The 56,993-nt window shown below is 59.2% G+C and carries 55 protein-coding genes (1 of these 55 cut by a window edge); 19 read left to right on the top strand and 36 right to left on the bottom strand.

All coding sequences use genetic code 11. The features are described from left to right. The 6 genes from IEX44_RS15095 to IEX44_RS15070 form a co-directional block, all read right to left on the bottom strand. Nucleotides 1-1,461 carry the 5' portion of a thioredoxin family protein gene (locus IEX44_RS15095; RefSeq protein ID WP_188695642.1) on the bottom strand. Its footprint begins 120 nt before the window's first position, so the window shows 1,461 of its 1,581 coding nt (coding positions 1-1,461); it begins with the start codon at nt 1,459-1,461; the stop codon falls past the left edge of the window. A gap of 193 nt (nt 1,462-1,654) precedes the next feature. After that, complete coding sequence (gene pgaD, locus IEX44_RS15090; RefSeq protein WP_188695639.1) at nt 1,655-2,179, bottom strand: poly-beta-1,6-N-acetyl-D-glucosamine biosynthesis protein PgaD; 525 nt, start codon at nt 2,177-2,179, stop codon at nt 1,655-1,657. Further along, nucleotides 2,176-3,489 (bottom strand): poly-beta-1,6-N-acetyl-D-glucosamine synthase, encoded by a 1,314-nt coding sequence (pgaC, locus tag IEX44_RS15085; protein WP_229679200.1) that lies wholly within the window; start codon nt 3,487-3,489, stop codon nt 2,176-2,178. The genes pgaD and pgaC overlap by 4 nt, the downstream gene beginning before the upstream one ends. Continuing rightward, entirely contained in the window at nt 3,486-5,477 is a 1,992-nt protein-coding gene (pgaB, locus tag IEX44_RS15080; protein WP_188695636.1) for a poly-beta-1,6-N-acetyl-D-glucosamine N-deacetylase PgaB, read from the bottom strand. Before pgaB ends, pgaC begins: the two co-directional genes overlap by 4 nt. Nucleotides 5,478-5,479: 2 nt before the next feature. Further along, nucleotides 5,480-7,960: a poly-beta-1,6 N-acetyl-D-glucosamine export porin PgaA gene (gene pgaA / locus IEX44_RS15075; RefSeq protein WP_188695633.1), complete on the bottom strand. Its 2,481-nt coding sequence runs from the start codon at nt 7,958-7,960 to the stop codon at nt 5,480-5,482. Nucleotides 7,961-8,211: 251 nt separating this feature from the next. Continuing rightward, nucleotides 8,212-8,532: a hypothetical protein gene (locus IEX44_RS15070; RefSeq protein ID WP_188695630.1), complete on the bottom strand. Its 321-nt coding sequence runs from the start codon at nt 8,530-8,532 to the stop codon at nt 8,212-8,214. A 10-nt stretch (nt 8,533-8,542) separates the two neighbouring features. On the opposite strand from IEX44_RS15070, the gene IEX44_RS21340 reads away from it, so the two are divergent. Further along, nucleotides 8,543-8,671 (top strand): hypothetical protein, encoded by a 129-nt coding sequence (locus IEX44_RS21340; protein ID WP_373287796.1) that lies wholly within the window; start codon nt 8,543-8,545, stop codon nt 8,669-8,671. Here IEX44_RS21340 and IEX44_RS15060 read toward each other — a convergent pair. From IEX44_RS15060 to IEX44_RS15035, 6 genes are all read right to left on the bottom strand, one after another. Then, entirely contained in the window at nt 8,650-9,360 is a 711-nt protein-coding gene (locus IEX44_RS15060; protein WP_188696031.1) for a GGDEF domain-containing protein, read from the bottom strand. The two genes, IEX44_RS21340 and IEX44_RS15060, sit on opposite strands and share 22 nt — an antisense overlap. 11 nt (nt 9,361-9,371) lie before the next feature. Further along, nucleotides 9,372-9,761, bottom strand: coding sequence for a DUF1987 domain-containing protein (locus IEX44_RS15055; protein ID WP_188695626.1), 390 nt, complete (start codon nt 9,759-9,761; stop codon nt 9,372-9,374). Nucleotides 9,762-9,806: 45 nt separating this feature from the next. Beyond that, complete coding sequence (locus tag IEX44_RS15050; RefSeq protein ID WP_229679198.1) at nt 9,807-10,403, bottom strand: SiaB family protein kinase; 597 nt, start codon at nt 10,401-10,403, stop codon at nt 9,807-9,809. Beyond that, nucleotides 10,400-11,647: a SpoIIE family protein phosphatase gene (locus IEX44_RS15045; RefSeq protein ID WP_188695622.1), complete on the bottom strand. Its 1,248-nt coding sequence runs from the start codon at nt 11,645-11,647 to the stop codon at nt 10,400-10,402. Before IEX44_RS15045 ends, IEX44_RS15050 begins: the two co-directional genes overlap by 4 nt. A 220-nt stretch (nt 11,648-11,867) precedes the next feature. Next, on the bottom strand, nt 11,868-12,647 hold the full coding sequence (locus tag IEX44_RS15040) for an alpha/beta fold hydrolase (protein ID WP_188695619.1): 780 nt from the start codon (nt 12,645-12,647) through the stop codon (nt 11,868-11,870). Continuing rightward, the gene (locus IEX44_RS15035) at nt 12,637-13,668 is read right to left on the bottom strand and encodes a M14 family zinc carboxypeptidase (RefSeq protein ID WP_229679190.1); all 1,032 of its coding nucleotides are present in this window, start codon (nt 13,666-13,668) and stop codon (nt 12,637-12,639) included. Before IEX44_RS15035 ends, IEX44_RS15040 begins: the two co-directional genes overlap by 11 nt. 140 nt (nt 13,669-13,808) lie before the next feature. Between IEX44_RS15035 and IEX44_RS15030 the strand changes: the two genes are divergently transcribed. The 4 genes from IEX44_RS15030 to IEX44_RS15015 all read left to right on the top strand — a co-directional run bounded on the left by IEX44_RS15030 (nt 13,809) and on the right by IEX44_RS15015 (nt 16,331). After that, nucleotides 13,809-14,285 (top strand): hypothetical protein, encoded by a 477-nt coding sequence (locus tag IEX44_RS15030; protein ID WP_188695613.1) that lies wholly within the window; start codon nt 13,809-13,811, stop codon nt 14,283-14,285. Between the two features lie 213 nt (nt 14,286-14,498). Beyond that, nucleotides 14,499-14,846, top strand: coding sequence for a FlxA-like family protein (locus IEX44_RS15025; RefSeq protein ID WP_188695611.1), 348 nt, complete (start codon nt 14,499-14,501; stop codon nt 14,844-14,846). 222 nt (nt 14,847-15,068) lie between these two features. Continuing rightward, a complete protein-coding gene (bla, locus tag IEX44_RS15020) occupies nt 15,069-15,974 on the top strand; it encodes a class A beta-lactamase (protein WP_188695609.1) in 906 nt (301 codons plus the stop codon). Nucleotides 15,975-16,154: 180 nt separating this feature from the next. Then, a complete protein-coding gene (locus tag IEX44_RS15015; protein ID WP_188695605.1) occupies nt 16,155-16,331 on the top strand; it encodes a hypothetical protein in 177 nt (58 codons plus the stop codon). A 22-nt stretch (nt 16,332-16,353) separates the two neighbouring features. Here the strand turns inward: IEX44_RS15015 and IEX44_RS15010 are convergent, their stop codons facing one another. Continuing rightward, entirely contained in the window at nt 16,354-16,953 is a 600-nt protein-coding gene (locus IEX44_RS15010) for a TetR/AcrR family transcriptional regulator (RefSeq protein WP_188695602.1), read from the bottom strand. Between the two features lie 128 nt (nt 16,954-17,081). On the opposite strand from IEX44_RS15010, the gene IEX44_RS15005 reads away from it, so the two are divergent. Further along, nucleotides 17,082-18,365: an MFS transporter gene (locus tag IEX44_RS15005; protein WP_188695598.1), complete on the top strand. Its 1,284-nt coding sequence runs from the start codon at nt 17,082-17,084 to the stop codon at nt 18,363-18,365. Nucleotides 18,366-18,430: 65 nt separating this feature from the next. On the opposite strand, the gene IEX44_RS15000 is transcribed toward IEX44_RS15005, so the two are convergent. Further along, complete coding sequence (locus tag IEX44_RS15000) at nt 18,431-19,192, bottom strand: 3-oxoacyl-ACP reductase (protein WP_188695595.1); 762 nt, start codon at nt 19,190-19,192, stop codon at nt 18,431-18,433. 141 nt (nt 19,193-19,333) lie between these two features. On the opposite strand from IEX44_RS15000, the gene IEX44_RS21335 reads away from it, so the two are divergent. Continuing rightward, nucleotides 19,334-19,534, top strand: coding sequence for a cysteine-rich CWC family protein (locus IEX44_RS21335; protein WP_188695592.1), 201 nt, complete (start codon nt 19,334-19,336; stop codon nt 19,532-19,534). Between the two features lie 3 nt (nt 19,535-19,537). Here IEX44_RS21335 and IEX44_RS14990 read toward each other — a convergent pair whose 3' ends face one another. The 5 genes from IEX44_RS14990 to IEX44_RS14970 all read right to left on the bottom strand — a co-directional run bounded on the left by IEX44_RS14990 (nt 19,538) and on the right by IEX44_RS14970 (nt 26,130). Continuing rightward, entirely contained in the window at nt 19,538-20,419 is an 882-nt protein-coding gene (locus IEX44_RS14990) for a phytanoyl-CoA dioxygenase family protein (RefSeq protein ID WP_188695589.1), read from the bottom strand. A gap of 57 nt (nt 20,420-20,476) precedes the next feature. Next, complete coding sequence (locus IEX44_RS14985) at nt 20,477-21,796, bottom strand: methyltransferase domain-containing protein (protein WP_188695585.1); 1,320 nt, start codon at nt 21,794-21,796, stop codon at nt 20,477-20,479. 161 nt (nt 21,797-21,957) lie between these two features. Further along, nucleotides 21,958-22,761, bottom strand: coding sequence for a 2,5-didehydrogluconate reductase DkgB (gene dkgB / locus IEX44_RS14980; RefSeq protein WP_188695583.1), 804 nt, complete (start codon nt 22,759-22,761; stop codon nt 21,958-21,960). Between the two features lie 195 nt (nt 22,762-22,956). After that, complete coding sequence (locus IEX44_RS14975) at nt 22,957-24,585, bottom strand: methyl-accepting chemotaxis protein (protein WP_188695580.1); 1,629 nt, start codon at nt 24,583-24,585, stop codon at nt 22,957-22,959. A gap of 201 nt (nt 24,586-24,786) precedes the next feature. Continuing rightward, nucleotides 24,787-26,130, bottom strand: coding sequence for a S41 family peptidase (locus IEX44_RS14970; RefSeq protein WP_188695577.1), 1,344 nt, complete (start codon nt 26,128-26,130; stop codon nt 24,787-24,789). 165 nt (nt 26,131-26,295) lie between these two features. On the opposite strand from IEX44_RS14970, the gene IEX44_RS14965 reads away from it, so the two are divergent. Continuing rightward, nucleotides 26,296-27,198, top strand: coding sequence for a polysaccharide deacetylase family protein (locus tag IEX44_RS14965; protein WP_188695574.1), 903 nt, complete (start codon nt 26,296-26,298; stop codon nt 27,196-27,198). A gap of 22 nt (nt 27,199-27,220) precedes the next feature. Here IEX44_RS14965 and IEX44_RS14960 read toward each other — a convergent pair whose 3' ends face one another. Together IEX44_RS14960 and IEX44_RS14955 are read right to left on the bottom strand one after the other, a co-directional pair. Continuing rightward, nucleotides 27,221-28,609 (bottom strand): HdeD family acid-resistance protein, encoded by a 1,389-nt coding sequence (locus tag IEX44_RS14960; protein ID WP_188695572.1) that lies wholly within the window; start codon nt 28,607-28,609, stop codon nt 27,221-27,223. A gap of 70 nt (nt 28,610-28,679) precedes the next feature. After that, nucleotides 28,680-29,444, bottom strand: a complete 765-nt coding sequence (locus IEX44_RS14955) for an Lnb N-terminal periplasmic domain-containing protein (RefSeq protein ID WP_229679188.1) — start codon at nt 29,442-29,444, stop codon at nt 28,680-28,682. A gap of 129 nt (nt 29,445-29,573) precedes the next feature. Between IEX44_RS14955 and IEX44_RS14950 the strand changes: the two genes are divergently transcribed. After that, nucleotides 29,574-30,836, top strand: a complete 1,263-nt coding sequence (locus IEX44_RS14950; protein WP_229679186.1) for an arsenic transporter — start codon at nt 29,574-29,576, stop codon at nt 30,834-30,836. Between the two features lie 8 nt (nt 30,837-30,844). Here the strand turns inward: IEX44_RS14950 and IEX44_RS14945 are convergent, their stop codons facing one another. Genes IEX44_RS14945 through IEX44_RS21385 form a run of 11 tightly spaced genes read right to left on the bottom strand, consistent with a single transcriptional unit; the run spans nt 30,845 to nt 41,067 of the window. Continuing rightward, a complete protein-coding gene (locus IEX44_RS14945) occupies nt 30,845-32,062 on the bottom strand; it encodes an EAL domain-containing response regulator (RefSeq protein ID WP_188695569.1) in 1,218 nt (405 codons plus the stop codon). 17 nt (nt 32,063-32,079) lie between these two features. After that, nucleotides 32,080-33,216 (bottom strand): protein-glutamate methylesterase/protein-glutamine glutaminase, encoded by a 1,137-nt coding sequence (locus IEX44_RS14940; RefSeq protein WP_188695566.1) that lies wholly within the window; start codon nt 33,214-33,216, stop codon nt 32,080-32,082. A 1-nt stretch (nt 33,217) separates the two neighbouring features. Next, entirely contained in the window at nt 33,218-33,745 is a 528-nt protein-coding gene (locus tag IEX44_RS14935; RefSeq protein ID WP_188695563.1) for a chemotaxis protein CheD, read from the bottom strand. A 1-nt stretch (nt 33,746) separates the two neighbouring features. Further along, the gene (locus IEX44_RS14930; RefSeq protein WP_188695560.1) at nt 33,747-34,571 is read right to left on the bottom strand and encodes a CheR family methyltransferase; all 825 of its coding nucleotides are present in this window, start codon (nt 34,569-34,571) and stop codon (nt 33,747-33,749) included. 23 nt (nt 34,572-34,594) lie between these two features. Next, nucleotides 34,595-35,152, bottom strand: a complete 558-nt coding sequence (locus tag IEX44_RS14925; protein WP_188695557.1) for a chemotaxis protein CheW — start codon at nt 35,150-35,152, stop codon at nt 34,595-34,597. A 54-nt stretch (nt 35,153-35,206) separates the two neighbouring features. Beyond that, nucleotides 35,207-35,737 carry a chemotaxis protein CheW gene (locus IEX44_RS14920; protein WP_188695555.1) on the bottom strand — a complete coding sequence of 177 codons (531 nt, stop codon included), beginning with the start codon at nt 35,735-35,737 and terminating at the stop codon, nt 35,207-35,209. A 12-nt stretch (nt 35,738-35,749) separates the two neighbouring features. After that, nucleotides 35,750-37,369, bottom strand: a complete 1,620-nt coding sequence (locus IEX44_RS14915; RefSeq protein WP_188695552.1) for a methyl-accepting chemotaxis protein — start codon at nt 37,367-37,369, stop codon at nt 35,750-35,752. A gap of 15 nt (nt 37,370-37,384) precedes the next feature. Next, complete coding sequence (locus IEX44_RS14910; protein ID WP_188695549.1) at nt 37,385-39,568, bottom strand: chemotaxis protein CheA; 2,184 nt, start codon at nt 39,566-39,568, stop codon at nt 37,385-37,387. Between the two features lies 1 nt (nt 39,569). Continuing rightward, nucleotides 39,570-39,908, bottom strand: coding sequence for an STAS domain-containing protein (locus tag IEX44_RS14905; RefSeq protein ID WP_188695546.1), 339 nt, complete (start codon nt 39,906-39,908; stop codon nt 39,570-39,572). A 13-nt stretch (nt 39,909-39,921) separates the two neighbouring features. Further along, on the bottom strand, nt 39,922-40,290 hold the full coding sequence (locus IEX44_RS14900) for a response regulator (protein WP_188695544.1): 369 nt from the start codon (nt 40,288-40,290) through the stop codon (nt 39,922-39,924). A gap of 48 nt (nt 40,291-40,338) precedes the next feature. Then, the gene (locus IEX44_RS21385; RefSeq protein ID WP_444544664.1) at nt 40,339-41,067 is read right to left on the bottom strand and encodes a methyl-accepting chemotaxis protein; all 729 of its coding nucleotides are present in this window, start codon (nt 41,065-41,067) and stop codon (nt 40,339-40,341) included. Nucleotides 41,068-42,011: 944 nt separating this feature from the next. Between IEX44_RS21385 and IEX44_RS14890 the strand changes: the two genes are divergently transcribed. Then, a complete protein-coding gene (locus IEX44_RS14890) occupies nt 42,012-43,034 on the top strand; it encodes a CAP domain-containing protein (protein ID WP_188695541.1) in 1,023 nt (340 codons plus the stop codon). A gap of 101 nt (nt 43,035-43,135) precedes the next feature. Here the strand turns inward: IEX44_RS14890 and IEX44_RS14885 are convergent, their stop codons facing one another. Both IEX44_RS14885 and IEX44_RS14880 read right to left on the bottom strand, forming a co-directional pair. Further along, nucleotides 43,136-43,936, bottom strand: coding sequence for a class I SAM-dependent methyltransferase (locus IEX44_RS14885; protein ID WP_188695536.1), 801 nt, complete (start codon nt 43,934-43,936; stop codon nt 43,136-43,138). A gap of 21 nt (nt 43,937-43,957) precedes the next feature. Then, the gene (locus tag IEX44_RS14880) at nt 43,958-44,773 is read right to left on the bottom strand and encodes an NADPH-dependent oxidoreductase (RefSeq protein ID WP_188695531.1); all 816 of its coding nucleotides are present in this window, start codon (nt 44,771-44,773) and stop codon (nt 43,958-43,960) included. Nucleotides 44,774-45,182: 409 nt separating this feature from the next. Here IEX44_RS14880 and IEX44_RS14875 point away from each other — a divergent pair, with 409 nt between their 5' ends. The 9 genes from IEX44_RS14875 to IEX44_RS14835 all read left to right on the top strand — a co-directional run bounded on the left by IEX44_RS14875 (nt 45,183) and on the right by IEX44_RS14835 (nt 54,474). Continuing rightward, nucleotides 45,183-46,685, top strand: coding sequence for a putative porin (locus IEX44_RS14875; RefSeq protein WP_188695528.1), 1,503 nt, complete (start codon nt 45,183-45,185; stop codon nt 46,683-46,685). A gap of 44 nt (nt 46,686-46,729) precedes the next feature. Beyond that, nucleotides 46,730-47,794: an ABC transporter substrate-binding protein gene (locus IEX44_RS14870; RefSeq protein WP_188695526.1), complete on the top strand. Its 1,065-nt coding sequence runs from the start codon at nt 46,730-46,732 to the stop codon at nt 47,792-47,794. Nucleotides 47,795-47,850: 56 nt separating this feature from the next. Further along, a complete protein-coding gene (locus tag IEX44_RS14865; RefSeq protein WP_188695523.1) occupies nt 47,851-48,693 on the top strand; it encodes an ABC transporter permease in 843 nt (280 codons plus the stop codon). 10 nt (nt 48,694-48,703) lie between these two features. Beyond that, nucleotides 48,704-49,495 carry an ABC transporter permease gene (locus tag IEX44_RS14860; protein WP_188695520.1) on the top strand — a complete coding sequence of 264 codons (792 nt, stop codon included), beginning with the start codon at nt 48,704-48,706 and terminating at the stop codon, nt 49,493-49,495. Nucleotides 49,496-49,540: 45 nt separating this feature from the next. After that, nucleotides 49,541-50,626, top strand: a complete 1,086-nt coding sequence (locus IEX44_RS14855) for an ABC transporter substrate-binding protein (RefSeq protein ID WP_188695517.1) — start codon at nt 49,541-49,543, stop codon at nt 50,624-50,626. A 17-nt stretch (nt 50,627-50,643) separates the two neighbouring features. After that, entirely contained in the window at nt 50,644-51,492 is an 849-nt protein-coding gene (locus IEX44_RS14850) for an ABC transporter permease (RefSeq protein ID WP_188695514.1), read from the top strand. Nucleotides 51,493-51,501: 9 nt separating this feature from the next. Then, nucleotides 51,502-52,305 (top strand): ABC transporter permease, encoded by an 804-nt coding sequence (locus IEX44_RS14845; RefSeq protein WP_188695512.1) that lies wholly within the window; start codon nt 51,502-51,504, stop codon nt 52,303-52,305. Between the two features lie 33 nt (nt 52,306-52,338). Continuing rightward, nucleotides 52,339-53,163, top strand: a complete 825-nt coding sequence (locus IEX44_RS14840) for an ABC transporter ATP-binding protein (protein WP_188695509.1) — start codon at nt 52,339-52,341, stop codon at nt 53,161-53,163. A gap of 198 nt (nt 53,164-53,361) precedes the next feature. Continuing rightward, on the top strand, nt 53,362-54,474 hold the full coding sequence (locus IEX44_RS14835; RefSeq protein WP_188695506.1) for a sigma-54 interaction domain-containing protein: 1,113 nt from the start codon (nt 53,362-53,364) through the stop codon (nt 54,472-54,474). Nucleotides 54,475-54,532: 58 nt separating this feature from the next. Here the strand turns inward: IEX44_RS14835 and IEX44_RS14830 are convergent, their stop codons facing one another. Further along, nucleotides 54,533-55,879, bottom strand: coding sequence for an LLM class flavin-dependent oxidoreductase (locus IEX44_RS14830; RefSeq protein ID WP_188695503.1), 1,347 nt, complete (start codon nt 55,877-55,879; stop codon nt 54,533-54,535). An 18-nt stretch (nt 55,880-55,897) separates the two neighbouring features. Then, a complete protein-coding gene (locus tag IEX44_RS14825; protein ID WP_188695501.1) occupies nt 55,898-56,827 on the bottom strand; it encodes a TauD/TfdA dioxygenase family protein in 930 nt (309 codons plus the stop codon). Nucleotides 56,828-56,993: the final 166 nt, after the last annotated feature.

Raw genomic sequence — 56,993 nt, 5'->3', positions numbered from 1 at the left:
CGCATCATGTGCGGCGCTGGCATTCCACTTTGCCAGATGGGTCGTCCAGCGCTGCAGCGCAGCGCGGTTACTCCCATAAAAAGCACTGGACGTATGCGCGAGTTCATCCAGCACTTTGCCGGTCACCAGGCTGAGTCGGGCTTCATCCTGGGGAGCCAGTTCCATCATGCCGTCCAGGTAACTCACGCCCCAGCGCAATCTGGTGGCCGGGCCCTCAGACGCATTCCAGGCTTGTTCGTACCAACCTAGCGCAGCGGCTTTATCGCCGCGTGTACGGGCGTTGAACGCCAGACCAGACATGAAGTAATACGGCGCAGGAGAGCGCTTGAGTTCCGCGCGCAGCAAGATATCCGATTCATCAATCAACCCGGCATGGGTCAGCGCATCACCCGCAGCGCTGATCACAGATTGGCGCTCGTAGCCGTTGGTGGTGACTTTGTCGGCTGCAACCACCTGGTTACGCAGGGTTTCCAGCAAGGCGGGCGGCAGCGGCTTGCTGGCGGGCTGATCCAGCCGCGCCAGCGCAACACGGCCATCCAGCGCGGTGAGGCGGTCTGTCGTCGAAATACTCTGATCTGCACTCAACATGATCAGCGCGTTGTCCCACGCTTTGCCAAGACGCGCCCGCGCCGGCGTGCCTGGTTGAGTGAGATAACGCGTGACCTCTGTCGGGTAGGCCACGATCAAATCAAAGTTGCTGCGTGTGATTGCGGGGACGCTCAGCACCGTACGCATCGCGTCAACCGCGCGGATTTTCTCGACCTTGCCAACCGGTTTGTCCGTGGCCGCAGCCACGATTGCCTTGAATTCCAGACGTAGCGCCGGGCCAGTTGCATGATTGGCAGCGGCATGTTGTGACAAGGTTTGCAGCGCGCCGGCCAGATCATCACGCGGCACTTGCAAGGCACCGTCGGTATCCCAGGAGTAATCGGCCAGCATGCGCCATTCATCCAGACTCAGTTTTGCACCGGGCTGCAAGGCGGCAGAGAGGGTCTGTTTGACGGGGTGCGCCGCGTTCAAACCCAGCGACAACACTTGCATGTACCGGGCGGCATCCACCTCACCGGGCAGGCGGGTGATTTCAGTGCCATCCGGCTTGAACAGAATCATGGTGGGGTAACCTCGCACCTTGAATTGTTCACCCCATTTCTGGGCGTTTTCAGTATCGCCATCCAGAAATACCGGCACGAACAACGCCGTGCGCTTGATAAAGGCGTCCTGATTAAAGATGGTCGCTTTGACCTGATTGCAGGGTGGGCACCATACGGCACCCCAGTACAGGAACAGTGGTTTGTTTTCGGCTTTGGCACGGGCGAAGGCGGCAGCGACATCGCCCTGCGCCCAGGCAATGCCGGGTGGCAAATGTGCTGCGGCGGGCGCGGAGGCATCGGCGGTAGCCAGGCTCATGGCGCTGACCAGCATGGCGCCAGCGAATGCCAGCGCAGGGGAAAATCGGTTCATGCAACACCTGTAGATAATCGTCGATCTCTGCGGCGACGGGTCATCACCACACGGTGGGTCACAGGCGTTGCGGGTGGATAACGCTTGCTGCCCCATGGTCACGGTGCCGTCACTTGACGGCCAGACCCATGGTTTATCCACGGTTTTGCGCTCTGACTCAACCAGAACGTCAGCGGTGTTGCAGCCAGTTCACTCAGTGCAGAACAGGTGTCGGCCTGGGGGCAGGATTGGGTGTGGCCTGGGGTTGCAGCGGCGGCTCTGTATCCACCCGGATGATCTGACCATTGTCCGCATGGAAAACCACCAGACGACGGCTCTGATGCCAGCGTTCTACATCCGGTTGTTCCACGTTGTAGAACTGGGCCAGATCAAGATTGGTGACAGTAGGGCGCGGTTTACGCCGGTCATAGCCACGGAACCGCAAGTAGTTGTACATGGCCCAGCCAACAAAAATCCCGCCCAACACCGTCAGCGTGCCGATATAAGACGCCGCAAGATGTTCAAACGCAATAAAACCCTTGAGCTGAATCATGTGATGCCAGGCAAAAAAGCCCTCGCCGATCCAGCCAATACCCGTGAGCAATGGCAGCCACAGGTAACCCCAAAATGCCCAGAACAGCGCGGAAAACGACCCATACGTCAGACGCTGGCGACGGGTCTGCCAGTCGGGCCGTTCGATGATCAAGTGTGATGCCGATGCGGGGGGCAAATCCATCATGATTTGGTACTCACATAATGTTCATGCGCAGCCGGGGTAGGTGTCTGCACCGTTTGCTGAATGCCCCGGTCGGGGCTGACCCATACCGCCCGCGAGTTACGCTTGCGCATGAGTGTTTTGGGCACGGCCCAGATGGTGGTCAGCATGTTCAACAGCCAGTACGCCAACGGGTACCACACCATCCAGTAGTAGGATTTGCCCATGCCTTCGTCGTATTGGGAATCAAGCCTTAGTGCGACGGCGATTTGCAGCAGGCAAGTCACACCAATCACTACGCCATTCCAGCCCGGCAAAATGGTCTGGATATACAGCGGTTGCGGCAGCGGCATAAAGAGCCCAAGGAACCACAGCAGCGTGACGCCGCCCATGATGTAGGCCCAGGCCACACTCAAGAGGAACTCGGCATAGATCGCCCACATGCGGCGTTTGCGCCAGAACAGCAAAGAGGGCAGATATTTGATCAGTACCTGTACACCGCCCATGGCCCAGCGCAGACGTTGCTTCCACAGGCCCTTGAGGGTCTCAGGCATCAGAATCCAGCAGCAGGCTTTGGGTTCGTAACGGATGTCCCAGTGCGCAATCTGCAGTTTCCAGCTGATGTCGATATCCTCGGTCAGCATCTCCGGGCTCCAGTAGCCCACGTCATGCAACGCCGCGCGGCGAAATGCACCCACCACGCCAGAGATGGTGAAGATGCGGCCGTAAGTCCGCTGCGCCCGCTTGATCATGCCGATGATCGACGAGAACTCGCCCACCTGAAGCTTGCCCAGCAAGGTCGAGCGGTTGCGGATACGCGGGTTGCCGGTAATGGCACCCAGCCGCGGGCCAGCCACAAAATGCTGCATGAACCAGGCAGCAGCGTATTCATCCAGCAGCGCATCACCATCAATGCAGATCAGGAACTCGTATTTGGCCATCAAGGCAGCTGTGTTCAGCCCCATAGCCTTGCCCTGGTTGGTGGCCAGGTGGATCACCCGCAGTCGCGGATATTGCTCGGCCAGGTCATCCAGAATGGCCCCGGTGTCGTCCTTGCTGCCGTCATTCACGGCAATCACTTCAAACAACGGGTAGCGCTGGCACATCAACTGGGCGATGGTCTCGCGCGCGTTTTCGCCTTCGTTGTGCATGGGCACAATCAGCGATACACCCGGGTAGTGATCCAGAATCGGCGGGATCTGCATCCCGGCCGTGCGCCGTTCAAAGCGCCAGTAGTAATGCACAGCCCCGATCATCCACATCCAGGCCATGGTCAGCGGATAAAAGAACGCGAACTGCAGCAGCAAAGTGGAGATTGACGACAAGGTATTCACTTGCCGCTCCGGTACGGGAAGCTGCGCAGCGAGAAGCGCTCGATCAATTCATCGAGCCTTGGCTGGTCACGCACAAAGTCATCAGGGTAGTAACCGTAATTGCGGGCGCCGGCGTCGATCAGCACATCCATCTGCGTTGCCAGTTCATGACCAGTGATGGGCGTACTGGTTTTCCAGTCAGTGGCTTGCAGTTCAAATACGCTCTTGTCCAGCGCGCCCGGAATCTGGCCCACGGTTTGCGCCAGGTTCTTCAGCCATGGCAGCGGCGCTTTGGCGCCTTCCATATACGGCATCGCCATGATGGCCGTGTAGTCATAGTGATTCAGAAAATCCGGCAGCGATTGGGCAAACCAGGCTTGCGATTCAGGCTGCAAGATCACAGGCGCGTAGATATTGCGGGCGGTTTTCAGGTTGGGTTGCCACTGGCGCACACGATCGGCCAGTTGCATGGAGAAATCGGTCAGGTACGCCGTCTTGAGCGTGCTCCAGCGGCTCATCAAGGCCGGATCTTTGCGGATGTCTACCACCGATGCCGGCAAACCCCAGCTTTGATAGACCGTGCGGGCGGCAGAGCTATCGTCTTCGTAATCCGTGAGCGTGGCATCGTCATGGAACAGCACGCCCTGGAAGATCGCATGGGTCGCCAGATCTTCGTAAATTTCGCCAATCAGCGCGCGCACAGCCGGATCGAACGGGCTCAGCCGATGGTACGCGTGGGCACCTTTGGGATTACTGGCGGTCACCAGATGACTGGCCAGCGGGTCCGATTCTGGCAATACATAAGCCATCAGCGGCATCCAGGCGTAGACCTTCACCCCCGCACGGGTTTCCAGTTGCCAGGCTGCGCGGCTGAACAGGTCAGCGCGCATGGGCAAGTGACGGTTGGGGAAGTACAGCGCCGTCGCGGCACCCGCGCCTGAAGGATCGGCATACGCTTGCAGGAACACGGTGGTGGCACCACTGGCCTTCACCCGATCCAGCAGCTTGCCCAGGTTGATTTCCTGCTGTTTTGGGTCCGGATCGTAGACGTAATCCAGATCAACATGCATGACGCGTAGCGGACGCGCGGACGACGCACGCATGGCGGCATCCAGCGCTTTGGTGCTTTCCCCATCGTTATGGGTAATCAGCACACGGCGCAGGCGGTCCAGCCCCACATCCGGGCTATTGGTTCCGTCATCCAGCGTCAGGGTAATCGGCATGCCAGCAGCTTTGGCGGCGTTGATCGTGGCCTGGTTATAACGGCCATACGGCCACACCATCACGCGCGGTGCCTTGCCAATGTGTTTGGCGATCACGTCCGAGTTCTGTTGCAGATCGGCGCGGATGCGCGACTGATATTCATCGTCGCTCTCGTACATCCCGGTGGTCGGGTCGTACACATGCGTGATCAGCGCCGGCAACTGGTTGCCTTGCGGGTTCGCCTGGCTGCCGTGGTGCTCGTTAAAGCTGTGCGAGGCAATTTCGACCAGACCCGAGTCGGACAACTCTTTGATCTGCGCCCAGGTCATGATGTCGTCGCGGCTGTAATTGCGTGATTCCGCCGTGATTTCAGCGCCTTCAGTCGCATCGATCCAGTGCCCGACTACGCCCTGGACAGCGTGATAGCCAAATGCTTTGAGCAACGGGAACACGTTGGTGTAAAAGCTGCGATATCCGTCGTCAAACGTCAGCAGGACGGCTTTGGGCGGCAGCGGTTTCTTGCCAGCGCGCGCATCCAGGATGTCATCCACGCTGATCACGTGGTAACCGTTCTCACGCAGCCATTCGAAATGCTGCGCCAAGCGTCGCGTGCTGATGGCATAGGGATCGGGCAGCACCCAGACATCGTCACGGACTTCGTGGTAGCACAGCACTTCAAAACTGTCGGCCGGCCAGGTCGCCGTATCGGCACGGGCCGGCAATGCAGTAAGCGCAACCAGCAGCACCAGCGCGGTCAGGCGGACGAAGGCTGCAAAGTGACGGAAAGAGGTGTTCACATTGGGCATGTTCAGAATTTCCAGTCCAGTGTGGTGTGTATGGCGTAATCGGTTTCCGGATTGCCGTCATACACAGCGCGGCCAACGCTGGCGCCGACGCGCCAATCGTGCAACGCATCAATCTGGTAATCAAGCTCGTAGTCAGCAGCCGCGATCAGCGCGCCGCCGTAGTTTTGCTGCCAGTTGTCACCCACGCTCAGCGTGAGGGTGTGGCTGACCTGACGCTCGTAACGACGCCATTCCACCCAGCGGTTGATCATGGAGACTGACGCGGCAGTCTGGCTGGATGGGTTGAAATAGCTGGCATTGTCGGCAGACAAGGTGTTGTGCATGCCGCCCACATCAATGCGGCCGTCCATCTGGTAGTACGGTTGGCTAACAAGGCGCCGCTGGCCATACACGCCCCAGCTCACGCGGCTGTTGTCATCAGAGAAGCGGCCATTGCTGGCAGACACACCGGCCTCCGCGGACTCACTCCAGCGGTAACGGAAGGCAGCGCTGTAAAAGTCAGTGTGTACGCCATCGTTGAACGCACGCAGCGGGGTATCGTCGGTGTTGTGGCCATAGCCCGCGTCGATCGTCCAAAAGTCTGTGGGGTGATAGCTGACCAATACGTGACCCCCTGCCAGGCCAGCAGAGCCATTCGAGCCATCAACCTGAACTTCGCCAGACCACACCGGCGCGCGGTATTCCAGACCTGCGCCGGCTTCGCGGCGCAGCAGGTTTTCCACGTCATCCCGGCTTTGTTGCCAACCGGCATGGGCGTAGGCACGCCAGTTCCAGTCGATCGGTGCGCTGTAGAAACGGGTATCAAACGTGATGTCTGTGACATCGCTGTTGCTACTACCGTTGTTAGACAAACCTTCCTTACCACCACCACTACGGCCCACGGTCAGGGTCGAAACACTTTCTTCGCGCAGGTGGTCTTGCCAGTTGCGAGCCATGCGGCGGGTGGCCTCATCATCCGGCATTTGCTGGCGTGCATTGGCCAGATCCGATGCCGCTGCGGCGTAGTCTGGCGCATCCATATGCGCATCAAACAATGGTGGCAGTGCCCAGATGTAATCGGGCGAAGCGGTTTGCAGGCGGCGCAAACGCGTGACCGCCAGGCGTGGCCAACCGCGCAGACGATCAACCTCGGCCTGGGCCGCGCTGATGTCTTCATTACCAGGTGCCCGGTGGTGCAGGTCATCCACCCGGCGCTGGGCCTGCGCCAGTTGCTCAGTCCAGGCACGCACTTGCGCCGCCAGCAATTGAGCAGCCGGGTAGTCCTGATTTTCCACGCGCAGCGCCGGGTAGGCGTTGTTACGCCATTCGGGGGTATCGGCCACCAGTTGATCAGCAGCGGCTATCGCGTCTGTGGGGCGTTCGGCTTCCAGCAGCGCGTACACGTAGGTGACATGCGCATCAAAGTCACCGACTTTGGCCGCAAAAGCCTGTTCCAGCAGCGTAATGGCCATGCCTGGCTGACGCAGCGCCAGCCAGGCCGAAGCTGCGGGGATATTCACCCAGGGCGGAATCGGCGCATGTTGTTGTTGCAGGTTCTGGAACAAATTGACTGCGTCTTGCATGCGGCGACGATTTACCAGCGCTTCGACCAGATCATATTGCTGCGCAAAGATGGCATCCGGGCCTGCGGCTTCCGGGCCTTGTAACGCCACCACATGGGCCTGGCCGTTGGCAATGGCTTTATCGGTGAGACGCCAGCGGGTTGGCGAATCAGCGCGACTATTGTCGGCTTCGGCCTTACCCCAACGAATTTCACGTTGCACGGCCGCCGTTTTGGCTGCGGCCAGATCAGCGGGCTTGAGTGTCAAAGTGGTCGAGAGGGCCAGATGCGGCGCGCTCATCCGCAAACTGGCGACAAAACGTGCCTCGGCAGCGGTGCGATTGCCTGGATCCAGGGTCTGCAAGTGATCGCACCAGTACAAGACCTGAGCGTAGTCACCCATCACGTTGTGAACGTGAATGAACATCTCCGACAACGCGATTTTGTCTCGGGGCGCCAGAACGTCTTCATCCACGGCATTGAGCCGGGTCAGTGCCTTGCCGGGTTGATTGCGCTGCAAATCAAGCTGGGTCAGCGACACCTGGACATCGAACCGGGCGGGATCGCGGCGGCCCAGTACCTCATATAACTTCTGTGCGGTATCGATGTGCTGCAGGTGTTTTTCGGCATCCGCCCACGCGGCCAGGACATAAACCGGCGCAGTGTCCGGGTCCAGCCCTTGCGCGGTGGCAGCGGCCTGGGCGTCATCGCCAGCCCAGGCCGACACCGCCACCAGATCGTTACGGAATCGGGGATCAGCGGGATACGCAGCATGCAAGGCTTGCAGGCTGTTCATCGCCTCTGCCATGTGATTGCTGCGGGCATCTTCAATCGCGGCGTGATAACGCGCCTCATCGTCCGCAGGCACTGCAGCCTGCGCACCAGTTGAGAGCGTCAGCAAAGCCAGAGACAGCTCGATGACAGAGCATCGTGCAGTACGCAAGCTTGTGCCTGGCAAGAGAAGTACAGCAGCCCTGACGCCCATGGGTTTACCCCAATTCCTTTCAAAACTTGTTAGAAATATGGATGCGAAATCGACAAGTTCTCACAAATCGAAGCCGGATAATAATGAAAAAATCCAATAACCTCAATTGATTGAGCGACGTTTATCGGAAACATCGACTTTTCTGTGCACGCGTTCATTTTGTAAGACAACTTCTTTAATGTTGCATACAAAAATGAAGTTTTCATATTTTATGACAACAAAATGCCGACAGGCGACAAGCGGCCAGAAAAAATTAATTTAACGGTATGTAAGAAAAAACCGACGCAGAAGAGGAGACAGCCCTGAAATGAAGCAGGAATGATCAGACAAAGCACTGACAGTGCGGTGAGAGGGGCGCTAAACCATGTCGGGCATTGCAGTCGGTACTTCATCAGGTGGTGTTGAACTTCAGCACCGACCTTGCCGGTTACACCCGGCCAGAGATCGCTTTGGTCGCAGCGACGCTCGGCGACTGCTGAATGCCAGACGTTGTCATCCCACAGTGATGGACCGGAGATTTTGCTGGTCATTGAAGGAGACATGGCCCTGGCGTATGCCGGACAAACCTGCCTGCTCAGTCAGGGTGAGAGCGCGTTTATCCAGCCGGGAACAACTTATCGCTTGTGGGCTACGCGGGACAGCACGGCCTATCGGGCGCGGACTACCTGATCACGGCCATTGCGTTTGGCAATGTAGAGTGCTTCGTCGGCGCGGCCGTAGGCACTTTCGAAGGGGGTGCCGGTATCGTTCCAGCTGACACCGAAACTGGCAGTAATATTGCGCTCGATCGGTGCCGGGAAAATATGGGCAGCCACGGCAGCACGCATGTTCTCGGCAATGGTCAGAGCATCGTCCAGCGAGGTACGCGGCAGCATCACGGTGAATTCTTCACCACCAACCCGACCGATCTCGCCCGCTTCTGGCACGACCGACTGCAACTGCCCCACCACGGTTTGCAACACCATGTCTCCGGCCGGGTGGCCGTAGGTATCGTTAATGCGTTTGAAGTGATCCAGATCCAGCACGATCAAAGACATGTCACACCGCGAGAGCATGTCGTTGGAGAGTTCAATCACCGCGCCACGGTTCAGTACGCCGGTCAGCGTATCGTGACGGGCGCGGTATTCCAGACTGCGGGCAAGCGCTTGCAGACGCTGATTGAGCACGGTCATCTCGCGCTCCTGGCGATCGCTCCGACGGATCAGCCGCCCCGTCTCACGCAGCAGCCGTTCGTAATGCCCGATCAACTCACCCAGCGCCAGCCGGTAAATACCTGCAGGCGCATGGGTGTCTTCGAAGACCAGAGTCGCTTCGGCCAGTGCAGCATGCTCCAGGTCAAACAGATCAGGATCAGTCACGGTATTCAAGTTCAGGCGCCAGAGAGAGCGTGATCGTGGAAGTCCAGAGCGCCAAAGTCGTCATGCAGCTCCTGACCGAACTCCAGGATGGTGTCGTCTTCTTCGTCGTGGTACCAGTTCAGCGTGACCTGATTGCCCATCATGGCCGCCTGATTGAAAGCATCAAACAGGTTGAACAGCACTTTGGTGCTGGAGCTGTTGAAATACGCCAGCGCCACATTAACCACAATGTGCTGACCCTGACAGCTGGCCAGCCAGCTGCGGACCTGGGTAATCACTTCGCTATAAAAAGCAGCGGCGTTTTCCGGATAAGACTCGCCTTTCAGGCTCAGCACATTCTGGCTAAAGCGGAAGTCAACCTCTGGCGAGGTCGGCGTGGCGGCAATGTAGAGATCATCCATGTTTTTGTAATCCTGTAGTGCGGTCGACCGTTGTGGCAGTTGCGGTCAGATAATGGCCTTGATGTAGAACATGCTGCGGTCCGGTTCACCGGGCATGGGTACAAATTCGAATTCCAGAGGTTCGCTCGCGTCCCGCGCCATGGTCAGAAAGCCGACGCCGGCGCCTTTGCTATCCACGGGAGATTCTGAACGCAGCGCTTCCTTGTAGGCTTGCTTGATTTCTTCCAGCGTCATCGTGCGCAGCGGCTCAACCGTCTGGCGCAGTGTGGCTTCCAGGCCCCGTTTGATCGGATTGGCGCACAGCAAGTAGTACTGGTCATTCTCAATGCCAATGCACACCGAGCCATGACGCACTTCGTGGTTATCCAGATCAGGCGGCGTGAGCGAGTCATCCGAGTAATGGATGATGTTCTGCGCCATTTCGACAAACGATGAAAACAGTTTGCGGCGTGTCGGACCAGCCAGACCGGACACTTCCAGACGCAGCTTGAGCGCGTCAGCCATGGCACCCACGATGTGCTGCGAGAAATAACCCACGTAGTAAAAGATCACATGGCGTTGCCGCGCTGCTTCGCAGAAGTCGCGGTATTGCTGGTAAATCATGGTGTGCTCCGACAACGGTGCCAGCTCAGGCTGGTTCATGGTTTGGTGCCCGTCATGCGGACACAAAGACAGGTCAGGTCATCCCGACGGGTTTCTGCGGCTTGCCAGTTGGCAAACTCGGCAAGAATGGCATCAGTGATGTAACTGGCAGGCTCATTACGATGCGCCAGCAAGAGATCACGCACGCGACGCTTGCCAAAGGCAATGTTCTTCTTGCCACCAATCTGGTCGATCAGCCCGTCGGTGGTCACAAACATCAACGTGCCAGCAGGCATTGGCAGACTGCGGTTATGCCAGACGTAGTTTTCCGCGCTATCCACGTAGCCCACCCCGACGCGATCACCCTCAATCATCTCGATCTGCGGTGCATCCGGGTACAGCACGTACAGGGCTGTGCGTGCGCCGGCAAAGGTGAGTGTTTGCGTGGCGTTGTCAAACCACATGAACGCGGCATCCATGCCATCGTTCGAGTCGGTCTGCGCGGCACGCTCGGGCGTCTGGCCCAGCATGTGTTTGATACCGCGGCTGACCTGGGCCAGTACGGCGGCCGGATCACGCGGGTTGTTACGCTCGATCGCCTGCGAGAGCATCGAGGTTGAAATCAGTGTCATGAACGCGCCCGGCACGCCATGGCCCGTGCAATCGGCGACGGCAGCAAACCAGCCATCGGCAAAACGGGCGAAGTGATAGAAGTCGCCCCCTACCACGTCGCGCGGTTCCCAGATCAGACTGGCATCGGCCAGGGTATCGGCAAGCATGACGCGTGACACTTGCAGCGTGGCACGCTGGATCACGCTGGCGTAATCAATGCTGTGCATGATCTGTCGATTACGCTCTGCCTGCATGTCGGCCACGACCCGCATCAACTGCAGACCATGGCCCACGCCGGCAAACTGACCTTCTCGCGTCAGGATAAAACCGTCAGCGAGGGATTTCTCTCCGTACTCCACCGCACGAAAGGTCAGGTTTTCAATGCCCAGCGAGTCTTCAACAATCAGCGGCTCCTTGTCCATGAAGGCAATACAGCTTTTCTTGCCGTACAACTCACGGTGGAACGGCTTGGACATCTGCGTCATGAAGATATTGCGGTTAATCAGGCCAATGGGGCGACCGTTTTCCAGCACTGGCAAGCTGATAAGTTCACGTTCTTCATTGAACACATCCAGCGCGGACTGATTGGTGTCTTCTGACGTAATGGCCGTCATGCTGGCGCACAAATCCGCAGCCGAAGGCTGGCGGAAACGCGGCAAAGAACCACGCGAAGCGTTGAATTGTGCTTGCATCAGGTAACCCCTGGCGGGACGGGAATCACCCATTTTTATCAGGAGATTATTAAATACTGATTACGATATGGTTTCTGTAACCGGTTTCCTTACAAATACAACACTGCAGTGCAACAAGGAAAAGTACTGGCTGGAAAAGCAACTTTCGCCTGGTGCAGGCAAAAACGGTACCGTCGGCATCCTGCAATTATTTGACGATTATGTTGCGCATCAAGAAAGCTCAGGCTTGTGGCATCGTGGCCTGCCACTGCGCCACGATATGCGCCAGCCAGTACGGATCATCCAGCGGCAGGTCATGGCCAGCGTGGCCGTTGATCTGCAATGGCCAGCCCGCCGCGCGGGCCAGCTGTACTGAACAGAAAGGGTCGACTAATCGGTCCTGCGCGCTGGTCACCACTAATGTGGGGCAGCCTGGCCACAGCGCGGGCGGCTGGAAGCGCGCTGCAGCCAGCAATTGCCGCAGCAGGTTGGTGGCAGAGACCGGCGCCTCCCGCTGCCAGGCCAGCCAGTGTGGCAACGCCGCTTCACGGCGCCCGGGCAGATTGCTGGTCAGTGCCAGAATGGCCCGCTCACGCAATGCCAGCGATGGCCACACCAACCGCAACAATGCGGGATAACGCTGCCAGCGCAGCCGGCGCCAGAACGGTGCGATCCCGGCCATGCTGGTATTCACCAGCACCAGTCGTTCTATTTCTTCCGGTTGATGGCTGGCCCAGTCCAGCGCCACCATGCCCCCCAGTGATAGCGCCAGCACATTCACCGGGCCTTGTGCCAACTGGGTGGCCAGTTGCTCGCGCAGGTGTTCCCTCTGAGCCTTGATCGACAAACCGCTACGTTCTTGCCACCAGCGGCCATTCCCGGGCAGGTCGGGCGCGTGAACCTGCACCCCGCCCAAGGCGCTGGCCAGTACCCAGGGGAAATCACCCCAGTGCCGGGCTTCCCGCCCCAGGCCGCGCAATAGCACCCATGGGCGCGCCTCCGGTTCGGGGCTAGAGACCATTGCGGTACCACAGATTCATGGCGTCACGTCGATGCTTGAGATCACGCTGCTCACCGGCCAGCCAGCGATCGCCACTACAGGCCACCCGGGTCAGGAACTCCATGAATGCAAGATGCGTACGCATGACCCGCTGTTGACGATGCGGCGCCAAAGGGTTGAATGCCCCGAGACGTGACAGCAATTGGCGCGGGTTTTTGCGTACCCATGTCCATGAGCCCATTTCCAGCGTCAAGGGCAAAAAGAGTTGATCGGGTTGTCTCTGACGCGCGCGCAAATACAGGTGATCCCATAGATCACCATGGGTCAGGTATTGATGACTTTGCGGTTCAAACACATAGCGGTGATGGGGGTAGGCCTGATCAAACAACATTTTGAGCGTGTAGATTTCTCCTACGCTATCTATCGGCAATCGACTACCCGCCAGCGGAAACCAAATACGGTCACGCATGCCAAACCCTGAGTGGCAATCAAGGATGATCGCCTGGTGCCGTCCAGCGATCTCCTCCTCAACCACCTGGCATAGCGCCTGGGCTTCCGTCTGCATGTCATGACCGGCCTCGCCGCGATACCACGGCAGCCAGTTACCAATGCGATGCCCGCCCAGCAAGAAGGGAACGTGTTCTGTGGCATCCAGCGGCGCATTGCGCATCAGGTCGATCCCGTCTGGATTAGCGCGGCGTCGCTGCAGCATTCCGCCGGGGTTGACCAGCGGCATGAACACCAGCCGGATATGTTGCAGCTGTTGTTCAAGCATGCGGTCCCAGCGCAAGCGATTCAGGATGTTGTGCAGAAACGTCAGCACCACCTGGGTACCTACCCGTTCAAGGCCGTGCACGCCGCCGAAGAACCCCACGAGCGGCGCGCCGGGGTCGTCAGAGCCCAGCCCGAGCACGAAGAGCGGCAGGCAGTACGGGGCCACGTGGACTTGCGCCACGGTGCGTACATCCAGCCGGCCCTGACCCGCCTTGATCAGGCGTTCCAGCTGGGCCAGCTCTGGCAGGAGGTCGTAGAGTTTATTCACGGCAGCATGAGAAGGACTGGGCACAGCATAGTTCGCCACCCGGTCATCGGCCATGACGGTTTTATGACAAAGCCATGACGTGATCGCCCAGCCGCCCAGCCGCAACCCGTTTCCATGTCATCGACAGAGGAGAACCCGCTATGGTTAGCGCCATCAACCCCGTCACCACCACATTGCCTGCCGCCACGGTAAGCACCGTCAATGAAACCTCCACCGTCAGCTTGCAAGCTCAATTGGCCGCACTGGAACAACAACTGGCCACCGCGCAGGAAAACGCCAATACCCTGGCCGGCGCGCAACAGGTGCAGTTACTGGAATCCCGGATCGCCAGCGTGCAGGCCCAGATTAATACGGTCCAGGCCGATAACGCCGCTGCGGCGGCGGCCCAGGAAACCCAGGCCGCGCAAGCCAACCCGGCCGCTAATCCGGCCAATAACAACGAAACGATCACGCAGACCACGACCAATACCGTCGCGACACAAGCGGCGGGGGTCACCCAGGCCACCACCCAGACCACACAAACCACCACAAACCAGCCCGCCAACAACACCAATCCAACCGAACTACCACTGGCACAAACGGGCGCACTGGGTACTGAGGTCAACACAGTGATCTGATACGCCGGACTAACTGCCCGGACATTGAAAAACCCGGCCTGAACGTACCGCTTTGTATCTCAATACCGCAGAGGGGCCCATTTTTGTATCTGACGTGTATCTCTTGCTGACAAGCGCCGTTAGCCGCGCCAGGCTAACGGCAGGAAGTACCGGCTGGACCTGTGTCCTTGCCGCATGTTGTTTTCATCAACCCGCCTTCGAGAGGGACTGAACATGGTGACAGCAGTCAGCGCCGTATCGAGCACTTTGCCGTACAGCAGCATTAGTGCGACCAGTTCAACCAGCACCACCTCAGCCAGCGCGCTGCAGGCAGAACTGGCTTCACTGGAGCAACAACTGGCCACTGCGCAGCAAAGTGGCAATACCGCACAAAGCGCGCAACAAGTGCAAACGCTGGAGCAGGAAATCCAGGCGGTTCAGCAAGAGATTGATTCGCTGAACAGCAGCCAGACGTCAAGTTCCACCCAGACATCCACTGCAACGAACTCCGCCAGCACGAGTGGCACATTGCCACTGGCGACCAGCGGCAATGTGGGTACGCAGGTCAATGCACTGATTTGATCGCCCATCCAGCGCAGCGATCAGCTTGATGTTTTGCCCGGCTTGCCCGCGTGGCGGCCGGGCCCCACCAGCACGCCCTTCGTCAATGGCGTGCCAGACCGTTGTGTCTATACTGCTCTCGCCCGTCCTGGGCCCGCCGCTGTAGTGCGGCTGATATTCATACCCCAGATTTGACTTCACCCGGCCCCGTGCCAGGTGTCATGCTTACGGAACACCCCCACCATGCCTTTGACCCGAGGTTTTTCCCGTCGCCAGTTGCTGACCGGCGCCGCAGCCTTGTTTGCCCTTACGCGCCTGCCAGTCAACGCCGCTGGCAAACCTGACACCAGCGATGGATTCACTCCCCGTTTTGCTGCCATCGAAAACCATCTGGGCGGTCGAATTGGTGTATTTGCGCTGGATACTGGCAGTGGCAAAACCATTGCGCACCGGGCAGACGAACGCTTTCCCATGTGCAGCACCTTCAAACTGCTATTGAGTGCCTGCGTACTAAGCCGGGTCGATGCAGGCGCTGAGTCGCTCAACCGCCCGGTGCACTACACCCATGCCGACTTGTTGAGCTATGCGCCGATCACCAGGGCGCATGTCGAGGCCGGCCAGATGACCATTGCCGAACTCTGTGCCGCCGCCTTGCAATACAGCGACAACACGGCAGCCAACCTGTTGCTGGCCGATATCGGCGGCCCGGCCAGACTCACCGCATGGCTTCGCAGCCACGGCGATACGATCACCCGACTGGATCGCGACGAACCGACGCTCAATACCGCCTTGCCTGGCGACGAGCGCGATACCACCACGCCGCAGGTGATGGTGCAAACCACTCAGCGCATTTTGTTGAGCGACAAAATCCTCAGCACCGCCGCCCGCAATCAACTGGATATCTGGCTGGCCGGCAACACCACCGGCAATGCCAAACTGCGCGCGGGTTTACCCGCCGACTGGAAAGTGGGCGACAAGACCGGTTCTGGCGACAACGGCGCGTCTAACGACGTCGCAATCATCCGGCCACCGCAACGCGCGCCGATTCTGGTGAGTTCGTACTACGTGGGCTCAACGGCGGAAGCAGATGCCATCAATGGGGCGCACGCAGAGGTAGGGCGCATTGTGAAAACAGCGTTTGGTGGATGATCAAGGTCTTGGCGGAATCGCTAAAGTAGCGTCCGTTCAACGCCAAATCTGGCTGTTATCAGTGACTTAACGTATCATTCGCCCTGGATATCGCGGTCCGGCTTGCCGGGCCGTTGTTTTTTTAGTTGGCCGATTGCAGCGCATGTCCTGCGATGCGCCACCAACGACGCAGGAATCAACATGCCTATCAATCACTTCGACCTGCAGCGTCTGGCTGCGGTTCGCATCAAAGAAAACATCAAGAAAAAGGGTTCTCCGGACCGCTTTGGCAAGGATTCGTCCGGCCAGAAAGACAAAGATGCCAAACCCTCTCTGTTGAACAGTTTGCTCAAAAAGCACGCCGACGAACAGAAGTAAGCAGTCCCCCACAAGCGGCCGTTCAGGCCGCTTTGTTTATGGCGGCGTCCATCAGCGTGCGCGCTACCTGCGGCAAGACCGGCAACAACGGATTCCCCGGCGCGTACGTCTGGCTGCCGGCGTAGGTGCCTTCGATCAACAACGCCAGCGCTGCGCCCAATGCGGCAGCATCTTGCGCCCCTGCCTCAGCCGACAGTTGCGTCAATCGCGCCAGTAATCCCGCCTTGTTTTGCGCCACCATTTGCCGGGCAAAGTGCTCGCGCTCCGGGTATTCCACCGCAATGTTCACAAACGGGCAGCCCCGGTAACCCGCGGCTTGCGTGCGGCGCGACAGATCATCAAACAGCTGCTCCAGTTGCTTGCGCGGCTGACCCGGGTGCTGTTCCAGGCTGCCATTGATATAGCGCCAGAAGGTCTCATCCCGTCTGTCCAGATACTGCCGCAGCAAGTCGTCTTTGGATTCAAACTGCCGATACAGGCTCATCTTGTTGACGCCCGCCTTCTTGACAATGGCGTCCACACCGCTGGTGCGCGATCCCTCGAAATAAAACAGTTCTTCCGCCGCATCCAGTATCTGGTTGCGCGCGGCGGCGCCGTCGGTCACTTTGCGGGCAGTCGTCATGATGATCTTCCGGTGTTCCGTTATTTGCTGTTGACAATGTTACCGCTCGGTAACTAATATCACAACCAACATGTTACCGATCGGTAACAAGCACATCAAACAGACCAGATCAACGCCGGAGATTCCCCATGCAAACCCTGTTGGCCGCCTGGTCAAAAAGCCGGTTCCACTACGGCTGGATTACCCTGGCCGTGGTTTTTTTCATCATGCTGATTACCGCTGGCACCCGTGCCACGCCCAGTGTGATGATGGTGCCGCTGGAACACGATTTTGGCTGGAGCCGTGCAACGGTGTCCGCCGCGCTTTCCATCAACCTAGCATTGTTTGGTCTGATGGGCCCGTTTGCTGCCGCCGCCATGCAACGCTTTGGCGTGCGCCGCACGGTGATGAGTGCGCTGAGCATTCTGGCCGTTGGCGTCGGGCTCTCCAGCCTGATGAGTCAGACCTGGCACATGATTCTGATCTGGGGCTTGCTGGTGGGCGCAGCCACCGGCGCAACATCCATGACGCTGGGCGCCACGGTGGTTAACCGCTGGTTCAAGGAACGGCGCGGTTTTGCCATGGGCGTGCTGACCGCCAGTTCCGCCACAGGCCAGTTGTTGTTTTTGCCCCTGATGGCCGCCATTGTTGAACGCTACGGCTGGCGCCCGATTGTATTGCTGGTCGCCGGTGCCGCGGTCATTGCCATTCCGCTGGTGGCGTTTTTGCTGCCTGAACGCCCTGCCACCGTGGGTTTGCGTCCGTTTGGCGAATCGCCCGATGTACCACTGGATCACAGTGTCTCGAACGCCAACCCGATCACCATTGCCTTTGCCGCGCTCAAAAAGGCCAGCGGCTCGCGCGATTTCTGGTTGCTGTTCCTCAGCTTCTTTATCTGCGGCGCCAGTACCAATGGCTATATCGGCACGCATTTCATCGCCATGTGCGGCGATTACGGTTTGTCTGAAGTGAAAGGCGCCAGCATTCTGGCCAGCATGGGCATTCTGGATTTGATCGGCACCACCTTCTCTGGCTGGTTGTCAGATCGCTTCAACAACCGCGTGCTCTTGTTCTGGTACTACGGCTTGCGCGGCCTGGCGTTGATCTTCTTGCCGTGGGCCTTTGGCATTCAGTATTTCGGTCTGCCGATCTTCGCTTTCTTTTATGGACTGGACTGGGTGGCGACCGTGCCGCCAACCGTGCGGCTGACCACCGATGTGTTCGGCTCCAAAGATGCGCCAGTGGTGTTTGGCTGGATTGTCGCCGGTCACCAGTTGGGTGCCGCGTTTGCTGCGCTGGGCGCCGGCTTGCTGCGCAATAGCCTTGGTAGCTACACGGTGGCAACGATGATTTCTGGTGGTTTGTGCGTGGCGGGGGCGATTCTGGTCCTGCGCATTAATCGCCGCGCGCAGATGCAGCCAGCCATGGCCTGAACGGCGATACCTGCAAAAAAAAGCCCGCGTCATGCGGGCTTTTTTTTGTAGCTGCCGATGGGCAATCAGTCCTTCACCAGACCGCCATCCACCACCAGGTTCTGGCCGGTCACCGCGCGGGACCATGGCGAGAGGAAGAACAACACGGCATCAGCAAATTCATCCGGCGTGGTCACCGAACGCAGCGGCGTCAGGCCGGCGATGATGTCGAACACGGCTTCCGGCGTGGCAGCACTGGCATCGGTGGTGCGCAACAAACCGCCAGAGAGCATGTTCACGGTAATGCCATCCGGGCCCAGATCGTTGGCCGCGGTGCGGGTCAGCGACAGCAACGCCGCCTTGGCAGCGGTGTAATCGTGATATGGCACCACCGGGTTCTGGAAGAGGTTGGTGCCCACGTTCACCACGCGGCCAAAATGTTGTTCACGCATACCAGGCAGCGCGGCCTGGATGGTGTTGAGTGCGCCCTTGATCGCACCTTGCAGTTGCTGATCAAACCGCGCCCAGGAGATCTCGCCGATCTTGGGGCGGGCATCGCCATCAAATTTGAAATCCACCAGCGCGTTGTTCACCACACCGGTAATGGGCTTGCCGGTTTTCTCACGCGCAGTCTTGAAGAGTTGTGCCACCTGAGCGGCATCCGTGATATCGGCCTGAATGGCGATCACGCGTTCGCCCAGTTCTGCAGCCAGCGCGTGGGCAGCATCGGCACTTTGGTAGTAGTTAATGACCACGCCAGCGCCTTCGCGCGCCAGGGCACGGGTAATCGACGCACCCAGACCGCGCGCGCCGCCGGTCACCAGTACCCATTGTTCAGACAGTTTCATGGCTCATCCTTGTGTTGTTTGGCCTCTACTTTACGGCAGATATACGCACAGGTGGCAGTTCAGACGCATTGTCCGGTCAGTTTGAAGGCGAAGGGGCCACGTGGCAAAGTGCAGGTCTGACGTTCTCTTCCTGTTGCCATCATGACCAGCCCGAACCCCTCTGCCTCTGATCCAGCCTGTTGCCCCGTCTGTGGTGCGCCTAATTTATGCGCTGTGGTGCGCGGCGAAGACCCGGCGACCTGCTGGTGCATGGTGGTCAAGCCGGATCACGCTGCGCCGGTCAAACCGGCTGGTGCTGACAATCAATCCTGTTTATGCCCGCGCTGCCTCACCGGCGCTTGAAGATTACGGCGCCAGGTGATCCGCCAGCCAGGCCAGACCCGCGTCATCGGGATGATGATGGCGGTAACGGTTGAACTGGGCGGCCACAATCAACAAGCGGTCCGTGAAGGTCGGCATGGCGGTCGGGTTTAGCCAGGGCTCGCTAAATGGCGCGACATCTGAACGCTGGAACTCGGCACCAATGGAAATCCGCGGCGGGACATCCCGCGGGGCGCTGTGCGAGCCCCAATGCAACACCGCCTGGTTCCAGCCCAGCATGCTTCCCGCCGGCGCCGGCAGCGCCCGGATGTCATTGAGCTGGTACTGCATGATCATCTCGTCGGGTGTGTTGTAGGTCGGGTCCCGATCCGCAGGCACCAGGTACATGCAGCCGTTGAGTGGCGTGGCGTCGGATAGCGGCAACCAGATATTCAGGATGCCCGGTCGGCCATCTTCAAACAAAGATGCACGGCCACGATCACGGTGTGGCTTCCAGCCATGCTCGTTTTGCGCCGGGTCGATATGCCAGGCCCACATATTGGGCAGCGTCACGTAGTCATCGCCCAGAATGCGCGCCAGCAAAGCGCCCATCTTCACGTAGACCAGCCAGAATTCGTCATACACAAACGCCAGCACCGGCGGAATCTGCATTTGCCGCAAGGTATGGATCAGCGCGGCCATATCAGCAATGGGCAACTGCCAATCTACCGGATCAGTCTGGAAATACCCCTCGCGGATGGTGCGTTCGGCCAGCGTTGCAATCAGCGCTTCACTGAGTGCGAGGGCGGGTTGAGCATCCCAGAAAGCCTGGTCACACACATGCAGGGTGGGGGCCAGTTGGTGCCAGAAAGTGGGGTCACGCAGGCGTTCGACAGCAAAGCCGCCGTAAAAGGAAGATGAGTTCATTGTGTGGGTCTCACCCGGCCAGCCAGGGCGGGCATGGTTACAAATGGAGTGCGACGTTCAGGGCTGGCGAACCGCCACGACCACCCACCCGGGCAGTGGACGGCCAAACTCCTGGCGCACGACTTGTTGTTTGATCTGTTTGAGCGCAAAGCCACTTTGCGCCAGGGCCTCGCCCAGATACCGGTGGCCGTGGCCGTAGCGGCCGCTAGGTAACAACTGGAATTCGTGCTCCAGCATTGGCCCGTCTGTGTTCTCTGCAGAAAACACCAGGAGCCCGCCCGGGGGCATAGCGCGGTGCATGCCAGCCAGCAGCGGTAACAGATCGCCAAAATAGATCATCAGATCCGCTGCGCAGACCAGATCAAAACGGTCAGGCGTCTGGTTAAGCCAGTCCGTCAGTTCGGCCTGGATCAACTGGTCGTACAGATTGCGGCTACGGGCTTGTTCCAGCATCTTGCCGGACAGATCAACCCCAACCAGCGCGTGCGCATAACCCCGCAAAAATGTTCCGCACCAGCCGGTGCCACAGCCGGCATCCAGCACCTGCCATTGCCGTTGGGGCGCGGCCAGTTGGGCCAGTGTTTCATCCAGCGCCTGGGGAATGGCGTAGCCCAACTGCTGCAGGCGGGCATCGAACGTGGCGGCGTAATCGTCAAACGTGGTGACCACGTAGGCATCAGCACAGCGGCTGGGGACGTTCTCACCAGAACAGGCGGCCAGCAAGTGGGCGGCCGTCGGGTTGCCGGGTTCGCGTGCCAGCCATTGACGGTAAACCTCTGCGGCCTCAGCAATGCGGCCGAGACGATAAAACGCGATACCCCGCATGGCGGGCGGTTGCCCGTCCGCCGGTTTCAACACATAAGCACGGCAAACAAAGCCGGCGCCCTCTTGTTCGCGGCCATGGCGCAATAGCCAGTTGCCGTAGTTGTCCAGTGCGTCGATCTGCTCTGGCGCCAGGGCAACGGCACGTTCAAACGCAGGGCCGGCATCATTGTCATGGCCGATGGCCAGCAACATGGCACCGTAGTTGTTCCAGTAGGTGGCGTTGTGGCCATCGCGTTCAATGGCAGCCAGAAACTGGCCTGCGGCCTCTACTTGCGCGCCCTGCCCGGCCAGTACATTGCCCAGATCATTACGCCAGGCAGCGTTATCGGGTGCCAGGGTACAGGCGTCGATCAGACACTGCAGTGCTTCTGCACCTTGCCCTTGCTGATGTCGCAAAATGCCCATGCCGTGCAAGGCCAACGCGTTCTGACCATGGGCCAGTACCGCCTGATATTGCGCCTCCGCCTCGACGAGCCGGCCTTGCAAATGCAGCGTAATGGCTTGCTGTACGTCTTGTGTTTCGTTGGCAAACCCGGCGTCTTGTTCGTTCATGGCCCCTGCCCTGGAAAACTTGAACACCCGCAAACCAGCGATACACGCGGGGTGGGTGATGGCGGTATCTTCCCATCAAATATGCTGTTTGCGTGTATCTGCCATGTAACAGGCATAAAAAAAGGCCACCCAAAGGTGACCTTTTTCAAACCACAAGCTACTCAATCCCAAGCCGGTGCAAGGCCATCCGGGCTCACCAGCCGCTCATTGCGATCCAGTTCCGCAATCCGGGCCATATCATCCAGGCTGAGTTTGAGCGTGGCCGCCTTGAGATTGCCAGCCAGGTTCTCGCGCTTGGTCGAGGATGGAATCACCGCATAACCCTGGCGAATTGCCCAGGCCAGCGCCACCTGGGCTGGCGTGGCGTTATGGCTGGCAGCAATCTCTGCGATCACCGGGTCTTTGAGCACGGCGCCGTAGGCCAGCGTCATGTATGAGGTGATATGAATGCCCTGATCCTGGGCAAACTGGACCACCTTGTGATTCTGTAGCCATGGGCTGAGTTCGATCTGGTTGGTGGCAATCTCATGCGCGCCCACCGCTGCAATGGCTTGCTGCATCAGGTTAATGTTGAAGTTGGATACCCCGATCAGCTTTGTCAGACCCTGAGCCTTGGCCTCTGCCAGCGCGCCCATGAACTCCGCCACTGAAACCGCATCGCCCGGCGACGGCCAGTGAATCAACACCAGATCAGCATGGTCGGTACGCAGCTTTTTCAAGCTGTCTTGCAAGCTGGGGATCAACTTGCTGCGGGAAAGGTTATCGGTCCAGATTTTAGTGGTGATAAACAACTCATCACGCGGTACACCGCTATCGGCAATCGCCTGGCCTACTTCGGCCTCATTGCCGTAAATCTGCGCGGTATCAATCGCGCGATAACCGACTTCAAGCCCGTTGCGAACGGAATCAATGACCACCTGGTCTTTGAGGCGGAACGTACCCAGACCCAGTGCGGGAATGCTCATGATGTTTCTCCATATGTCTTGTGGATGCTTGATCAGACACGCCTGGCGGCATGCAGTTGCTGCGCAGTATGGAGAAACACCTTTATTGCATAAATGGGGTTCTGGTTGAAGGAATATTGAGTTTTGATCAAGCAATGCGGGGTGAGTGGACGTTCATTCCAACCCCACCCGCGTGCTCATGCACATCGCCCGAAGTCATACCCTGAACTGGCCTACCGAATCCTTCAACCCGCGCATGATCTGATCCAGCCGCTGGCTGGCATCGGCAACGCGGCGTGCGTTGCTGCTGTTTTGCTCTGCCATGTTGGCAATGTCTTCCACGTGGCTGGCAATGGCATGGCTGGCTGAGCTTTGCTCGCGCAGCGCTTCAGAAATCTGGTTGGCAGACGTGACCACACGGCCGGCGTCATCACGAATACTCGCGATCGCGGTGCTGGCCACACCGGCCATTTCCACGCCATGGGCGACCTCCGTCACCACCGAGCCCATGCGCACGGTCGCATCTTGCGAAGCGCTGCGGATCGCGTCGATCTTGCCGCTGATTTCGGCTGTGGCACTGCTGGTGCGTTCGGCCAGTTTGCGCACTTCATCAGCGACCACCGCAAAGCCGCGACCGGCCTCACCCGCGCGAGCGGCTTCGATGGCAGCGTTCAGTGCCAGCAAGTTGGTCTGGTCTGCCACTTCGCGGATCATCTGCATGATGCTGGCGATGCTGTCGGTCTGTTCACCCAGCGCGCCAATGCTGGCAGCAGAGTCCGCCACGATGCCAGAGATATGGTTGATCTTGTTGCTGGTGCCTTCAATGATCCGGCTACCTTCACGCGCTTGTTCGCCTGCCTCGCCGGAAAGCCGGCTCGCCTCGCCCGCGCTATCGGCCACGACAGAAATACTGGTGGTCATTTCTTCAATCGCAGCGGCCATGGAGCGCGTCGCATCGGACTGGCTATCTGAGCCGCTGGCCACTTTGTTGGCGGCGTTGGCCACTTCCTGCGTCAGCTGCCCGGCCTCGCCGGCATTGTCATGAATCTGCCGGATCAAATCCCGCAGTGAATTGGCCATACGCTGAATGCCGGCCAGCAAGCTGCCTTCATCGCGCGATTCTGTACGCACCGCGACCGAGAGATCGCCCGCCGCAATGCGCCGTACCACTTCACTGGCATAAGCAGGTTCACCACCCAGCTGTTTAAGGACCGAGCGCACCAGCACGCTGGCAACCACGCCCAGCAGAACCAGCACGATGACGATGTAAACCAGCTGTTTGGCAGTTTCTTCCCAGAACGCAGTGGTAATGTCGTCAACATAAACACCGGTGCCCACCACCAGTTGCCAATCGTCAAACGCCTGGGCGTAGCTGATCTTGGGTTTGGGGTCTGTACTGCCCGGGCGCGGGAAGGAATAACTGACGAAACCGCCACCCTTGCGCGCCGCCTTGACCATTTCGGGCACGAACAACACGCCGTCGGCATCCGCGACGTTGCTCATGTCCTTGTTCAACAGCTTGGGGTTGGAGATAAACCGCTCGACGTTGTTGTAATCAAAGACAAAGAAATAGTCTTTACCGTCGTTATAGGTGGCCGACTGGATCGCCATGCCAGCGGCGTGGATCGCTTGTTCCCTTGTCAGTTTCCCGGCGGTTTCCTGGTCATGGTAGTACTTCATGATGCTGATTGCCGACTGCACCATGTGTTGCACCTGACTTTGTCGGGCGCTCACGAGGCTTGAGCGCAATGACAGCAGCCCCAACCCCGATATCAGTACCAGACCCATCAACATGCAACCCAGCAAAACCCGCATGCGCGCGCGTATACCCATGTTATTGAACATGGTTTGTCCCCCCAGCTTTTTGTGGTTGAGACCGGCACATGTCATTGCTGCAACGCACAAGCCGATCTATCGATAGTTCTGGTCGATATATCGGCATTATGACGTTGTTCTTTGAGGGTGCCCGGATCAATCCGGCAAACGGAGCAAAAAGGTGTTGCGCGAGTTGTCAGCCACCAGTCGCCCGGCCGCAAGATGCCGGGTTTACCGGGTATTCCCGGCGGTAGGTGGGGTTAGAGCTGGCTGGGTTTTCAACCAGTCCAGGGCAGATTGCAGCGCAGGATCGGCGCCTTCTTCCAACGCCGTGCGGGTCACCGTAACGACGACATCCGGCACCACGCCCCGCCCTTCAATCCGGTCCCCGTTGGGCAGGCGAATATCAATCTCACTAAACGCCAGTGCGCCGCCGCCAGGGAGCGGGTCATAGTCAAAAAAGCCCAACAGGCACCCGCAAGTGGTCTCGCCGAATACTTTGGCCCGCCCCAATGATTGCGCCGCGCCAGCGACCAGTTCTGCCGCGCTGGCGGAGTGACGATCAACCAGCAGGGCCAAAGGTAGCGTCAGTGGGTGAGCATCCCCCTGCAGCACCGGGTGGGTATCCAGCAAAGAGAACCCAAACAGCCGCACAGGCTGCTGATCACGCGTGATCACCTGCGCGCCTTTGATCTCGCCTTTGACAAAACGGGAGAGCAGATCCATGGCCATCAATCCATCACCGCCACCATTGCCACGCAGGTCGATCACCATACCCCTGGCTTTGTCGGCATGGTCCAGCACCTTCATCAACTCAGGTTTGATCTGCCGGTCAAACGCGGAAAACCGCACATAAACCAGATTGCCATTCAGCGTATGCGCATAAACCCACGGCGGCGCGGCGGCCTCTTCATCGGTCAGTTCCACGCTAAAGCGCGTGCCGTCCGGACGGGCCAGCTCTAGCGTACGTACTTTGCCGGCGGGCAGGCTGTTCAGTGCGCGTAATACGTAGGCATCCCGCGACCAGGATGTCGAGCCGCCGCGCACTTGCGCGCGCTGTTGCTGCCACCAGGTGTGCGCGTCCTGGCCGTCAATGCCGATGAGTTCCTGCCCGGTGCGCACGCCCAGCAAGGCGGCCTGAGACACCCCGCTGATACCATGCATGATCAGATGACCATCAATTTCATCCACCCCCAAACCCAGGCTGGCAGATTTGTCATGCTTGATCTGCGCGTAACGGGCCGGGCTTTCCACGCGGGTATGGGCATCATTCAGTTCGCCCGTCATGTGATCAAGCTCAGCCCAGAAACCGGCATCGTCTGGCGCGTTGAGGACCAGAGGTCGATATCGCTGACCGACCGCAGCCCAATCCACCCCGTTGAATCCAGGATCGACATAGCTGTCATTGATGGTTTGCCAGACCTGATCAAACGCCGCTTCGCGATGGTGTGCATCCAGCGTGCTGCTGACCGTCAGGCGGTCAATTTGCCGGGTGAGAATCCGGTGCGGGTCTACGGCCGCGCAGGCGCTCAGCAACAACGGGACAAGCAACAACACTAGGCGGGGCAACGGCACGGGTCGGCTTCCAGGTCACAAACCGGCTCATATTAGGGGGCATTGTGAGCCCTGCCCAGCAAGGCTTTGTAAACGCGCCGGGCGATAAGCCGTTTGTATCAATGCGGCAGGGCTGCGTATGATGCGCGGCGTTAGCCGTTTCTTTTGTCGCATCACTGCAAGATCATGTTCAAGCACAGATTTTCCGTTTTCCAGCCCATTGCCACTGTTGCGCTCACCGCAGCGTTGACCGCCTGTGCCAGCGCCCCGACGCCCCTGACCCCTGACATGGCCACGCGTCTTCAACAGCAGGCGCCGATCCGTTTCCTGCTGACCTTTGACGACGGCCCGGCGCGCGACAGCAACAACAATTCATCGCTCTCAATTTTGCATACGCTGGATCAAAACCCGGTCCAGCCCGGCATCAAGGCGGTCTTCTTTGCACAGACCCGTTCCTGGCACGCCGGTGAAACCGAAGCGGGCCGCGCCATCCTGCGTCAGGAAGTGGCGGATGGACAGGTACTGGGCTTTCACACCTCAACCCCGTTTCATTCCAATCACGCGCTGATGAAACCGGCTGATCTGGAAACCTCACTGAACCATGGCGTGGCTGATCTGACCAGCCTGCGCGGCACCCCGCCCACCCTGGTCCGCCCACCGTTCTGGGCCTACAACGCCACCACATTCAATGCGTACCAAAAGCACGGTCTGGCCATGTTGTTGACCGACCTCTCTGCCAATGACGGCAAGATCTACGGCTACCACATCAGCCTGCGCCGCCGATCCAACATGCTGAACATGCTGGCGCATGTGCGTGAGGAGATCATTGCCGGCAAATTGCCGACGGTCGATGGTGCGATTCCCGTCGTGGTGACCTTCCATGACATCAACGGCTACACCGCCGACCACATGGCAGAGTATCTGCAGATATTGCTCGACAGCGCGCATGAGCTACAGATGCCCACCACCGCGAAACCGTTCTATGACGATGCAGCTGCAGTTGAACGGGCAGCCGTAGCGCGGGCAGTGAAGGATGGCAGTGCGCCGAAAGAACTGCCGGGAGTCTGGCAGTGGATCTGGGGCGAGTAAGGGGGCGCGCCCGGCTGGCCTGCTACCTGCCGACGCTTTCCCTCGCAGTCTGCGCCTGGGCGTTCCACTGTTTTCTGGACCGCATCATCCGCCGCACTGCAATCCGCGCCATCTTGAACCAGCCAAACGGCCGTGGGTCAACCAGCATGCTTAATGCGCGGGCGTAGTCCAGCGTCAAACCGGGTGTCCAGGCCATGGTTTTCGCGCGTTTGCGAATCTGTGCCGCGACCCATAGTTCCGGCGTCACCAGCAAGCGCACAAACACCCGCCAGCCACGATCAACGCCTCTGAAATGACCCACAGAGCCTTCGACCGCTGCTTCCAGCGCTTTGGCAACCGAACTGGAACAATTGCGGCTGGTCAGGTTGTAGGTCGTGTCCTGGCGATATTCGTCCCAGAATTTTGCCAGCCGCGCCGGACTGTAATTGCGGATACGCACGCGCACGGTGGACGAGCACCAGGCCGCTGATTCTGTGGCGTAATCGGGCTGGAACAAACCGGGTACATCGTTCTCCCGCGTGGCACGCAGGATGCGCCCGAAATCCTCGGGCGAGCGATCAATCTCTACACCAGGGTAGAGGCTGATGTAGATGCCCTCAGGCGATTCCAGGGCTGCGTGACCGGTGGAGATCACGCCATTGGCGTCCACCGCGGCAATGTAACGATCAATCAGCAGACGCCGCTGTGCCTGGCTGCGGGCTGAGCCGACCGGGGTCCAGACATGGACAGTCAAGGCCCGTTCCGACTCGGCAGGCGGACCATCCCAGACCAGTGAAGCATCTGCCGGAATGGCGGGGTTGTAGTCTTGCCAGCGGCGAATGGCGGGCTGATCCAGCACCGCACGCATGAACGCGCTATCCGGCATGCGCCGCACGCGGTAAGACAGCAGCAACAGGCCCCAGCCACTGAAAAACAACCCCAGGCCAATGCAATACGGCACCGTGCCAACGTAATGCGTCGGGTACGGCTGGTAAAAGAAAACAGCCAGCAGGATTTCAATCACCCCGGCGGTCAGCGCGGCTTTCCAGCGCGGATAACGCACCACCCAGGCAGACATGGATTGCAACAAACCATCAGCCAGGAACAGGGTGCCAAAAATCATGGAGAGAATGAAATTGCCATGATGATGGCCCGCCAGAATCAGGATTGAAGCCCCGATAAACGCCACCGCTTTGACGTACCGCAGCGCCTTTTGGCCACCCATACCCGTCCAGGCGACGGCCAGCGTGGCCACACCGTCGAGCAGTAACAGCCCGGCGAAAAAGGTAATCGGGAAGTACACCGCGTTATCAAGTGCATCGATGAAGATCACCACACCGGCAATCAGCCATAGCCAGCCCGCCACCCGTAACGAGCGCCAGCGTTTACGCAAATACGCCACACCCAGCAATAGCAACATCAGTCTGACCATGTGTTACTCACACTCGTTGATCCCGGCAAGGCGATAGTAGATTTGTTTGTCATGATGGGTAAAGCCGAGCCTACCCGGCCCGTTGCGCACGGATCTCACCAGAAAATGCTTCATCGATCTCTGCCCCTTCCTGACGGACGATACGTGCCCGCTGTTTGATCGCAGCAAATGGCAGTTGCTGGTCCATGAGCCCCAACTCCCAGGTGTAGGCATCGGCATACCCGCTGCAGAGGATTTTCCAGCTGTATTTGAAGTGTGGTGCCTGTTCACGCGCGTGGCGCAGGATATTGGTCGTGCAGTTGTTGAACAGCGTGTTGTAGAACTCTGGTGTGCGATTGAGCTCATCCACGCGCTTCAGATACTGCACGAACACCTGCCTGGCCAGGGCTGGGGAGACCGCCAGCGGATAAAGATAGACACGCTCGCGGCGAATATCCGTGCGCACGCCGATCAGATCGCGTTCATCTGCCACCACGTAGATGAGCGCATACGTGCGCAAAAAACCAAGCCAGGTGGAATACCGTTGCCCTTGCTGGCGGCGGGTTTCAATCGAGATGGCCAGGTGACGACCATCGCTGAAACCAAAGCTGATGAATACGTGTGCGATCGCCTCGCCCGCCCAGTGTGATACCACCAGGTCTACCGATTGCACACTGGCAAGGTCATAGCTGGCGTCATACCAGGCCGGGACCGGATCGCTCGGGGTGCGGTATCGGAAGTTGCGCACATTGCGCACCGTGACCTGTTCGCCTTGCCATTCAATGCTGGCAGCGCGTGTGTACTCCATCAGCCACGGGGCATCACGCGGGGCAGTGCGAACGGGAAATAAAGACACGGCGCCTCCAGGCGACTGTGAATGAATCTAGTCCATTTACTATGACCAGCGACCAAAGGTGATGCAACCGCACCGCTTGACGTTGTGGTGCACACGCGGCAACGTGCTGCGTCTTCTCCGGTTTTTGCCATGTCCCAGCTCATTCATCCGCACTACCTTGCCTGGCTCATTGCCGCACTCAGCATTGCCGGCATCATCGCTCGACCCATGCACTGGCCAGAGGCCATCTGGGCGTGTCTGGGCGCGGGCCTTGCGTTGTTGCTGGGCTTGCTGCCCCTGGCCGCAGCGTGGGATGCCATCAGCAAAGGGCTGGATGTCTATCTGTTTCTGGGAGGCATGATGTTGCTCTCAGAGGTTGCGCGGCGTGAGGGTTTGTTTGACTGGCTGGCAGCGCTGGCCGTCAACCATGCTCGCGGTTCGCCATCGCGTCTGTTTGCGCTGGTGTATCTGGTCGGGATTGGCGTCACGGTGTTGTTGTCCAACGATGCAACGGCAGTGGTCCTGACGCCGGCTGTGTTTGCCGTTGCCCGCCGCGCGCAGGCACCGGCGCTGCCTTTGCTGTTGATCTGCGCCTTGATTGCCAATGCCGCCAGCTTTGTTTTGCCCGTGTCCAACCCCGCCAATCTGGTAGTGTTTGGCAAGCACATGCCGGCACTGGCCGATTGGGCGGCCCGCTTCTGGTTGCCTTCACTGGCATCCATTGCCGTCACCTGGCTGGTGTTGCGCTTTACCCAGCGCAAAGCGCTCGCGGGCCGCTGTGCAGAATACGTGCCCGTCGAGCCCTTGAGCGGTCATGGCAAAGTGGCGTTGGCCGGTATTGTCGTCACGGCGGTGGCATTGCTGACGGTCTCGGCCCTGGGTCTGCAACTAGGGCTGCCGACGGCCATTCTCGGTCTTCTGACCGCGGCCATTGTCACGCTCAGCCAGCGCGCTTCACCGTGGCCATTGTTGCGCGGTATGGCCTGGAGCGTGTTGCCGCTCGTGGCAGGTTTGTTTGTATTGGTTGAGATGCTGGCGCAAGCCGGGCTGATTGATCAGGTACGTCACTGGCTATTGGGGCTACTGCAAACCAGCGAGTCCGTTGCGGCGGCTACCGCCGGTGGTGCCATCGCCATTCTCAGTAACGTCATCAACAACTTGCCCGCCGGTTTGATTGGCGCCTCGGTCGTCGCCGCCAATCATTTGCCAGAACGGATTACCGATAGCTTGCTGATCGGGGTTGATCTGGGGCCGAATCTGTCGGTGACCGGTTCACTCGCCACGATCTTGTGGCTGGGTGTTTTACGGCGCGAAGGGCTGCATGTGGATTTCTGGACTTTCCTCAAAACCGGCGCGGTGGTGATGCCGCCAGCGCTACTGGCCGCGATTGGCACACGGATCTTGATGGGTTGAGTACCCAATCAGAGGTTCTGGATTTTGCCCCACAGGTGAAGCCATTCATGCCGGTTGCGGACCCATTCATGGATTTTGTCAGGCGGCATGGGGCGTGCCACGAAAAAACCTTGTACCAGCTCCACACCCAGTTCCTGCACCAATTTCCAGTCTTCGGCGTCTTCCACGCCTTCAGCCACAACCGTGAGCTTGAGCCGGTGCGCCATGTCGACCGTGCTTTCCAGCAAGGTGCGCAACTGGGGCCGGCGTGAAGCGCCGTTCACAAAAGCGCGGTCAATCTTCAGTTCTGAACATGGCGTGCGCATCAGCTGTTGCAAGGTGGCATTACCGGTGCCGTAGTCGTCAATCGAGATCCCCACACCGGCCATGCGCAAACGGGCCAATGCCCCGAGTGAGCGCGCCAGATCTGCCATCACCCCGGATTCGGTGATCTCCAGCGTCATTTGCGTGGGCGAGAACGACTCTTGTGCCAGCAAGTTTTTGATGCGTTCCGCGAAACCCGGTTCGGGCAGATTCTCGGCCGAGATATTTACTGCCAGCCCGAAGCGCAAACCACGTGCATACAAGAGTTTGGTTTCGCGAATCGCCTTGGCCATGATCTGGTCGGTCATGCGCCCGATCAAACCGGCGCGTTCCAGCAGGCCAATGAAATATACCGGGGCAATCATCCCCAGTTCTGGATGCTCCCACCGCGCCAGAACTTCGGCAGACTGGAACAAACCGCTGCGTGTGGTCACTTTGGGCTGGAACCAGGGAACAAACTCATCGTTCGCCAGGGCCTTGTGCAGATCGGCCTCATCAATGGGTGGCGGTGGGGCCATTTGCGGTTTGTTCAGGATATGAAACCGCTCCAGCGCCCGGCTTAGCCCTTCCAGTTTCATGGGCTTTTGCAGTGTACCCAGCACCGGAAAACCATAAGCCGCTGCGGCTGCCTCGACAGCGTGCAGCACTTGCTCATCCGTGCTGCTCATGAACACGATAGGCATGAACTGGTTGCTCTCGGCCATATGGCGCAACAACTCGACACCATCCATGCCCGGCATTTCCAGATCGGTCAGCAAGATATCCGGCTTTTCTGGCAAGCTTTGCAGCAGAGCCAGCACTTCCTCGCCATTCATGGCTTGCCAGATCACCTGGCAGCCACATTGCACGCACAGTTCCACCGCGTGATTCAGCTGCAACGAGCTATCGTCGGCAATCAGCATGGACGGTGCAGGCTGGGTCATCATGGCTCCTGGTGACCCTAGCGCCCGACCCGCTGGATCAGACCTGCAATCCGGTCCAGCCCGACCACTTCATTCACGCCGCCCAGTTCGATCGCCTCTTTGGGCATGCCAAACACCACACAACTGGCCTCATCCTGCGCATAGGTCACCGCGCCAGTGTCGTGCATTTCCTTCAACCCCTGCGCGCCATCATCGCCCATGCCGGTCATGATAAAACCCACCGCATTGCGGCCTGCTGCTTTGGCCACCGACCGGAACAGCACGTCCACACTGGGCCGGTGCCGGCTGACCAGCGGGCCGTCAACGACATCCACGTGATACTGCGCGCCACTGCGCTTGACCACCATATGCTTGCCGCCTGGCGCGATCAGTACCCGGCCAGGGACAATGCGATCGTTATGGCTGGCCTCCATCACATCCACCTCACACATGTTGTTGAGGCGATCGGCAAAGCTTTTGGTGAATTTCTCCGGCATGTGCTGCACCACTACCACACCCGGAATATTGCGCGGCAAAGCGGTAAGGATGACTTCCAGCGCCTGCGTGCCGCCTGTTGAGGTGCCCAGCGCGACAATCTTTTCCGTTGTCGGCAAAAAAGCGTTGGAGGTGGGCGCATTGAGGATGACATCTGCCGACTGCTTACCGCCTTCCATGCGTTCACGCACGCTGGCAGATGCCGAGCCCCCGTTTGAGGTGGAAGAGGAAAATGAGCTGGACGACGCCGGCCGCGATGTCAACGTGCGCAAATTGGAGACGCGTGCCCGCGCAGCCGCGCGGATGGCGCTGACCAGATCATTGGAACTGTCTTGCAGAAAATCACGCAGACCCAGCGTGGGCTTGGTGATGACGCTAATCGCGCCAGCGGCCAGTGCCTCCATGGTGATGTCCGCGCCTTTTTGCGTCAGCGTTGAACAAATCACCACCGGTGTCGGGTGCTCAGACATGATCTGTTTCAGAAAGGTGATGCCATCCATGCGCGGCATCTCAATGTCCAGCAGCAGCACATCCGGCCATTTGACCTTCATGCGTGTCATGGCAAAGAGTGGATCAGGCGCAGCGCCAATCACTTCGATGTCCGGATGCTTGGACAACACCTCCTGCACCACCTGGCGCATGATGGATGAGTCATCCACAATCATCACCTTGATCGTCATCTCACAGGCCTCCTGCAGGTTTGACGGGTTCGCGCTTGCGCGGCGAGGCCGATGAGGCAGGCAGCCCCCGGCCGCGACGAACCCAGACATCCCCCGTCGTCAGATCAAAACGCAGATAACGGTAGCCCTCACCCGCTACATCCTGGCCGGCTACGGGCAAATCAATTTCATTCAGTGCAGACAACGCAAAGCGTGCATTGGATTCGCCGATCGTCGAACCGGAACGCTCATTGGCGAAAATGCGACCACCCCCAAACACCTTGACCTGATAGTCCTGCAGCCGTGTACGACGCACTGCCACTTCTTCGATCATGTACTGCAGCGCTTCATCCCCATAACGACCATCGCCGGTATATACCGGCACTTTGCCGTGAACACGGTTGGGCAGCAGAAAATGACACATGCCACCCAGTCGTTGCACCGGGTGCCAGAAAGTAATGGCCACACACGATCCCAGCAGGGTTTCGATGCGCTCGTCGCCTTGGCCGAAATAAATCTCGCCGGGGTTTACAAAAATACGTTCTGACAACTTAGCCAACCTTGCGATAGACAGAAGGCGAGATCATCTGCAATGGCAACTGGATGCCATGCAAAGACTCTGAATGCCCGACCAGCAGATATCCGCCCGGTTTCACAAAATGCGTCACGTTGGCCAGGACTTTGGCCTTGGTGGGCGCGTCAAAATAAATGATCACATTGCGCAGAAACACCACGTCAAACGGCTTGAGTCGCGCAGGCAACGCCGTGAGATTCATCTGCGTAAACTCCACCCGCTCACGCAGATGTTTACCCACCAGAAACTGCCCTTCGTATTCGCCCGTACCGCGCAGGCAGTGCTTCTTCAAATCTGTGGGCGAAATGTTTTCACCACGCACCATCGGATACATACCACGCCGTGCAGACTCCAGAACCCGTTGGCTGATGTCAGAACCGACGATTTCCCAAGGCGCGTCGTGACGCTCGTTATCCAGCAACATGGCAATGGAATACGCTTCTTCGCCGGTCGAACTGGCGGCACTCCAGATACGCAAGGTCTCGGACCGGTTAAAGAGTGGCAGCACTTTCTGACTCAAAAATGCAAAGTGCCCAATCTCCCGAAAAAAGAACGTCTCGTTGGTGGTGATCAGGTCGATAGCACGCTGGCGTTCCTCCCGCGCACTGGGTGAGGCGATCAGATCATGGTAGGCCCTGAAATTAGGCAAACCCAGCGCCACCAGCCGCCGTGACAGACGGCTGGAAAGGAGTGCGCGCTTGGATTCGGGCAAATGCATGCCGATCTGCTGGTAAAACAGGCGCTGGAACAGTCGCATTTCCTCGTTGCTGACGGGAGGCGGCACGGTGGTGGGTCCTGCCATGATGGTGTTATCCGGTCTGCCGTTCAAAAGCCCTGGTCGGTCACGGCCAGCACGGCAGCATCTTCGGGTGATAGCGCCTCGGTCGCCGCCAGTTGCGTCATTTCTTCTACCGACAACACTTTCTGGATGTCGAGCGCAATCACAAAGCGTTCAGACAACCGCAACATGCCCAGAATGAACTCGGCCCGCAGCCGTGCGCCAAATTCCGGCGTGGGTTCAATTTGGTCTGCCTCTACCGTGATCACTTCATTCACGGCATCGACCAGCACCCCCAGCGGCAGAACGTGTTCATCTTGTTCAACCTCCAGAATCACCACGCAAGTACGCCGGCCAACCACCGTTGCGGCTCGCCCGAAGCGCGCGGCCAGATCAACCACCGGCACCACGGCACCCCGCAAATTGATCACCCCGCGCAAGAACACCGGCATCAGCGGGATCTCGGTCAGCCCGCCAAATTCGATGATTTCGCGGATATGGTCGATGGGAATGGCAAACAACTCACTGGCCAGCGAAAACGTCAGGAACTGCTGGCTCAGTGCCGGACCGGCGCCATGGGCGACGGGCGCAATACTGCTGGTCATGACGACCTCCTGGTGTCCTTCGCCCTGGCGAAGTCACTCCTCGTTGTCGGGCGCTCAGGCCGCATGTTCTTCCAGGGCCAGACCAATCAGGTCAGCCATTTCTTCTACCGACAAGACCTGCTGGATATCCAGCACGATGACAAAGCGCTCACCCTGACTGAACATGCCACAAATGAAATCGGCCCTCAGACGCGCACCAAAGGGTGGGCGCGGCTCGATCTGGCTGCGGTCCGTGGACAACACCTCGTTGACGGTATCAACCAGCACGCCCACAGGCAGCGTACGTCCGGTCGTCTCCACTTCCAGAATGACAATACAAGTGCGTTTACCTATGGTCGTCCCGCTGCGGCCAAAGCGCGCAGCCAGATCGACTACCGGCACGACGGCGCCACGCAGATTGATCACGCCGCGCAAAAACGTCGGTGTCAGCGGCACTGCGGTCAGGCCACCGAACTCGATGATTTCGCGGATGTGCTCAATCGGCACCGCAAACAGTTCGCCGTCTAATGCAAAAGTCAGATACTGCACGGCGTCTGCTGCAGCCGCTGCCGTGCCGGTGCGGGTCACCGGGGCGGGGCTGGTCATGCGCGTACTCCATTAAAACCGGGTAAAGGCGGATTCATCCACCGTTTCGCCACCACGGGCGGCGCTGCGCGCACCTGTAGCTGCACGTCGCGCGGCCGGGCGTGCACCGCCGCCTTCATCTACACGGAAAAAGCGGATCAACTCTTGTAATTGAATGGCCTGCGCGCTCATTTCCTCGGAGGTCGATGACAACTCTTCAGAGGCCGAGGCGTTCATCTGCGTGGTCTGCGCCAGTTGCGAGACCGCGGTGTTGATCTGGTCCAGCCCGCTGGCTTGTTCGCGCGATGCGGCGGAAATCTCTTGCACGAGGTCGGCCGTCTTGCGGATCGCCGGGACCATCTGATCCAGCAAGTTGCCTGCACGCTCGGCCATCATCACGCTGTTGGCGGCCACAGAGCTGATTTCCTGCGCTGCCACTTGCGAGCGCTCAGCCAGTTTGCGCACTTCAGCGGCCACCACCGCAAAGCCCTTGCCGTGCTCTCCCGCCCGCGCCGCTTCAATGGCCGCATTGAGCGCCAGCAGGTTGGTCTGATAGGCGATGTCGTCGATGATGCCGATCTTGCCGGCGATCTGTTGCATGGCCTGTACGGTCTGTTTCACGGCGTCGCCGCCTTCGCCCGCATCAGACGCAGACTTGGTCGCCATGCCATCGGTCACCCGGGCGTTCTCAGAGTTCTGCGAGACCGTCGATGTGATCTCTTCGACCGCAGCGCTGGTTTCTTCCACATTGGCGGCTTGCTCAGACGCGTTCTGGCTCAGGGCCTGGGCTGATGCGGAAATTTCTTCCGACGCAGAAGCCAGCGCACTGGCCGAACTGGAGACATCTGTCATCACACCAGTAAGCTTTTGCACCATCTGATCAATGCTGTAGAGCATGGAGTTGCGATCACCCGGGCGCAGGTTGATCCGCACGGTCAAATCGCCATCTGCCACGCGTTGCAGGATATCCACGGCTTCCACCGGTTCGCCCCCGACTTGTTTGGTGACCATGCGCGCCAGCATGATGCCCATCACCACCGACAAGATAAACGCCACGATCACAATCACGATGGTGACATTGCGAACGTTCGCGATCATGGCCTGGTTGGCCGCATTGGCTTGATCGGCCTGCTTGATATTGTCTTCTGCAATATCAGACATCAGCGCATCGATCTTGTTGTATTCCGTGCGCAGATCGCTGTTGATCAAGGGGCGGGCATCATCAACATGGCCATCGCTGAGCAGGTGCTGGGCTTTATCTGAATTGACCAGGAAATCGGCAATCAGCGGTTTGATCTGCTCACGCATGCGCGATTCGGCTTCACTGGGCGCAGTCTGGATATAAAGCGGCCAGTACTTGTTGTACATGTCCACATACCCTTGCAGACGACCCAGCGTGCCGCGCATGTCGTCCGGCTTTTCGGTCTGGGTCATGGCGCGCACCAGTGTGCGCGACACCGCGCCCAGGGCAATCGATGCCCGCGCCTGGTTAGCAATGGCCAGCAGATTTTCCGTATAGATGGCAGTACCGCCCGCCCCGACACGGTTGATATTGATCAGCGCGAACACGCCAATCAACAACGAGAACAGCGACACAACGATGAAACCAGTCAGCAGCTTGGTGCCCAGCCGCATCTGATTGAAGGCATTCATGTTCGGGCTCCTGCGTCATCCATTGCTTTTTTGTGGTGAGACAAGGCCAGTGGCTGCCTTGCCATTCTGCGTGGTGGCCTGTTGTTGCACGGCCTGATGAACCAGATTGGCGACATCCAGAATCAGCGCCACCCTGCCGTCGCCCAGAATGGTGGAGCCACTGATACTTTTAATGCGGGAAAAGAGTTCCCCGAGCGGTTTGATCACGGCCTGAAACTCACCCAGCAAGCGGTCAACCACTAGACCGGCGCGTTGCTGGCCGAACTGCACGACCACCAGACTCTCGCGCCCGTGTTCCAGCGCTGGCAGTTCAAACAATTCACGCAGGCGGATAAACGGCAGCGGTTCGCCGCGCAGTTTCACAATGTCGTGATGACCATCCAGCCCGGCCAGGTCGATGCACTCAATGACGAGATCGAGCGGAATGACAAAAACCGACTCGTTCACCATGACCTGGAAGCCATCAATAATGGCCAGTGTCAGTGGCAACCGGATACGCACCGTCGTACCCGCGCCTTCGGTACTGACGATCTCGACTTCGCCGCGCAAAGACTCGATGTTCTTCTTGACCACATCCATGCCCACGCCGCGGCCGGACAAATTGGTGACTTGTTCGGCAGTGGAGAATCCCGCTTCGAAAATCAGCCGGAATACCTCGCGCTCAGACAACACTTGTTCGGCCGAAACCAGACCACGTTCGATCGCCTTGGCCAGGATGCGCGCCTTGTTCAGCCCGCGCCCGTCATCCGAGACCTCAATCACGATACTGCCGGATTCGTGATACGCGTTCAGCCGCAGCGTGCCGGCCAGGGGCTTGCCCGCCGCAAGGCGTGCATCCGTCGCCTCAATCCCGTGATCCATGGCATTGCGCACAATGTGCATCAGCGGGTCAGACAGCCGCTCGACCATGCTTTTATCAAGCTCGGTATCTGCGCCCGTGACGACCAGATCAATTTCTTTGCCCAGTTCGTGCGAGATATCGCGCACCACGCGTGGAAAGCGCTGGAATACCTCACCGATCGGCACCATGCGCAGGTTGAGGGCGGCATCACGGATGTGTTCAACCAGTTCAGCAATGGATTGAACGGCTTCTTCAAACTGCGAATCCTTGCGCCGGTTTGCGATCAGGCTGGCACCCGCGCCGGCGATCACAAGTTCGCCAACCAGATCAATCAACTGATCCAGCTTGGAGACCTCGATCTTGATGAACTTCTGCTCGTAGCCACCCTTTTTCTCATCGCCGCGCGGCGCATTGGCCGGCAGTTTCATCGCAGGCTCGATGGCCGCGACCGGTGCGACGACGGAAACCGCCTCGACGGTTTCTTGCTCCGGCAACAGCGCGCGGGCCGCTTCGTCGGCAGTCAGCGTACCTTGCGCCAGGAGCGCGGCCAGCATTTGCGGATCATTACGCGCAGCCAGCAGCGCGCGGTATTCGCGCATGGACGCATGCGGTGGCAGGATCAAAATACTGGCGTCGTCCCGAATGAAATCGAACACGCCATCAATCGCAGCACGGTCTTGTTCAGACTGCAGATCCAGTTCAAAGCCAATGTAGGCTTGTTCAGGATCAAGCTGTGCCAACGGTGGCAGGCCTTCGGGCAAGGTCTGCAAATTAAGTAGTGTCCCGACATTGCCGAGGTATTGCAGAAAAGAAAGCGGATCAAGCCCCATGCGTAGTACATCGGCCGAGAAGCGCAACGACAAGTGCCAGTACGGGCTAGCGACCGGATCCTCGCTGACGGTGGGTTCCTGTGCGGTGTGCGTCACGGCGGCAGCGGCCGGTGCGCTGTGGGTCGGCGCAGTGTCTTGTTCATCCAGCAGCTGGTTTAACTGCGCTTCCAGTTCAGCTCGGCGGACGGGATCGGGTTCGACCTCTTCCAGCCGTGCCGCAATGGCATCTACAAGCTGGGCAATGTAGTCACCACAGTTGAGCAGCAAGGACAACATGGCATTGTCGATGGGCAGCACGCCGTTGCGCACGCGGTCGAGCACGCTTTCAACGATGTGGGTGAAGCTGACAATGCGGTTAAACGCAAACAGCCCGGCCGAACCCTTGATGGTGTGAGCGGCGCGGAAAATGGCGTTGATGGCTTCGCTATCCGCGCCAGAGTCTTCAATCTGCAATAGCGCCGCTTCCATGGCGCTCAACAGTTCACGTGACTCTTGCACCAGCGCGTCACGGGCCATGTCCATATCCATGTCAGCCTCCGGCTTCGCTGGTTTGCGGCGCGGTCAGCAAGCGCCCGGTGAGGTTCAGCAGCGCCAGCACGGCGACCAGTTGCGGACTGGGGTGATGGCAACGCAGCGGTTTTTCCTGTGCCGTGGCCTCCAGTTGGGCAGACAGCAATAGCTGCACACCGGCGGTGTCGATTTCTTGCACGTCAGACAGATCCAGATCCAGATGCCGGTCGGCTACGGCCAGCGCCTGCATCAGGTCGTCTTTCAGTTCGGTCGCGCGGAAAATGGTGATATCGCCACCCAGCTTGTGTAGCGCTGGCTGCGGGATGTTGGCAGAGAGTTCGTCATCAGGCTCGCTCATGGTGGCGGCCCCCTCAAGCCATAATCAGTTTGGATACGGCATCCAGCAGCACGGGCGGCTGGAAGGGTTTGATCACCCAGGCACGCACGCCTGCGGCACGGCCTTCAGCTTTTTTGGCTTCGTCACCTTCGGTGGTCAGCATGATGATGGGGGTGAACTTGTAGGCCGGCAGCAGCTTTGCCGCTTTGACAAAGCTGATGCCATCCATATTGGGCATGTTCACATCAGAGATGATCAGGTTGAACTTGCGGCCATCCAGTTTGGCCAGCGCATCCTTGCCGTCTACGGCTTCGACCACATCGTAACCGGCACCTTTAAGCGCAATGCCCAAGGTCTGGCGCAGGCTAAACGAGTCGTCAACGATCAGGATGGTCTTTGCCATGTATCACTCCTTGTCGGGCCATGCGAGCACAAACGCTCTGCACTCATCTCAAAAGAATTCAATACCGCCGGAAGGCGCAGCCGCTTGTGCCGCGCTTTCACCATGGTGGGCATAACGTTGTTCCAGCGTGGTGTAGCTGCGCTCAAGGTCAGACCGCCAGGTGTGTTCATCCGGCAAGGGCTGCCGGGATTCCAGCAGTCCAGCCAGTTTTTCCATGTCCAGTTTGACGTGTTCCAGAATCTGGCTGATGCGGTCCTGGAATTGCAGATTGACCAGCACTTGTTGAACCTCGTGCTCAACCGAACGGCTTTCCTGTTCAAGCTGGCCCACCGTGTCGGACAACTGGCTAGCCGCCTGCTGGAAATTTTCAACCACGCCACTGATCACCCCCTGGCTGTGTTCGATCATGCGGGCTTCTTCTTTGGAAATATCGCTCGCCGCATGCAGTGCGGACTCAATGGTGTGGTTGATCGACTCGATCTTGGTGGCAATCCGCTTGCCGGTTTCACCCGACATATTCGAAAGCTTGCGTACCTCATCGGCCACCACGGCAAAGCCGCGCCCGGCTTCGCCTGCACGGGCGGCTTCAATGGCAGCGTTGAGCGCAAGCAGGTTGGTTTGCCCGGCAATGTGGGCCACGTCGGCAGCCATGCGCTGCAGTTCGGCATTGAACTGCCCGAGGCCTTCAATTTCTTTGAGGAGGGTTTCACGTGCGCTGAGCACGTCCTGGAGCGCAGCAATAATGCCGTCCAGTTGCGTACGCGATTCATCAATCATGTGCAGCATGTTGCTGCCGCTGCCTGATGCTGCCAGGCCGACCGCCTGACCCAGTTGCTGGTTGATGCCCCCAAAGCGCACCACCAGATTATCAACGGCTTCACGCGTCTGACTGCGCGCCAGTTCGATATTGCGCCCCCACAACGGGACCACGCCGGTCACCAGTTCAGGCAAGCGGACATATTTGGTAGCGGTGGATTCAACAACGGTGGCGGTGTCCTGGACGCGGACGGTTTCGGCGACAGCCGGGGTCGCGCTCTGTTTGAGCAACCACCCGCCCACAGCGGCCACCACCAGCCCCAGCAAGAGGCCATACCACCAGGTGCCCGCCAATACGCTGGCCAGCAGCAAATTGAAAAAACCCAGTACCGCCCAGGCGATGTGCTGTTGTTTCACTGCGCTCCCCTTTACTGGCAAGACCGGACGACGTTTGCACGTGCGCCCTGCGGTGCATTACTAATGATGTGCTGCGCTTCAAGCCCCTTGCCAGATCCGTTTTAATTTCAAAATCGGTAAGAAAACGGGAGTTTGATGATCAGCGCATCATGGTTTTGTAATTTTGTCCGGCACCTAGATATGAGAGTAAACAGGCAAGTCCATAAAGCAAGGTGCAGGCGCATTTTTTAATGCCAGGCGCGTAATTCACGCACCAACTATCTGAAAAAAACGAGAAAAACCAGCATCAAGAACAGACCTTGGCGCTGGCTTTTTCAATCGCAATCCGACAGCCGTAAGCTTTCAGCCCGGCTTTTCTGGCGTCGGTTTGTCAGTTGTAACTGACATAACCGACAAGCAAGGCAGATTTCTCAAGGCATGGCAGATCAGTCGTGCCCGCGTGTCCTTCTCGCCGGGCTGACAAAACACACACCGGCAATCGCCCCAAGCTGCCAGCACGCAGCACGCCTCTACCATAAAAAAATGACAATAAAATGATGGAGGCGCTCTTGAACTTGCCTTCTCTGCACGTTTGCAGTCATACATTCTGCCTGGCATGGTTCTGCGGCCTGCTGACCGCTTGCGGTGGCGGTGATGGCAGCAGTAACACGAACGGCAGCGCCAATACGGCGTCCTCGACCCCGACAACCACGGCGGCCGGTACTGCGTTTGTGCCCATCGACACCAGCAACCGTGCCGAGGTGCTGGCGCACTATCAATATGATTTTCTACCCCTGCAATCCACGGCTTTCTCCTGGACGGGCAACGTGAGCCAGTGCAATGCAGGTGACACACCGCTCAACTACAAAAACGCCGTAGTACGCCTCGTCAACTACTACCGCGCCATGGCCGGATTGCCTGGCAATGTCACGTTATCGCTGGATTTATCGGCCCAGGCTCAGCAAGCGGCGTTGATGATGGATGCCAACAGCACGCTTGATCACAATCCGCCAGCAACCTGGGCCTGCTACACAGCAACAGGGGCTACGGCGGCGGGCAGCTCAAACCTTTCGTTGGGCACGCCCTGGCTCAATCAGGGCATTGGCGGTATTCGGCTGTATGTAACCGATCAGGGCATCACCACACTGGGGCACCGACGCTGGGTACTGTATTCGCGTCTTGTCCTCGTTGGCAGCGGCGATACCCCACGGGCAGATGCGTTGTGGGTCGTGGGCAACGATGGTCCGGCGTACACACCAGCCAATGGCATAGCCTGGCCCCCGCCGGGCTATGTCCCGATTGATAACCACATCTTCGAGCCGGCCAGCATGCAATGGTCGTTCTCTTATCCTGATGCAGATTTTTCATCCGCTACCGTGAGCATGACGGACGACACCGGCAATACGGTGGTTCTGGCTAACGTGGGTGAACTGGATCCTGGCTATGGGGATAACACGATCGGCTGGAATATCAGCAGCACAGGCTGGAACCGCTCACCTGCGGATACCCGGCTCAATGTATCGATCAGCCACGTGATGATCGGCGGCGTGGCCCAGTCATTCAGTTATTCGGTGATCTTCGTGTCACCGTGATGCGGGAGGCGGGGCGCAAGGGGAGGAGGAGAACCACCGCGACGGCCAGACCCCATGCCGGCCGCCGCGGTTGTCCCTCCTGAACGGGCATGGCCCTGGCGCTAAATCTTTCTGCCCACAGCAAACAAGAGATTCCGGTACAGCAGAAGTGAACCATCGGCCTGGCGGTACTGCACCAGCGCGTCATGGATATCTGCAAGCAGCTTGCCTCGCACTTCCGGCAAGAACTCATTCAAAAAGTTACCGAACGAGCTGGCTGCGGAAAAATCCAGTACCGCCTGGATATCGCCAAAGCGGTCCGCAAAGCGGCGGATGCGAATCTCATCGACCAGGAACCCGGCGTGTTCCAGTTGCTTTGCCAGTTCTGCAAAGCTGACCTTGTACGGCGTGCTGCCGATCGCATGGCTACGGCCCAACCCCGTCTGCCCGAGGATGCGACTGATGATCTGCTGGATATCATGTGGGCGCTCACGGGCGGCGCTGCTGATTGCAATACGTCCGCCCGGTTTGAGCACACGAAAAGACTCTGCCAGCACCCGGGCTTTATCGGGCAGCCAGTGATAGACGCTATTGAGGATCACCGCATCAAACTGGTTATCTTCAAAGCGACTCAGATCCTCACCCTGCCCGACTTCTACCGTGTGATTGGCCGAGGCTCGCCCGCGGGCGATCGCTACCCGTAATGGCAACGGTTCCAGCGCAGTGACATGCCCAGCCGGACCAACATGGTGGCGGGCTACCAATTCGCTCAACCGGCCCGTGCCCGCCCCGATATCCAGCAGCTTGTCACCGGGTTTGAGCGCCAGCGCCTGCAACAAAAACTGGCCATGTTCGTATTGTGGATCGCTGATCTCATCGTACTGCTGAGCCAGTTCGGGTGTGTCCAGGGTCAAGCTGGTCATGACTTGTGCTCCATTCCCGGGTTAAACAAGACCAAAGCCAAGCGTTCTGGCCGCCTGTGCCAGGCGATCGCGCCCGTTTAATGCGGCAGCGTCTTTCACCCGGCCCAACACATGCTGCGACCAGGGTACGGGTGGCAACCCCTGGCTGGCATAGAACGCCTTGAGGACTTCATCGTAACTGGCGATAGCCGCAGCTTCCGGCGCGCTTTCGTACTGTTCGTGATGCAGCACTACACTTTGCGGCAAGCGTGGTTTGACCGATGCCGGCCGAAGCGGATCGGGCGTACCTACCACCAGCCCGAATACCGGGAACACTTGTGGCGGCAGTTTCAACTCTGCCGCCACGGCCTCTGGCTGATTCCGGATCGCGCCGATATACACCGTACCCAGACCCAGCGATTCAGCCGCTGCTACCACATTCTGCGCAGCCAGCGCCGCATCAATGGCGGCCAACAGAAAAGACTCCAGATATTGCAATCCACCAACAGTTTGCTGCTGGCGATCTGCCGTGCGTTCAAGCCGCGACAAATCAGCCAGAAACACCAGTAACAGCGGTGCTTCCTTGATGTGGGCCTGGTTGGCAGCCAACGCGGCCAGCCGCTGCTTGCACGGCGGGTCTTGCACGGCAACCACACTCCAGGCTTGCAGATTGGACGAGGTTGCGGCCGATTGCGCGGCCGCGATCAGCACGCTCAACGTTTCTGCGCTCACCGCATCAGGCAAAAACGCACGCACGGAACGGTGGGACAACAAGGTTTGCAGCGTGGCATTCAACGGTGCGGCGTGGGCAGTGGTTTGCGGGCTGCCATAGCGCGCTTGCAACAAGGTCTGGCTCATGTGAACTCCTGTGAGGATTAGTCAGAGACTCACTCAGCAATGACCATTCCACCCCGCCAGACCACGCATTTCGCGGACTCCATGTCGGTTTTGCAGCCTGCCTGTGAGGAAGGCTGCACCGATCACCACAAAGTGTTTGATTTGCCACAGCGCACCCGGCGCTATCCCGCACCCAGCCCCCGTTATTCCATATTTTTCTAACAAAACCATTCTGGCACGAACTCTGCTTATAAGAGCTTCACTCGCCCTGCGACGCACCTGGAGATAGCCATGCAGCTTTTGATCAACCCGGCTCACTGTAGTCCAGCACGGCTTTTTGCCTGGTGTCACCGCACAGGCCAGCCAGACACAACACCAACATTACGCGGCCAGCACCGCCGCACTGACTTGATCAAGGGATACGCTGAGCATGCAATTCTCAAAAAAACACCGGAAAAAACTGGTGGTCGGCGCCAGCTTGCTGGCCTTGGCCGGCACCAGTCACGCCGCCGCACCCAGCACTGAAGAACTCGAAAAGAAAATTGAAGCGCTGCAGGCTGCGGTGGATAGCCTCAAACAGCAACTGCAGGCGCAAAAGACAGCGACTGCAACCGCACCGACCCCTGCTCCTGCGGCCATCGTCGCTACAGATGGCGTGCCCGCAGCCAGCGCAGACGCTGACCCAGCCGGCCAGGTGGCCACCCGCCAGGATATCGACGGTCTGCGCGCTGATCTTGAAAACTACAAGTATCAGCAACAGCACGATCACGACACAGCCCAGGCGCTGACCCTGCGCAATACCAATATCAACGGCACGATCCAGACCCGTTACGCGGTGGAGACCCCGGCCGTCAGCGGTGGTGCGGCGTCACCCTCGAGCCCGCGCAACTCCGGTTTCAGCATCCCGCTGGCCCTCGTGTCGTTCTCGGGCAGTTTGTACAAGGACTACAAGGAAGGCCGCAATCTGGATTACCGCTTGCAGCTGGGTTATGCCCAGAGCAGCCCGCCTTCGGCCAACACCTATTTCAATGTGCAGGATGCCTATCTGCGCTATAGCCCCGTACCCAGCGGCGGCGATCTGGAAAACCCGATCTTCAACCTGACCCTGGGTCAACAGTTGCTGCCGTTCGGGCTGGAAATCCAGACGGATGAATCGCTGCGTCCGGTCATCAACAATGCCCAATTCCTCAATGGCACAGGCCTTGGTTTCCGCCAGATTGGCCTTGTGGCGCGGGGCGATTATTCGCCCAACGTGGATTACTCATCCAATTACCGCGCGCCGTTGTTTGAGTACGCCATTGGTGTCGTGAATGGCAGTGGCCCCAACGTCCAGGACAACAATAACAACAAGGGCTTCGTCGCCCGCGCGACGTACACACTGCCGGTGGATTACACCAGCTGGCTGCGCGAACTGAAGATTGGTGCCTCGTATTACCAGGGCGGCTTGAGCCTCGTGAACGGCACTACCACCGTGAATCCGCTGGGTTACGACCACTTTTACGGCGTGGATGTCTACTACAACCACTTCCCGTTTGGCGCGACGTATGAATACGTGCAGGCCCGCAACAAAGATGCCATCAGCGGCGTCGGTACCACGGGCGTGAAAGGCCAGAGCCAGACCTTCACCGCGTTCTATACGTGGGGCGAGCAGTTCCTCAATAGCTCCAAGAGCCAGGCCAAGTACGACGATTATTGGCCCAAGTCGTATCAGGCATTTGCCCGCTGGGATCAGTGGAACCCGAACGTCGATCTGTCTTCAGCCAAGAGCGCCAAATCGACCATCGCCACGCTGGGCCTGAATGTGTTCTTCGCCCAGACCACCAAGTTCCAGCTCAACTTGAACCGCTATCTGTATGAGAACGCGGCAGTCGCCAACCCGGCGACGAAGTCGGACATCTCTGAGCTGCTGGCGCAGTTCCAGTTCGGCTTCTGATCAGGCTATCCGGATAACAAAAACCGCAAACCACAGGACTCATCATGAAACATCACTTTTTGCGCACACTGGCCACCTTCGCACTGGCCGCGCTGACCCTGGCCGCACCGGCCCACGCCGAAGATAAACCGACCGTGATCCGCATTGCCTACCCCGGCGCTGGCACCGGTGGCCGGCCGTTGGGCGATACCAACTTTATTGCTTCAGCCAATTACCTCTCGGCGCTTGAGAAAGAATTCAAGGCCGATGGCATCAAGGTGCAGTGGACGTTCTTCCCTGGCGCCGGCCCGGCGGTCAATGAACAAGCCGCCAACGGTCTCGTGGACTTCGCCTTTCATGGCGACCTGCCACTGATCGTCGGCCGCTCTACGGGGATCTCCCACCACATCATTCTGGGCGTAAGCCGCTTTGGCCCGACTTATGTGGTGGCCCCGGTGGATAGCCAGGCCAAGACAATCCAGGACCTGAAGGGCAAAACGCTGTCTACCTTCAAGGGCACCGCCAACCAGCTGGTGCTGGACCGCGTACTGGAAGCCAATGGCTTGACCGAAAAAGACTTCACCATCCTGACCCAGAACGCCGACAACCAGAAGGCATCGTTGGCGACCAAGACCATCGACGGCACCATCATCTCGCCATGGGATCTGGAAGCACGCGGCATTGCCAAACGTGTGCTGACCATTCCACGTGACCCAAAAATCAGCTCGGTGACCAGCTTCTGGGTCAGTACCGACTTTGAGAAAAAGTACCCGCAGATCGTGCAACGCGTTGTGAACGCGCTGGTGAAAACCGCGCAATGGACCGCAGATGAAGCCAACCGCGACAAGCTCTTTCACCAATGGGCGCAATCGGGCAATACCGGCTACGGCGACTTTCTGAAGAACTATCAGAACTACCAGCTCAAGGAAATCAATAACCCGCTGCTGGATGACTACTACCGCGCCACGCTGCAAAAGTCGGTCAATGAAGCCAAGCGCTACAAGTTGATCCGCCACGACGTGAGCCTGGATGGCTGGATCGAACCGAAGTACCTGGAAACAGCGCTCAAAGAACAACATCTTGAGCACTACTGGGACGAATACGACGCCAACGGCAATATCAAGAAGTAACCAGCACCCAGCCCGCCACCGGGTCTGGGTGGCGGGCATAGACCGGAGTTGCGTTCATGTCTGCAGACAGTTCTACCGCCGTCATCCTGCCGGCCCCTGCCCGCCCTGTTCCGGCGCCATCCCGGCTGGCTGGCTGGCTGGTCAAAACCAGTCACGTACTGGTCGGCGCGATTGTGCCCTTGCTGCTTTTGGCCTTGTGGCAGCACGCGGCCAGCGCGCATTGGTTGCCGGCTCAGTTATTGCCCTCACCGGCGCTGGTTTACGCCTCGTTCATCGACTTGTGGCAAAGCGGCGATCTGACCAGCAACCTCGTGATCAGTCTCAAGCGCGTGGGCTGGAGTTTGCTGCTGGGCGGCGGCGCGGGCCTCGTGCTGGGCGTGTTGTTTGGTTTCTCTCGCCGCGCCCGCGCTTATCTGTATCCAACCTTTGAGGTGGTCGCGCAGTTTCCGGTCATTGGCTGGATTCCGCTGCTGATCATCTTTGTCGGCATTGGCGAACCCCTGAAAGTCCTGGCGATTTCGCTGGCGGTCATCGTGCCCGTCACCGTGCAGACCACCAAAGGCATCGCTCAAGTACCGCGCCCCTTGCTGGATGTCGCCCGCGTTTACCGTTTCAGCCTGCCGCAAGTGATTACCCGCGTGGTGCTGCCCAGCGCCTTGCCGACGCTCTTCAATGGTTTGCGCCAGGCCGTCATGCAGGCATGGCTGGCACTGGTGTTTGTTGAACTGTTGGCTGCAGGTGAAGGCGTCGGTTACCTGATGGTCTGGGGCCGCCAGTTGCTGCAGCTGGATCTGGTGGTCGTCGCCATGATCCTGATCGGGATGGTGGGTGTGGTGCTCGATCGCGCACTGGCTTTGATCGAGAACCGGCTGCAACGCTGGCGTCGCAACGCATTTTAAGGAGACTGCCATGTCCACTTCTTCTACCCGTACTGCCCTGTGGCAACGCGACTGGCGCGGTCTGGTTTTCCCCGTGCTGTTTGTCGCGCTGTGGCAAGTCGCCGCCAGCGCAGGCTGGGTCAACACCAAACTGATCGTCAGCCCGCTGGCAGTACTGCAAGCCGGCTGGCAAGAGATCACCGCCAACGGTTTTGCGCATGCCCTGGCCGCCAGCCTGGCGCGGGATCTGGCCGGCTTTGTGCTGGGCAGCCTGGCCGGCATTGCCTTTGGCACGCTGCTGGGTTTGTCGCGCTGGGCCGATCGCCTGTTGGGGCCAACCTTCCATACGGTGCGGCAGATCAGCCTGTTCGCGTGGATTCCGTTGATCTCGATCTGGCTGGGCTACACCGATCAAGCCCGCGTGCTGTTCATTGCTGTCGCGGCTTTTTACCCCGTGGTGTTGTCCACGCATGAAGGCATCCGCAGCGTGAGCAAAGCGCAGTTTGAGGTCGCCCGCGTATATGGCTTTAGCCGCTGGCAACGGTTGGTGCGGCTGGTTTTGCCCGCAGCATCGCCGCAGATTCTGACCGGGCTGAACCTGGCACTGATCTATGCCTGGCTGGCCACCATCGGCGCGGAATTCTTGCTGCCCAGTTTCGATGCCGCCGGCGTTGGCGCGACGGTGATCCGTGGCCGCTCTGCATTCCGGGTAGACGTGATCATTGTCGGCATGCTGGTGATCGGCCTGACTGGCTACGCGTTGAATCGCCTGGCGCAACGGCTGGAAAACCGCCTGCTGATCTGGCGCGGCCCCGCCCACTGATGCACCCCATAACCACATTCATTTTCCACCTCTGAGGACCTGCCCATGTTCAGCCTTTCATTTTTACGCGGCCCGCTGGCACGCCTCACCCTGGCGGTGACGGCGTTTGGCCTGGCCGCCGGCGCCTTCGCCGAAGCGCCGCCCACGGTCATCCATATTGGCGTGGCAACCCCTAAAACCGGCAATCCGCCCGCCTTCACGGTCGGCCCGGTTGGCGTGGCCTATACGCGTGGCCTGATTGAAGAAGAATTCAAGAAAGACAACGTGAAGATCGACTGGGTGTTTTTCCGCGGTGCGGGCCCGGCCGTGAACGAAGCACTGACCAACAAGCAGCTGGATTTTGCTTTCCAGGGTGATTTGCCCTCGCTGGTGGGCAAAGCCGGTGGCCTCAATACCCGGCTGATTGCACTGGCAGGCACGCGCCAGCACGTCTACCTGGCTGTGCCGCCAGACTCGCCCATCAAGAGCGTTAAAGATCTCAAGGGCAAGCGCGTTGGGTTTTCTATCGGCACCAATATCCAGACCCCGATCAACCGTATTCTGGCCGCCAACGGGCTGACCGAGCGTGACATCCGCGTGGTCAATCTGTCCGTAGAAGGCATTGCCCCTGCGCTATCGAGCAAGTCCATCGATGCGGTGTTCTCATGGGTCCAGATTCTGCCGCTCAAAGACAAAGGCCTGGCTCGCATTGTGTTCAGCGACCATGAAAACGCGGCCTACGCATGCAATTCCGGCGTACTGGTGACCGATGACTTTGCCAAAAAGTATCCGCAAACCACCACGCGCCTCTTGAAAGCCCTGCTGCCCGCCAACCGCTGGCTGGCTGATCCGGCCAATACCAATGCGTATATCAGTCTTGTCGCCAAAATGGGCTTCCCGGAAAAAACCCTGCATGAAGACCAGGATGGCGAAGATGCGCTGCTGCAATCGAGCCCCTTGCTGACGGATTACGCCCTGAGCTTGTATCAAGGCGTGGCAGACGATGCGTTCCGCCTGAAGTTGGCGCGTAGTCGGGTTGATGTCAAACAGTGGGCAGATGGCTCCTTCCTGGCGGCCGCGCTGCAGCAGTCCCAGCTGACCGGTTTCTGGCCAACGCTGGACAACAACGGCCACAAGCTGGCCGCCAAATGAGACTGCAGGGAGAGCCCATGCTGACCCAACAACCACTGCTACCCTTGCCCACTGCACCAGAACCCGTGGCAGTACGGCCTGCCCGGCACTGGCGTCTTCCACGCCTGCCAGCTGCGGGACGCGCGTTGATTGCGCTGATGTTTCCACTTGCCTTGCTCGGCGCGTGGGCGCTGGCCACACGCTATGAATGGATCGCGCCGCAAATCCTGCCCAGCCCGACCACCGTACTCAGCGCGCTAACCGAACTGGCGCAAACGGGCGACCTGGCCCGCAACGCGCTCGTCAGCTTCTGGCGCGTGGTCTGGGGCTTTGGCCTGGGCGCAGCACTGGGTTTGCTGCTGGGCGTTGGCTTTGGGCTCTCCAGCCTGCTCCGGGACTACGTCTACCCGCTGTTCCGTGCCGTCGCACAAGTACCGGTGCTGGGCTGGTTGCCGTTTCTGATCCTGCTCCTGGGCATGGAAGAAGCGTTGAAGGTGGTCTTGGTCGCCAAAGCCGTGCTGGTGCCCGTGGCCATCAATACCGACCAGGGCATCCGCAGTGTGCCGCCCCAGTACCTTGAAGTAGCCCGCGTGTACGGCTTTGGTCGCTGGCAGCAGCTAACACGGGTGATTCTGCCTGCCGCGTTGCCGGGCATCTGGAATGGCATTCGCTACGGTCTGACCAACGCCTGGCTGGCCCTGGTTGCCGTAGAACTGCTGGCCTCCAGCGAGGGGCTGGGGTTTTTGATTGTTTACGGTCGGCAGTTGTTCCAGCTGGATGTCGTGCTGGCCGCCGTGGTCATCATTGGCGGCGTGGGCTTTGTGCTGGACAAGCTGTTGTCCGTGATCGAAAAACGCCTGCTGCGCTGGCGCCGTGAAGCGTTTTGAGGGGAAATCATGACTTCACCAAACCGTACCTCATCATGGCTGCGGTATTTGCACCCCGCCGCCGTCCCGCCCGCTTTGCGGGGCTGGGTATTGCCAGCGCTGATCCTGTTCTTGTGGTGGGCCGGCTATGCCAGCGGCCGCTTTACCAACCCGTTGTTTGTCTCGCCGGGCAAGGTGGTCGATGCGGCGCTTGAACTGATCCGCACCGGCACGCTGTGGCAAGCACTCAGCGCCAGTCTGACACGTGATCTGGCCGGCTTTGCGATTGGTACGCTGGCCGGCCTTGCCCTGGGGACTGCCCTGGGCCTGTTCAGGCTGGCCGAGAACATCTTCAACCCGACACTGAACGCCTTCAAACAAGTCTCGATCTTTGCCTGGGTGCCGCTGATCTCTTTGTGGTTTGGCCTGGGTGATCTGGCCAAGATCGCCTTTATCGCGCTGGCCGCGTTCTGGCCAGCCTTTATCAACACCCTGGCGGCCGTGCGCGGCGTACCTAAAGAGTTGGTCGAAGTCGCCCGCGTACTGGGCTGGAACCGCCAGCAACTGGTGCGCCGCGTGGTCCTGCCCGCCGCGCTGCCGGGCATTTTCAGTGGTGTTTACCTGGCGTTGATTTACGCCTGGCTGGCCACACTGGGTTCTGAATATCTGCTGACCGCTGGCACGGGCATCGGCAATTTGCTGACCGATGGCCAGGAACAATTCCGCATGGATTACGTGCTGCTGGGCGTGATTCTGGTCGGCTTGATTGGCTACGGCTTCACCGCACTGGCGGGCGGCGTGGAACGCTATTTCACACGTTGGCAACGCCGCTAAACCGCACATCAAACATTGAACAAGGACACCACCATGGCACATGCAGCCACGCTCGACATCCGTAATCTGGGCAAGCATTACCCGGTTTCTGGCGAACCCAAGCCGGTGCTGGAAAACATCTCCCTCTCTATCAAGCCGGGCGAGTTCGTCAGCATCGTTGGCGCCAGCGGTTGCGGCAAATCCACGCTGTTGCGCTTGATCATTGGTCTGGAGCAAGACTACCAGGGTGAGATCGCGCTGGACGGCCAACGCATCACCGGCACCAGCCTGAATCGGGGCATCGTGTTCCAGGAGCATCGCTTGTTCCCCTGGCTGACCGTGGAACAGAACGTGGGACTGGGTTTGCTCAATAGCGAACAGACCCCCGCGCAGCGCCAGAAAGCCATTCAGGAACACATTGACCTCGTTGGCCTGAAAGGGTTTGAGGGCGCTTACCCCTATCAGCTGTCTGGCGGGATGAGCCAGCGCGTCGCCATCGCCCGAGCCCTCGTGAACCGGCCGGAAGTCTTGTTGCTGGATGAACCCTTCGGCGCACTCGACGCCCTGACCCGCAACTATCTGCAGCAAGAACTGCAACGCATCTGGGAGCAAGAAGGCATCACCATGATCCTCGTGACGCACGATGTGGAAGAAGCCGTTTACCTGGGCGACCGCATCGTGGTGATGCAACCACGTCCGGGCCGGATCAAGCGCATTGTGGATGTACCGCTGGCCCGCCCCCGGGATCGCGGGAGTTATGACTTCGCGGCGATCAAGGAAGATGTATTGCAAGAGTTTGGCGATGGAAAGCTGGTCGCCGACCTGGCGCTGCGCCGCCCGGATCCGCTGACTGCTGGGGAATGGCACTTTGCCTGGTGAGGCAGACTGGATCTTGAAACAAGCCCCGCATTTGCGGGGCTTGTTTTTTGGCAAACCAGACCTCTCTTTGTTGGCCAAAACCTCACTTACCGATATAACAACAAATCTACAAATTATTTTTAGTTATTAAAAAACCATTATAAAGTCAATCCAGTTCCATGACCCCACCTGGACAAAACCCATCCGCCAGGAGCTGCCATGCTGTCGAATACCCCGATCTATACCCTGCCTACAGACCCCGCCAAAGCCGAGCGCGCCAAGGCGGTGGTGTTTTCAGACCCGGCCAGCCGCGCGCTGTTTGCCCGGCTAGAGAAAGTCGCCGCCAGCGAGGCCCCGATCCTGATCGTGGGCGAGACCGGTACGGGCAAGGAAATCCTGGCGCGCAAGCTGCATGAAACCAGCGGGCGTACCGGGCCATTTATGGCGATCAACTGCGGGGCAATCAACGAAACCCTGGCGGAGAGTGAGTTCTTCGGCCACGAGGCCGGTGCCTTCACCGGCGCGCTGCGCCAGCGCGAAGGCTATTTTGAAGCCGCACGGGGTGGCACGCTGTTTCTGGATGAGATCGGCGAGTTACCGCTGATTTTGCAAACCCGCTTGCTGCGCGTGCTGCAAGAAAAAGAAGTGGTTCGCGTGGGTGCCCGCAAGCCGGTTCCGATTGATGTGCGCGTGGTTGCGGCGACCAATGTGGATTTGCAGGCAGCGGTACAGGATGGCCGGTTCCGGCGTGATCTGTATTACCGCATCAACCTGATTACGCTGCCCGTTGCGCCGTTGCGGGAACGCACTGGGGATATCCTGCCGCTGGCGGAACATTTCCTGGCACGCTATGCCCAGCGCCAGGGACAACCGACGCCAGAACTGGGGCCAGACATTCGCCAGGCACTATTACGTCACACCTGGCCGGGCAACATCCGGGAACTGGAAAACGTCATGCACGCCGCGCTGCTGCTGGCGCATGAAGGAAATATCCGGCCCGAGCATCTGCTACTGGACCCTGATCTGAACCCGCCCGTGCCCAATGTGCCGACACCGGCCGTGGAAGCCGGCATGATCGAGCCCAATGAGCTGATTGATCACGCGCTCACGCGGTTGTTGTCAGAGGCGACACCAGATCTGTTTGCACGGCTGGAGCGCCAGATCGTCCACACGGCGCTGACCCAGCACCGCTTCAATCAGGTCCGCACTGCGCAAGCGCTGGGGATTTCCCGCCATGCCTTGCGCACGCTGATGAAGCGGCACGGCTGGCTGGATAACGTACAAACCACCCATGCCGGCCTTCCGCTAGCGCATCTGGCCCGCGCGGTTTAACAAAGGCGCTGATCCAGACCGGACTGGACCGGATCAGCGCCTGCAGCGCCTACTTCCTTTACGCCACTACCTTGTGGGTATAGCGGTTGACCGGACGCGCCAGCCCAAGGCTTTCCCGCAGCGTGTGGCCTTCGTACTCGGTACGGAACAGACCGCGTTTACGCAGTTCTGGCAGCACCAGTTCGATAAAGTCATCCAGGCCGCCGGGCAGCGTGGGTGGCATGACGTTAAAGCCATCGGCGGCGTCGTTTTCGAACCATTCCTGCAACTGATCTGCCACATCCACCGCCGACCCGACCAGCGTCAGGTGCCCGCGCGCACCGGCAATGCGCAGATAGAGTTCGCGAATCGACAAGTTGTCACGCCGCGCCAGCTCCACCAGCAAAGACTGCCGGCTCTTGCCACCGTTGCTTTCCGGCAGGTCTGGCAACGGGCCATCCAGTGGGTAGGCCGACAAATCCGCACCGCCCAGCATGCCGGACAACAGCGCCAGCCCAACAGCGGGTTGGATGAGATCTTGCAGCGCCTGATACTTCTCTTGTGCCTCTTCCCGTGTGCGGCCAACCACCGGGAACACGCCCGGCAAAATCTTCAGTTGATCTGGCGTACGGCCATAGCGGGCCAGCCGACCTTTCACATCACGGTAAAACGCTTGCGCATCAGCCAGTGTTTGCTGGGCGGTGAAGATCACCTCTGCCGTACGCGCGGCCAGTTCCTTGCCCGGCTCGGATGAACCGGCCTGCACGATCACCGGGTAGCCCTGCACCGGCCGCGCCACGTTCAACGGCCCGCGTACGCTGAAGTGTTTACCCTGATGATCCAGCCGGTGCACGGCGTCTGGCTTGAAGAAACGGCCGGATTGTTTGTCGCGCACAAAGGCATCGTCGTCCCAGCTGTCCCACAGGCCGGTCACCACGTCGATGAATTCTTCGGCGCGGTTGTAGCGGTCGGCATGGGCCAGGTGTGCTTCCCGGCTGAAGTTGAATGCCTCTGCGGCATTGGCCGACGTCACCAGGTTCCAGCCCGCACGGCCGCCTGATAAATGATCCAGCGAGGCAAACTTGCGCGCCAGGTGATAAGGCTCGTTATAGGTGGTGGTCACCGTGGCGATCAGGCCAATGTGATCGGTCACGGCAGACAAGGCCGAAAGCAGCGTAATCGGCTCGAAATGATCTGCCTGCGCGCTACGGCTTTGCGCTTCCTGCTCTGCGCCCGCACCCCACACGGCGGCGCTGTCGGCAAAGAACACGGCATCGAATTTGGCGCGCTCAGCCGTCTGGGCAATCTGCTTGAAGTGCTCAAACTGAATGCCGCCATCAGCACGGGCTTGCGGGTGACGCCAGGCCGCCACGTGGTGGCCGGCGGTCATCAAAAAGGCATTGAGTTTCAGTTGGCGTTGGCTCATGGAGTTCTCCTTGATGGCTTAGAAGGGGCGGCTGCCGGCCAGGCTCACGCGCTTGAGCACGCGACGCTCTTCAGCCGGGAAAGCGGTCCGCGAATGCAACGTCGCCTGGTTGTCCCAATACACGATGTCGCCGACTTGCCAGTCATGCTCGTAGCGGTAATCCGGGTTTTGCAGGTGGTCGCGCAGGCGTGCGATCAGTGTCTGTGCATGTTCCGGATCAACACCCGGAACTTCGACCTCGGTATGCGTAGACAAGAACAACACCTTCTTGCCGCTGGATGGATGTGTCCGCACCAGTGGATGCGGGAACGCCGCGCTGGTGGGCGTTTGATCCGGCAGACGATACAAGCGGCGCGGCTGACCATGCGGGTGGGTAAACGGGTTGTAGGTGATCAGTTGTAGCTGGTCGATCTCGGCGCGGGTTTCGTCATCCAGATCGGCATAGGCCTCGGCAATGTTGTACCAACTGGTCAGCCCGCCAGAGGCCGGGACTTCCAGCGCATACAGCAACGATCCGGCCGAGGGCAGCGGCGTCCATTGATGGTCAATATGCGGAGTCAGCTCACCATTGCCGGTATAGCCACCCGACTGGTTAGAGACGGGCACGACATCCGGCGGTGTGCCGGCGGCTTCAGAGGCCAGCACGGGGACATCTTCTGGCGGACGAAAGACCGAGCCAAAGTAGGTGGTGAATGCCAGGAAGCGATCATCACTCAGTTGCTGGTTACGAAAAATCAGGATGTGGTGGTCATCCAGCGCCTTTTTCAGGCGCAACACCAGATCAGACGAGAGCGGGCGGTTGGCATCCAGCCCGGTAACAATGGCGCCCAGTGCACCACCGGTAGGTGTAATGGTGACGTCTTCAGGCGTCTGGATGGCCGGACGATCCAGCGCCAGGGCATTGAGCGCGCGCGAGACCGGCGTGGTCAGGGTAAACGTGGTGGTCATGGCAAATCCTTGTGGTTTCTGGTTTTTGTTGAGCATCAATGGATGGTCAGGGGTGTATTTGCAGAAACCGTGCCAGCGGGATTGCCTTGATTTGCGGGCGGTTTGCCCGGCCACGGCGGGTGGATTGTGTTGCTGGCGGCAGGAAGAGCGACAAAATGTGGGGTTT

The organism is Silvimonas amylolytica, assembly GCF_014645555.1.
GTDB classification, from domain to species: domain Bacteria; phylum Pseudomonadota; class Gammaproteobacteria; order Burkholderiales; family Chitinibacteraceae; genus Silvimonas; species Silvimonas amylolytica.
Note: the sequence above shows the minus strand (reverse complement) of the source record. Positions and strands in the feature narration are given on the sequence as shown.

Bases quoted from the DNA above. Each gene is read 5' to 3' on its own strand.
- pgaD (WP_188695639.1), bottom strand. From the start codon at position 2,179: ATGATGGATTTGCCCCCCGCATCGGCATCACACTTGATCATCGAACGG.
- pgaB (WP_188695636.1), bottom strand. From the start codon at position 5,477: ATGCCCAATGTGAACACCTCTTTCCGTCACTTTGCAGCCTTCGTCCGC.
- IEX44_RS15070 (WP_188695630.1), bottom strand. From the start codon at position 8,532: ATGACCAGCAAAATCTCCGGTCCATCACTGTGGGATGACAACGTCTGG.
- IEX44_RS21340 (WP_373287796.1), top strand. From the start codon at position 8,543: ATGGCCCTGGCGTATGCCGGACAAACCTGCCTGCTCAGTCAGGGTGAG.
- IEX44_RS15055 (WP_188695626.1), bottom strand. From the start codon at position 9,761: ATGGATGATCTCTACATTGCCGCCACGCCGACCTCGCCAGAGGTTGAC.
- IEX44_RS15050 (WP_229679198.1), bottom strand. From the start codon at position 10,403: ATGAACCAGCCTGAGCTGGCACCGTTGTCGGAGCACACCATGATTTAC.
- IEX44_RS15045 (WP_188695622.1), bottom strand. From the start codon at position 11,647: ATGCAAGCACAATTCAACGCTTCGCGTGGTTCTTTGCCGCGTTTCCGC.
- IEX44_RS15040 (WP_188695619.1), bottom strand. From the start codon at position 12,647: ATGGTCTCTAGCCCCGAACCGGAGGCGCGCCCATGGGTGCTATTGCGC.
- IEX44_RS15030 (WP_188695613.1), top strand. From the start codon at position 13,809: ATGGTTAGCGCCATCAACCCCGTCACCACCACATTGCCTGCCGCCACG.
- IEX44_RS15025 (WP_188695611.1), top strand. From the start codon at position 14,499: ATGGTGACAGCAGTCAGCGCCGTATCGAGCACTTTGCCGTACAGCAGC.
- bla (WP_188695609.1), top strand. From the start codon at position 15,069: ATGCCTTTGACCCGAGGTTTTTCCCGTCGCCAGTTGCTGACCGGCGCC.
- IEX44_RS15015 (WP_188695605.1), top strand. From the start codon at position 16,155: ATGCCTATCAATCACTTCGACCTGCAGCGTCTGGCTGCGGTTCGCATC.
- IEX44_RS15010 (WP_188695602.1), bottom strand. From the start codon at position 16,953: ATGACGACTGCCCGCAAAGTGACCGACGGCGCCGCCGCGCGCAACCAG.
- IEX44_RS15005 (WP_188695598.1), top strand. From the start codon at position 17,082: ATGCAAACCCTGTTGGCCGCCTGGTCAAAAAGCCGGTTCCACTACGGC.
- IEX44_RS15000 (WP_188695595.1), bottom strand. From the start codon at position 19,192: ATGAAACTGTCTGAACAATGGGTACTGGTGACCGGCGGCGCGCGCGGT.
- IEX44_RS21335 (WP_188695592.1), top strand. From the start codon at position 19,334: ATGACCAGCCCGAACCCCTCTGCCTCTGATCCAGCCTGTTGCCCCGTC.
- IEX44_RS14990 (WP_188695589.1), bottom strand. From the start codon at position 20,419: ATGAACTCATCTTCCTTTTACGGCGGCTTTGCTGTCGAACGCCTGCGT.
- IEX44_RS14985 (WP_188695585.1), bottom strand. From the start codon at position 21,796: ATGAACGAACAAGACGCCGGGTTTGCCAACGAAACACAAGACGTACAG.
- dkgB (WP_188695583.1), bottom strand. From the start codon at position 22,761: ATGAGCATTCCCGCACTGGGTCTGGGTACGTTCCGCCTCAAAGACCAG.
- IEX44_RS14975 (WP_188695580.1), bottom strand. From the start codon at position 24,585: ATGTTCAATAACATGGGTATACGCGCGCGCATGCGGGTTTTGCTGGGT.
- IEX44_RS14965 (WP_188695574.1), top strand. From the start codon at position 26,296: ATGTTCAAGCACAGATTTTCCGTTTTCCAGCCCATTGCCACTGTTGCG.
- IEX44_RS14960 (WP_188695572.1), bottom strand. From the start codon at position 28,609: ATGGTCAGACTGATGTTGCTATTGCTGGGTGTGGCGTATTTGCGTAAA.
- IEX44_RS14950 (WP_229679186.1), top strand. From the start codon at position 29,574: ATGTCCCAGCTCATTCATCCGCACTACCTTGCCTGGCTCATTGCCGCA.
- IEX44_RS14945 (WP_188695569.1), bottom strand. From the start codon at position 32,062: ATGACCCAGCCTGCACCGTCCATGCTGATTGCCGACGATAGCTCGTTG.
- IEX44_RS14940 (WP_188695566.1), bottom strand. From the start codon at position 33,216: ATGACGATCAAGGTGATGATTGTGGATGACTCATCCATCATGCGCCAG.
- IEX44_RS14930 (WP_188695560.1), bottom strand. From the start codon at position 34,571: ATGGCAGGACCCACCACCGTGCCGCCTCCCGTCAGCAACGAGGAAATG.
- IEX44_RS14925 (WP_188695557.1), bottom strand. From the start codon at position 35,152: ATGACCAGCAGTATTGCGCCCGTCGCCCATGGCGCCGGTCCGGCACTG.
- IEX44_RS14920 (WP_188695555.1), bottom strand. From the start codon at position 35,737: ATGACCAGCCCCGCCCCGGTGACCCGCACCGGCACGGCAGCGGCTGCA.
- IEX44_RS14915 (WP_188695552.1), bottom strand. From the start codon at position 37,369: ATGAATGCCTTCAATCAGATGCGGCTGGGCACCAAGCTGCTGACTGGT.
- IEX44_RS14910 (WP_188695549.1), bottom strand. From the start codon at position 39,568: ATGGATATGGACATGGCCCGTGACGCGCTGGTGCAAGAGTCACGTGAA.
- IEX44_RS14905 (WP_188695546.1), bottom strand. From the start codon at position 39,908: ATGAGCGAGCCTGATGACGAACTCTCTGCCAACATCCCGCAGCCAGCG.
- IEX44_RS14900 (WP_188695544.1), bottom strand. From the start codon at position 40,290: ATGGCAAAGACCATCCTGATCGTTGACGACTCGTTTAGCCTGCGCCAG.
- IEX44_RS21385 (WP_444544664.1), bottom strand. From the start codon at position 41,067: ATGATTGATGAATCGCGTACGCAACTGGACGGCATTATTGCTGCGCTC.
- IEX44_RS14885 (WP_188695536.1), bottom strand. From the start codon at position 43,936: ATGACCAGCTTGACCCTGGACACACCCGAACTGGCTCAGCAGTACGAT.
- IEX44_RS14880 (WP_188695531.1), bottom strand. From the start codon at position 44,773: ATGAGCCAGACCTTGTTGCAAGCGCGCTATGGCAGCCCGCAAACCACT.
- IEX44_RS14875 (WP_188695528.1), top strand. From the start codon at position 45,183: ATGCAATTCTCAAAAAAACACCGGAAAAAACTGGTGGTCGGCGCCAGC.
- IEX44_RS14870 (WP_188695526.1), top strand. From the start codon at position 46,730: ATGAAACATCACTTTTTGCGCACACTGGCCACCTTCGCACTGGCCGCG.
- IEX44_RS14865 (WP_188695523.1), top strand. From the start codon at position 47,851: ATGTCTGCAGACAGTTCTACCGCCGTCATCCTGCCGGCCCCTGCCCGC.
- IEX44_RS14860 (WP_188695520.1), top strand. From the start codon at position 48,704: ATGTCCACTTCTTCTACCCGTACTGCCCTGTGGCAACGCGACTGGCGC.
- IEX44_RS14855 (WP_188695517.1), top strand. From the start codon at position 49,541: ATGTTCAGCCTTTCATTTTTACGCGGCCCGCTGGCACGCCTCACCCTG.
- IEX44_RS14850 (WP_188695514.1), top strand. From the start codon at position 50,644: ATGCTGACCCAACAACCACTGCTACCCTTGCCCACTGCACCAGAACCC.
- IEX44_RS14845 (WP_188695512.1), top strand. From the start codon at position 51,502: ATGACTTCACCAAACCGTACCTCATCATGGCTGCGGTATTTGCACCCC.
- IEX44_RS14840 (WP_188695509.1), top strand. From the start codon at position 52,339: ATGGCACATGCAGCCACGCTCGACATCCGTAATCTGGGCAAGCATTAC.
- IEX44_RS14835 (WP_188695506.1), top strand. From the start codon at position 53,362: ATGCTGTCGAATACCCCGATCTATACCCTGCCTACAGACCCCGCCAAA.
- IEX44_RS14830 (WP_188695503.1), bottom strand. From the start codon at position 55,879: ATGAGCCAACGCCAACTGAAACTCAATGCCTTTTTGATGACCGCCGGC.
- IEX44_RS14825 (WP_188695501.1), bottom strand. From the start codon at position 56,827: ATGACCACCACGTTTACCCTGACCACGCCGGTCTCGCGCGCGCTCAAT.